Here is a 54391-nt window from a genome sequence, read left to right as displayed (position 1 = left end):
CGTCGCGCTGCCGGAGGTTCCGCAAAAGGTGGAGATCGGCAAGGGCCGGCTGGTCCGCGAAGGCAGCAAGATCGCGATCCTGTCGCTCGGCACCCGGTTGGAAGAGGCGCTGAAGGCCGCCGATGCGCTGGAGGCGAAGGGGCTGTCGACTACGGTCGCCGACCTGCGCTTCGCCAAGCCGCTCGACGAGGCGCTGATCCGTCGCCTGCTGACGACGCACGAGGTCGCGGTGACCGTCGAGGAAGGCGCGGTTGGTGGACTAGGCGCCCATGTCCTGACCTTCGCCAGCGATTCCGGCCTGATCGACGCCGGGTTGAAGCTGCGCACGATGCGCCTGCCCGATACGTTCCAGGATCAGGACAGCCCGCAGAAACAGTATGACGAGGCCGGCCTGAACGCGCCGCAGATCGTCGACACCGTGTTGCAGGCGCTGCGCTGGAACGAGAGCGGAGCCGCCGAAGCCCGCGCATGACCGGCGGACAGAAGGCGGCGGCGATCATCGCGCTGGCGGTGGTCGCGCTCGCCTGGTTCAACTGGCGGATGTGGCGGCAGTTTCGCGCGGCCAGGGCGTATCGCGCCGGGTGGAGCGAGGCGGATTTCGACGCGATGGTCGCCGATAACGGCGTGTCGCCGGCCATCGCCGCGCTGACCCGCGAACTGGTCGCGCCTTATTATGGGCAGGGCGTCGTGCCCCATCCCGACGACGATTTCGCCCGCTTCCTGATGATCGATGACGAAGAGGTTGCGGATCTGGTCGAGGCGAGTTGGTGGCGATTGGGGCTGGTGATGCCGACGCCAGCCAATCCGGTCGAACTGCCGCCGATGAAGGACGTTCGCGACCTTGCGGTCTATCTTCAGTCGGTTGTCAGCCGCCCCGCATCGACGTAATTTGCCCGACGAAGGAGAAGCGCGGTGAAGGTCGAAAAGATCGGTGACCAGCTCGCTATCGTCATTCCGCAGGATGTGGCCGAAACGCTGGGGCTGCATGAAGGGGATAGCGTCGAAGTGCGGCGGAGCAGCGATCCTGCGCCAATGACTCGTGACGAAGCAATTGCCGCGATGCGCGCGTTGGCACGGCCACTCCCGCCCGGATACAAATTCGATCGAGAGGAGGCGAACGCGCGTTGAGCGTCGCGTTCTTCGACACGAACATTCTCGTCTATGCGCTGGGCGTCGATGACAGGGCGATACGCGCGCAGTCGCTTCTGGCGGACGGCGGTATCATCAGCGTGCAGTCGCTCAACGAGTTTGCGACCGTTACCCGGCGCAAGCTGCGCTACGAATGGCCGGCAATCCACGACGCCCTTGCCGCGTTGCGCGTCCTGTGTCCGCACATTGTTCCCCTGACCGATGCCATCCACCGCGATGGCCTGCGCATCGCCGAACGCTATCGCCTGTCGATCTACGACAGCATGATCTCCGCCGCCGCGCTGTCCGCGGGTTGCGATCGGCTATGGAGCGAGGACCTCCATCACGGGCTGGTCATCGATGCTCGGCTGGAGGTCCGCAACCCGTTCCTCTAGCGCAGGAACTGCCCCTGCGCTGCGTCGGTGGCGTTCACCGCCAGCACAGAGCGCGCTTCGGAGGGCAACCGGACATGGCCATGGCCATCTCCCGACGCAGCGATGACCCGGTCGAGCAGTTCCTGTCCTTCCTCCCACCAGCCGATGCCGCTGGCGGCGTTGAGGTGGCCCTGCGCGCCGGCATCGACGAAATGGCTGCCCCAATCGACCGCCATCGAATGCGCCCGCTCGATCGACACCCACGGGTCGTCGGTCGATGCGACGACCAGCGACGGAAAGGGCAGGGCGAAGCGCGGCGTCGGGGCGAACCCCTGCAACTCGACCGGCGCGCCGGGGCGATCGACATCCGCCGGCGCCACGAGCAACGCGCCCGCCACAGGCCAGCCATAGGGCTGGCCCGACAGCTGCGCCCACCATGCGACCGCGAGGCAGCCGAGCGAGTGCGCGGCGAGGACCACCGGCGCCTGCGCCTGCCGGATCGCCTGGTCCAGCTTCGTCACCCATGCATTGCGCAAGGGCCGCGACCACAGGCCCAGTTCGACCCGCGCGGTATCGGGCCGCGATTGCTCCCACAATGTCTGCCAGTGCGACGGGCCGGAACCGTTGAGGCCCGGCACGGTCAACACCGTCGGCAGGCCGGTCTGGGGAGTCGAAAGCTGTGCCATCATCGCGCTCCTGCTCTTGGGTGTTCCAACAGGGTGGAAGCCGCCGGCCACGCTTAGGGACAGGGATCGGGTCCGGGCGACTTCCTGCAGCCAATGTATTCCTACTTAAACGATAGGCAATGGCCAATCGACCAGTCGATCAAGGGTTGCGACGGGCGGAAAGCCGCGCCATGCGGGGCCATGGCAAAGCAACGTGCGGACCAGATGCTCGTCGATCGCGGTCTGGCCGAAAGCCGGACGCGGGCGCAGGCGCTCATCATGGCGGGGCTGGTGTTCGTCGGCGACCGCAAGGTGGACAAGCCCGGCCAGCAACTGCCGCCCGACGCGACGCTCGACGTGCGCGGACGCGATCATCCCTGGGTGTCGCGCGGCGGGATCAAGCTGGCGCACGGCCTCGACCATTTCGGCTGGGACGTGGGTGGTGCGGTGGCGATCGATGTCGGGTCGTCGACCGGGGGCTTTACCGATGTGCTGCTGTCGCGCGGCGCGGCGCGGGTCTATGCGGTCGACAGCGGCACCAACCAGCTGGCGTGGAAGCTGCGACAGGACCCGCGAGTGATCGTCCATGAACAGCTCAGCGCACGCTTGCTGACGCCCGCCCATATCCCCGAGCCGATCGACCTGGTGGTGTGCGATGCCAGCTTCATCGCGCTGGCCAAGGTGCTGGCGGTGCCGCTCGGCTTCGTGAAGCCCGGCGGGCGGCTGCTGGCGCTGATCAAGCCGCAGTTCGAGGCGGGCCGCGACGAGGTCGGCAAGGGTGGGGTGGTGCGCGACCCCGCGATCCATGCGCGGGTCTGCGACGCGGTCGCCGACTGGCTGACCGGCCTTGGCTGGCGCGTTGCGGGCGTCGATCCCAGCCCAATTACCGGTCCCGAGGGCAATATCGAGTTCCTGATCGGTGCGTACGCCCCCGAATCGACCGCTTTGGCTTGCAATGATGCACCGCACACAGCAAGCAATGCGCCCTGAACGGCAGCGCAGCGTGCGCAGTGGGGGCTGGGGTACGGGATGAACGAGATCGCGTCGAAGTGGCAGTTGCGATCAGGATTTCTGCGGCGCGCGGTGGTGTGCGTGCCGTTAATCCTTTTGCTGGGGTTCACGTCGGGACAGCTGGTCGTCGCGGGGGATGCGAATGGCTGGTACCGGATGCTGGACCTGCCGGCGATCCGCCCGCCGCAATGGGCATTCCCGGTCGTCTGGACGATCCTGTACCTGCTGATGGGCTTCGCGCTGGCGGTCGTTCTCAACGCACGCGGGGCGCGGGGGCGCGGCATCGCGATCGCGCTGTTCACCCTGCAGCTGGCGATGAACCTCATATGGTCGCCGCTGTTCTTCGGCGCGCATCAGGTGACACTGGCGCTATACCTGATCGTCGCCCTGTTCCTGACCGCGCTTGCCACCACCTTCGCCTTCGGCCGCATTCGGCCGATCGCGGCGTGGCTGCTGGTGCCCTATCTGGTCTGGCTGGTGATCGCATCGGCGCTCAATTGGCAGATCGACCGGCGCAATCCGGATGCGGAAACCCTTGTGCCGCCGGCCCATTCCACCCAAATCAAGCTCTAGAGAAAGGGCGGGCCGTGTCGCGCCCGACCAACTGGAAGGATTTTCCATGCAGTCCGACAATCGCCTGTTCGACGATTTCGCCAAGTTCGTGAACGGCGCCGCCGGGACCCTTGCCGGCATGGCCCGCGAGGGCGAGGCTGCGGCGCGCGAACGTGCCAAGACCTTCCTGGGCGGCATGGATTTCGTCAGCCGCGACGAATTCGAAGTGGTGAAGGCGATGGCCGTCGCCGCCCGCGACGAGGCCGACGCGCTGCGCGCCCGGCTCGACGCGCTGGAGGGCAAGACCGCGCCGGCCGCGCAGCCGATCACGCCCGACGCGCCGGGGGCGGGCGAAGGCGCGCTCTGATCCGCCGTCCCGGGTCCCACGCCGTAACGCGTGACGCCGGGCACGCGAGCGGCTAAAGATTTGGGGATGATGTTGGACGAAGTGGAAGAGGACGGCGACGACGCCGTGCCGATCGATACGCTGGAGCGCTATTTCGCGGCGCACGGCTGGAAGCATGAGCGCGACGGGGACGAGATCGTCGCGCATGTGAAGGGCAGCTGGACCGAGTTCGAGCTGCGCGCCATCTGGCGGGGCGAGGACGGCGTGCTGCAGTTCCTCGCGCTGCCCGACATCCGCGTCGCCGACGAACGGCGCGGGGCGATCTATGAAACGATCGGCCTGATCAACGAACAGCTGTGGATCGGCCATTTCGAGCTGTGGTCGTCGAGCGGCATCCTGCTGTATCGCCACGCCGCGATGCTGCCGGAGGAGCCGGTGCTGACCATCGATCAGGCGGAAATGATGATCGACGCCGCGATCGACGAATGCGAGCGCTTCTACCCGGTGTTCCAGTTCGTGCTGTGGGGCGGCAAGTCGCCGAAGGAAGCGATCGCCGCGTCGATGATCGAGACGCAGGGCGAGGCATGACCGCGCTGCCCGGACCGCTGTGGCTGATCGGCTGCGGCAATATGGGCGGGGCGATGCTGGAGCGGTGGATCGCCGATGGCGTCGATCCGAGGGCGATCACCGTCGTCACCCGCTCGCCGCGCGAGGTGCCGGCGGGCGTGACCCATGGTACGGCGATCCCGCAGGACGGGCCGCCGGCGGTCGTCGTGCTGGCGATCAAGCCGCAACAACTCGATCAGGTCGCGCCCGACCTTGCGCCGCATATCGCCGGCGTGCCGCTGCTGATCTCGATCCTTGCCGGGGTCGAGGAGGCGGCGCTGGCGCGGCGGTTCGACGCCGCCACCGTCGTCCGCGCCATGCCGAACCTGCCGGTCGCGATTGGGGAGGGGGTCGTGGCGTTGCATTCGCACGGGGAGGATCGGGCTGCCCGCGATACCGCCGCCGCGCTGATGGCCCCGCTCGGGCTGGTCGAATGGATCGACGACGCCGCGCTGTTCGACGCGGTTACGGCGCTGTCGGGCTGCGGGCCGGGTTTCGTGTTCCGCTTCATCGACGCGTTGGCAGCAGCCGGTGCCGCTCTCGGCCTGCCTGCCGATCAGGCGCAACGCCTCGCCATTGCCACGGTACAGGGATCGGCGACCATGGCCGCCGGGTCGGACGTATCGCCTGCGACGCTCGCCGACCGTGTCGCCAGCCCCGGCGGATCGACGCGGCAAGGCTTGAACGTGCTCGACGAAGGCGATGCGCTTAAGCAGCTGCTCAGCGCCACGCTCGCCGCATCCGAACGTCGCAACGCGGAAATAGCCGCAGCTGCGCGGGGCTAAGCCACTTGCGATCCCGTCACCCCGGGCTTGACCCGGGGTCCCGCTTCTTCTTCTAACCGTGCCAAAGGAAGCGGGACCCCGGATCAAGTCCGGGGTGACGGTGCAGCAGTCATGGTCGCCCCAACGCCGCCACCGCAGCCTTGTCCCCTGCCGGGATCAGCCCCTCCAGCACGGCCCAGAAACCGCTGACCGCATCCTGTCCCGCCCCCGAATAGGCGCGCGACAGTTTCGCGTTCAGCATCTCGTACAGCCGGGCCTCCAGCGCCTGCCCCTCGGGCGTCAGCTTCAGCAACCGCTGCCGTGCATCGCGGTCGCCCGCCCGGCTTTCGACCAGTTCGCGTGCCGACAGGTCGTTCAGCACCCGCCCGAGCGACTGTTTGGTGATCGCCAGCAACCGCAACAATTCGCTGACCGACAGATCAGGCCGCCGTGCGATGAAATAGAGCGCGCGGTGATGCGCCCGCCCCAGATTCTGCGCGGACAGTTCCTCGTCGATGCTGCGCGTCAGGTGGCTGTAGCCGAAATAGAGTAGCTCGATCCCGCGTCGCACCTCGGCCTCGCGCAGGAACAGGGCGGATGCGGTCATCGGTTGCGCGGAAGATGGGGCAGTCATGTTGACCATTTGTGCCATCCGGCCTACCCCTCCGCAAGCATTCATCCAAGAGGACGCCATGACGCAGCCGAGCTTCGCCTTCGAACCCCATGCGACCCCGGTCGAGGCGAGCGAGCGGGCGGCGCGGATCGTCAATCCGGGCTTTGGCCGGGTATTCACCGATCACATGGCGACGATCCGCTGGTCGGAGGACAAGGGCTGGCACGACGCGAAGATCACCGCGCGCGCGCCGATCGTCATGGACCCGGCCGCCGCCGTGCTCCACTATGCGCAGGAAATCTTCGAGGGACTGAAGGCCTACACGCTGCCCGATGGCGGCGTCGCGCTGTTCCGCGCCGAACAGAATGCCGCCCGGTTCCGGCGGTCGGCCAAGCGCCTCGCCATGGCCGAGCTGCCCGAGGACCTGTTCGTCGCGTCGTGCCGCGAACTGACGCTGGCCGAGCGCGAGTGGATTCCGGCCGGCGAGGGCAGCGCGCTCTACCTCCGCCCGTTCATGATCGCGTCCGAGACGTTCCTCGGCGTGAAGCCCTCGGCCGAATATCTCTATTGCGTGATCGCCTCGGCGGTCGGCAATTACTGGCCGGGCGGTGCCAAGAGCGTGTCGCTCTGGGTGTCGAAGGAATTTACCCGCGCCGCGCCCGGCGGCACCGGCGATGCCAAGTGCGGCGGCAACTATGCCGCCAGCCTGCTCGCCCAGTCGGAAGCGATCCGGCAGGGCTGCGATCAGGTCGTGTTCCTCGACGCGACCGAGCGCCGCTGGGTCGAGGAACTGGGCGGCATGAACATCTTCTTCGTGTTCGACGACGGCACGATGCTCACCCCGCCGCTGACCGGCACGATCCTGCCCGGCATCACCCGCGATTCGATCCTGACGCTGGCCCGCGATCAGGAGATCACGGTGCGCGAGGAACGCTATTCGATCGAGGAGTGGCAGGCCGATGCCGCCAGCGGCCGCCTGGTCGAGGCGTTCGCTTGCGGCACGGCGGCCGTCGTGACGCCGATCGGCAAGGTATCGTCGGCGGATTTCAGCTTCCAGATCGGCGACGGCCAGCCCGGCGAGCGGACGCAGGCGCTGCTCAAGCAGCTGACCGACATCCAGCGGGGGCGGAGCAACGACCCGCACGGCTGGATGCAGCGGATCGGGTGACGCCTAAAAGCCCTCTCCCCGGCGGGGGGGGGGGGTGGCGCTACCCGATCGCCACAACCTTATCCATCCAAACCCACCGTTTGCTTCGAGCGCAGGTTAGAGCCTGTCGAGAACCGAAGTCGAGAAGGGGGTGTCCCGAGCGACCAAGTTCTCGACTGACGCTTCTCGACAAGCTCGAAGCTGCTCGAACCGAACGGGGTGGGGGAGGGTAGTTCGTTCTACGACGTTTTAGACGACGTCCGTCTCACCAAAACCGTCATCCCGGCGCAGGCCGGGATCCATGGACGCGGCACCGTCGCGGTTCCATCGCCAGCACCCGACACAATGGCTCCCTACCGTGTCGGATGCCGCGAGCCCTCTCAAAGCACCTCGAACAACCCCGCGGCGCCCATGCCGCCGCCGACGCACATCGTAATGACGACATATTTCACGCCACGCCGCTTGCCTTCGATCAGCGCATGGCCGGTCATCCGCGCGCCCGACATGCCATACGGATGGCCAATCGCAATCGCGCCGCCATTGACGTTCAGCCGGTCGTTGGGAATGCCCAGCACGTCCTGGCAATGCAGCACCTGCACCGCGAACGCCTCGTTCAGCTCCCACAGCCCGATATCGTCCGTTTTCAGCCCGAAGCGTTCGAGCAGCTTCGGCACCGCATAGACCGGGCCGATCCCCATCTCGTCCGGCTTGGTGCCCGCCACCGCCATCCCGACATAGCGGCCGAGCGGCTGCAGCCCGCGGGCCGCCGCCACCGATTCCTCCATCACCACGCAGGCCGACGATCCGTCCGACAACTGGCTGGCATTGCCGGCGGTGATGACCGCCTGTTCGCCCAGCACGGGCTTGAGCGCCTGCAGCCCCTCGATCGTCGTATCTGCGCGGTTGCCCTCGTCCTTGGTCAGCGTGACTTCATGGCTCGACACTTCCTTCGTCGCCTTGTCGACGACGTTCATCGTGGCGGTCACGGGAATGAGTTCGGCGTCGAACAGGCCCGCCGTCTGCGCGGCGGCGGTGCGCTGCTGCGATTGGAGCGCATAGGCGTCCTGCCGCTCGCGCGAGATGCCGTAACGCGCAGCCACGATCTCGGCGGTCTGGAGCATCGGCATGTAGATATCGCCATGCATCGCGAGCAGTTCGGGGTCGGGTGCAAGGCGCATCTGCGGCGTCTGCACCAGGCTGATCGATTCGACGCCGCCCGCGACGCAGATATCCATCCGGTCGTGCACGATCTGCTTGGCGGCGGTGGCGATCGCCATCAGGCCGCTGGCGCATTGCCGGTCGATCGACATGCCCGAAACGCTGATCGGCAGGCCGGCGCGCAGCGCGGCGTTGCGGGCGATATTGTTTGCCTGATGCCCCTGCTGCATCGCCGCGCCCAACAGCACGTCGTCGACCTCCGCCCCGTCGATCCCGGCGCGCTCGACCGCAGCTCGGATCGAATGGGCGGCCAGCGTCGGCGCGGGCAGGTTGTTGAAAGCCCCGCGATAGGCGCGGCCGATGGGCGTGCGGGCGGTCGATACGATGACGGCAGAGCGCATGGAATTTCCTCGGGTGTTCAGGTGAAATACTGGCTGATCCATTCGGCGATCAGCGCGGGGGAGTCGGCGCCGTCGACCTCGACGGCATATTCGCTGGTCCGCTGCCATTGGCCGGGGTGTTTCTGCTCCAGCGCCAGCAGCGTGAAACGGCCGCGGATGCGGGAGCCGGACCGGACGGGCGCCAGAAAGCGGGTGCGGTTGCCGCCATAATTGACTTCCATCCGCACGCCGGCGATCCGGGGCAGATCGGTCGCCTCCGCCAGTCTCGGCATGAGCGACAGCAGCAGGAACCCATGGGCGATGGTTCCGCCGAACGGAGTCGCGGCGGCGGCCTGCGGGTCGACATGGATGAATTGCCGGTCGCCGGTCGCATCGGCAAAGGCATCGATCATCGCCTGATCGACGACGATCCATTCGGACCGCCATGTTGCGCCGACCTGCGCCGCCAGTTCCTCTGCCGCAATTTCGGCCATTGCGATCCTCTCCCGCACGTTAGGGCGATCATAGCGTCGGCCGGCGCCGCTGCAAGCGTCGACGCACCGAATTTTCCGAAAGGGCAAATGCGCTATGACGGGAGGGCAGACCCGATGTTCGAAAAACGCTACGGATGTGCCGGGCTGGGATCGACGATCGTGCCGTCCGCGCGGGCATTCAGATTGACCTGGGTCGGATAGGCGATCTCGATCCCCTCGGCGGCGAAGCGGCGCAGGATCGCGATGCCGACCGCCGTCCGCCCGTCGTAAAACGCTGCATAATCGGCGCCGGCCGAATCGAAGAGCAGCTCGAAATCGATGCTCGACGCGCCGAAGCCGATCAGCCCGCAACGCACGAACACGCGCTCCTCCGCCTCCACCACCTCGCGCAGCATCGCCGGGATGCGCGCGCAGGTCTCGGCATCGGTCTGATAGGTGACGCCGATCACGAACGACGCCCGGCGATGGGCGCGGCGGGTGTTGTTGGTGATTTCCTTGTCGAGCAGGTTCTTGTTGGAAATGATCCGCTCTTCGCCGGTGACCGAACGGATGCGGGTGGATTTCAGCCCGATCTCGGCGATCGACCCGTCGGTCTGGTCGTAATGGACATTGTCGCCGCGCCGAAACGGCTTGTCGAAGATGATCGACAGCGCGGCGAACAGGTCGGCGAAGATGCCCTGCGCCGCCAGACCGATGGCGATGCCGCCGACGCCGAGGCCGGCGACCAAACCCGTGACGTTCACCCCCAGATTGTCGAGCACGACGATCAGCGCGATGGCGAACAGCGCGAAGGTGACCAGCAACCGGATCAGCCCCATCGCCGATGCCAGCGCCTCGCCATGATAATGGTCGCTCGCCGTCCGCCGCTCGACCGCACCCAATATGACCTCGCGCGCCCAGATCGCGGCCTGGAACACGGCGGCGACGGTGAACAGGAACTCGATCGTCGCGGTGACCATCGGCGGCGCGCTGGCATAGCCGTCGACCAGCTTGGCGGCCAGCATCACCATGAAGAACAGCCCGGTCCGCCCGATCGCGCGGCCTGCGACGCTGCCCCATCCGGTGCGGTCCTCACCCGCCAGCTTCATGCCCCAGCGGCGGACCAGCAGCAGGACGATGACGATCAGCGCACCGGCGCCCAGCGCCACCAGCACCTGCAGCCAGTTGTCCGAAATCCACCGGGCACTGTCCTGCAGCAACAGCCGGGCCTGTGCCTGGGCCTGATCGGCGTTGAAGCTCTTCTCGACGGTCGCGGCCGGCGACGTGGTATTGGTACTCATGCGGTTCCTTCAAGCGGCGACGGCGACGCGGTCCTGCGCTTCGAGCAGCGCGATCAGCCCGCGTTCGTGGCGGCTGAGATGTTTCGCGGCCCGTGGCAGGCGCAGGGTCTCGCGAAACGCGCTCTGCCCGTCCTTGACCAGATCGATCAGCAGCGGGTGGACATAGGATTTGCGGGCGATGGCCGGCGTATTGCCCAGCGCATCGACCACCGGGCCCAGCATCGTCTTCAGGCTGATATCCTGATCGGCATCGGCGAGCGTCGCGAACGCCAGCACGCTCGCACCCCACGTCCGGAAATGCTTGGCGGTGAAGTCATCGCCCATCGCCGCGCGGATATAGGCGTTGACGTCGCTCGACGTGACCGGATGCGTCTCCCCCTCGGCATCGACCCAGCGGAACAGGTGCTGTCCCGGCAGGTCCTGGCACTTGCGCACGAAACTGGCGAGCGAGCGGTCGGTGATCGTCAGCACCCGCATCTTGCCCGACTTGGCGCGATATTGGAGCTTCAGCCTGGTCCCGCTCAGCTTCGCATGCCGCTTGCGCAGCGTCGTCGCGCCGAAGCTCTTGTTCACCCGCGCATAGCCTTCGTTGCCGACGCGCACCCGCCCGAGATCGAGCAGCCGCACCACCGCCGCCACCGCCCGGTCGCGTGACAGCGCGCGCTTGGCAAGGTCCCGCTCCACCTGCGCGCGCAGCTTCGGCAGCTTGTGCCCGAACGACGCGCAGCGATCATATTTGGCGCTCTCCTGCGCCGCGCGGAAATCGGCGTGATAGCGATATTGCTTGCGACCCTTCTCGTCCCAGCCGATCGCCTGGATATGACCGGTGGGATCGGGGCAGAACCATGCGTCGCGATAGGCGGGGGGCAGGCCGATGGCGTTCAGCCGGTCGATCTCGTTCCGATCGGTGATCCGGTCGCCGTCCGGGTCGTAATAGCCCCAGCCGCGCGTCAGCTTCTTGCGGGTGATGCCCGGCGCCTCGCAATCGGAAAAGAAGCAGCCGGCGGGGCAGGGGAGGTCGTCGTCTTCGGCTGGTTCCATCGGGCTGTCCCTGCGAATATCCCGATCAATGTTCGGCTCGTCGCTTCGTTCCGGCATCCGCCGCGTGGGCGGGAACCGACGCGGAGTCAGCCGGTTGGGGGCGGACCACCCTGCACAGGAGACTTCCCATGGCCGACCTCGCCAATGCCCGCGTGCTGATCCTCGCCACCGACGGGTTCGAGGAATCCGAACTGTTCGACCCGCGTCAGGCGCTGCTGGACGCAGGCGCGAACGTGACGCTCGCCTCGATCAAGACCGATCCGATCCAGGGCGTCGTCAACGACAGCGAAAAGGCGCGGACGATCACCCCCGACCTGACGCTCGACGCGGTGGATACCGAGGAATTCGACATGCTGCTGCTGCCCGGCGGCGTCGGCAATCCCGACAAGCTGCGCATGCAGGAACGCGCGGTCGAGATCGTCAGCGAATTCATGGACGACGACAAGATCGTCGCCGCCATCTGCCATGCGCCGTGGCTGCTGGTGGAGGCCGACGTGGTCGACGGCCGCCGCGTGACCAGCTGGCCATCGGTCCGCACCGACCTCGAAAATGCCGGTGCCGAGGTGGTCGACGAACAGGTCGTGATCGACGGCAACCTGATCACCAGCCGCAAGCCCGACGACATTCCCGCCTTTTCGAAGGCGGTGATCGAGGCACTGCAAAGCGAACTGGCCGAGGCGTGAGGCGAGGAGGCGGGTGGTGATCCTCACCATCCGCCCCAAACGTCACCCCGGGCTTGACCCGGGGTCCCGCTTCTTCTTCCTCTACGCGCGGCAAAGAAAGCGGGACCCCGGATCAAGTCCGGGGTGACGTAAGCGGAAACGCTAAGCCACCGCCAGCCGCCGCCGATCCCCGACCCGGTTCAACCAGTTCTGCGCCGGCCGCTCTACGCCGCGATACAGCACTTCCGACGACGCGATCACCGCCACGATATACAGCGCCAGCACCCATAGCGGCGCGTCGGTCGCATCCTCGACCAGCACCAGCTTGAACACGAACCACAGCAGGAAATGGCCGAGATAGGTCGCATAGCTGATCTCGCCCAGCCGGTAGATCGGCCACCATTCCAGCGGGTTGCCGCGCCGGTTCGACGTGATCCCCGCCGCCAGCAACAGGCACGCGAGTGCGGCGGGCAGCGAATGCGCCTCCGACAGCAGCTTCGTCCCCCACGCCGCCGCCAGCCCCAGCGCGAGGATGCCCGCCGATACCGCGACAAGGTCACGCCCCTGCCAGCGCAGCCACAAAGCGCCGATCGCGGTCCCGGCGGCAAACTGGATCACGCAGCGCGCCACGGCAAAGCGTTGCAACTCGCTGCCCAAGCCGTCCTGCCCGCATAGCGGCAGCAGCCCGAACAACAGCAATGCGACGAAGGCGACCAGCACCACGCTCGGCACGCGGCGCCAGTCGACCGCCACCGCCAGCAGCGGAAACAACAGATAGGCGGCGGATTCGGCCGAGATCGACCAGGCCGGATCGTTCCATTTCAGCGGATCGACGAACCCCCAGCTTTGCAGCAGCACGACATGCAGCGGCAGTTCGGCAAAGGGAAAGCGATCGATATTGCGCCCGGTCGCCGCCAGCACGACGGCCAGCGCGACCGCACAGGCCAGCACGAACAGGTGCAGCGGCCAGATCCGTGCCATCCGCTTCCACAGGAACCGCCCGGCAACCGGCAGCCCGCCTTCGCCGAACCGCCGCCCCCACGACAGCCAGATGACGAAGCCCGACAGCAGGAAGAAGAAATCGACCGCCAGATAGCCCTTGGCGATGGCGGATTCGATCGCCGGATGCATTTCCGCCATCGATCCGCGCAAGTGGAACAGCACGACCCACCATGCGGCAAGGCCGCGCGCGCCGGTCAGCGCCTTCAATTCGTTCATGCGGCTACCGCCCCCTTCTTGCGCCGCTGGATCGGCGTCCAAGCCTGTTCGCTACGTTTGCGCGCGAGATAGGTGTCGAGGCCGATCTGCGCGCCGATCAGCATGAAGACGAACGGCTGGAAGGCGATGGCGACGAAATTCGCGCCGAACAGATACACGATATGCCCGTTCTGCAGTGCGGCGGCCAGTGGCACGACCCACGCCTCGTCCTCACCCGCCTTGGCATAGCGCCGCCTGAGCACCTCCATCCGGAACAGCCCGCCCAGATTGATCGCCAGCCAGATCAGCAGCCCCGGATAGCCCTGTTCGCCCAGCATCTCGAAATAGGCCGAGTGATAGGCGCGCCCGGCATCGACCTCCAGGCTGCGTTCGACCGTCCGGTTCGCGCCCTCGCCGACCACCGCGACCTTTTCATAACGGATGCGGTTCTGGAGATAGGCGACGAAGCCCCCGCCGAACGGGTTCTGCTTCACATAGTCGAGCGTCCACATCCACACCGCCAGCCGGGTCGATGCCGATGCGTCGGCCTGATAGGTGCCGATCGTCTCCATCCGCTGCGTGAAGGCCGACGGCAGGAACGGCACCGCCATCAACCCCGCCGCGCCCGCCATCGCCAGATAGGTCAGCCGCCGCTTCACGTCGCGCAGCATCAGTACGCCGAGCAGCCCGATGCACAGCAGCCCGGTCCGCGTCGACGTGCCGACCGGGATCAGCAGGCAGGAGAAGACGAGGGCATAGCAGAATGCGCGCACCCGCCAATCGGGTGCGAACACCGTGCCGAAGCGGCTGAACCACAGGATCAGCGGGATGATCGCGATCGCCACGGTCGAAATGGTCGACCCCTCGTACAGGCCGGCATTGTTCGACACCATCAGGTTCAATTCGCCATAGCCGCCGCCCGACCCCAGCGTCTTGATCCCGCCGACGATGATGATCGACGCGGCCGACAGCACCATGAACAGCAGCAGCGATTCGATGCGCAATTTGGTCCGAAGTGTCAGCGGCAGGAAGATGGCGAAGGCCAGCGCCTTCCACACCCATTCCCATTTGAACTGCGCCTCGACCGGGAAGTCGGCGGTCTTGGTCGTCCACAGGCAATAGAGCAGGAGCGCGAGCATCAGGAACTGGCGCGGCGCCATCCGCGTGTCGCGCTTGTCGTCGACCACCGCCCAGGCGAGCACGGCAAGGCCGCAGGCGATCAGCGAGATCGGCACCGAGTTGAGCAGCAGATAGGTCAGCCGCTGCGGCGAGACGATGTCGATATAGACATAGGTCAGCACGAACACGAACGGCTTGCGAAACCCCGCCGCGAACAACAATCCCAGGAATGCGACGAAGACGAGATCACGCACCGAAGCGGTCCCGGCCCTTGCGCGGGGCGTCGTCGCGCACGCGTTCCTCGTCGAGGTCCGGCCGCCGCAACAACCGCCACGCCGCGATCAGCATCAGCAGGTGGGTCAGCCCCAGCGAGAAATTGTCGATCATCGGCGAGGGGCCCCTAACGTCACCCGCAGCGATAGCGGACACGGGTTGATGCGACGTTAAGCGATCGGCAGGGCAGGGGCCAAGGGGAGTGGTCCCGTCGCTGCTCACCGCCAACGTCGCTCGCCGCCAACGTCATCCCAGCGAAGGCTGGGATCTCCCCGTAAGGGAACGCGCTCCTCGCCGCGGAATGCCCCAGCCTTCGCTGGGGCGACGTTTACTCCGAACCAACCTACCCCCGAACGATCCGCAAATACGCATCCAGCACCGACTGGTTCGCGCTGTCCCAGCGATACCCCTTGGCCGCGTCATGCCCCGCCAACCCCATGCGCCAGCGCAGGTCGGCATCCTCGCACAGCCGTGCAATCGCATCGGCATAGGCGGGAATGTCGCGAGGCGGGACGAGGAACCCGGTCGTCCGGTCCTCGACCATGCCGACCGCGCCGGTCGCGCGTGCCGCCACCACCGGTACGCCCGCCGCCATCGCCTCCAGCGTGACGTTGCCGAACGTCTCGGTGATCGACGGGTTGAAGAACACGTCCATCGACGCGACCGCCCGGCCAAGATCGTCGCCCGCCTGGAACCCGGCGAACACGGCATGCGGTACCCGCTCGGCGAACCAGTCGCGCGCGGGCCCTTCGCCGATCACGAGGATGCGATGCTTGACCCCGCGCCGCTGCAATTCGGTGGCGACCTCCGAAAAGACGTCCAGCCCCTTTTCCAGCACCAGCCGCCCGAGAAAGCTGACCGCGACCTCGTCGTCGCCGATCCCCAGCGACCGCCGCCAGTCGAGATCGCGCATGCCGGGACTGAAGCGCTGATGATCCACCCCGCGCGACCAGATGCCGATCGGCGAGGTCACGCCCCATTCGCGCAGCAAATCGGCCATGCCGCGCCCGGGCACCATCACTTGATCGGCGCGATTATAGAATCGCTTCGACAGCGCGACCGCCAGCGGCTCCAGAAAGCCGATGCCATAATATTGCGGGTAGGTTTCGAACCGCGTGTGCAGCGAGGCGAGCGTCGCGATCCCGTTGTCGCGCCCCCAGCTGAGTGCCCGGTGGCCGAGGATATCGGGGGCGGAGACATGGACGATATTCGGCGCGAACGCCGTCAGATCGGCGCGCGTCTTCGCGGTCAGCCCCCGCGCCAGCTTATATTCGCCGCGCCCGCCGGGCATGCCATAGGCTGGCACGCTGACCAGATCGCCGGTCGGCGGAAAGGCCGGCTTGTCGGTCGTCGGCGAATAGACGCGCAGCGTCACGCCATGGTCGAGCAGGTGGCGCGCCAGCCGGTTGAGCGCCTGGTTCGCGCCATCGCGGACATAATTATAGTTTCCGCTGAACATCGCGACGCGGAGCTGGGAAGGCTTCATCCGCGTGCCCATAGCGCCGGAACGCCGCGTACGCCACCGGAACGCTTGGGCGCTCCAACGGGTTGACCCGCCCGACAAAAGGAGCGGACAGCATGAGCGAGAGCTACAAGAAGGGCCAGAAGGTCAAATGGTCGTGGGGCAACGGCACGGCGGAGGGCAAGGTCGAGGAACGCTTCGAACGCCGCGTCCAGCGCACGATCAAGGGCAGCAAGATCACCAAGAACGGCACCAAGGACAATCCCGCCTATCTGATCGAGCAGGACGACGGGACCAAGGTCCTGAAACGCGGCAGCGAACTGGACTGATATTCCCCTTTCGTTCCGCATCTGCTAACGCCGCGGCATGGCCAAACCCCAAAAGCGCTATGTCTGCCAGCAATGCGGATCGGTATCCTCGAAATGGGCGGGGCAATGCGCCGATTGCGGCGACTGGAATACGCTGGTCGAGGATGCCGGCGCGGTCGTCACCCCCTTTTCGGCGCGGCATAACCTGCAGAGCGGTGGGCGGCCGATCCTGTTGTCGGGGCTCGACACCGACATCGCGCTGCCCGACCGTCTGAAGACCGAGATCGCCGAACTCGATCGGGCGCTGGGCGGCGGCTTCGTCGAGGGATCGGCGACGCTGATCGGCGGCGATCCCGGCATCGGCAAGTCGACCCTGCTGCTACAGGCCGCCGCGAAGCTGGCACTGGCGGGCAAGAGCGTCGCCTATGTCTCGGGCGAAGAGGCCGCCGATCAGGTGCGTCTCCGCGCCCGCCGCCTGGGGCTGGGCAATGCCCCGGTGCAGCTCGCCGCCGCGACTTCGGTCCGTGACATCCTGACCACGTTCGGCGGATCGGCCGCGCCCGACCTGCTCATCATCGATTCGATCCAGACGATGCACAGCGACCTGATCGAAGGGGCGCCCGGCACCGTCAGCCAGGTCCGCGCCTCGTCGGGCGAACTGATCCGCTTCGCCAAGGAACGCGGCACCGCCGTCGTGCTGGTCGGCCATGTCACCAAGGACGGGTCGATCGCCGGTCCCCGCGTGCTCGAACATATGGTCGACACGGTGCTGGCGTTCGAGGGCGAGCGCAGCCACCAGTACCGCATCCTGCGCGCGGTCAAGAACCGCTTCGGCGGCACCGACGAGATCGGCGTCTTCGCGATGGAAAGCGAAGGATTGTCCGAAGTATCAAACCCTTCGTCGCTATTCCTGACAAGCCGTGACGAGAATGTCACCGGCACCGTCGTCTTCCCCGCGCTGGAGGGGACCCGCCCGGTACTGGTGGAGGTACAGGCGCTGACCGTGCGCTTGGCGTCCGGAGCGACCCCGCGCCGGGCCGTCGTCGGCTGGGACTCCGGCCGCCTCGCGATGATCCTCGCCGTGCTGGAGGCACGCTGCGGCCTCGCCTTCGCCACGGCCGAAGTCTATCTCAACATCGCCGGCGGCTACCGCGTGACCGACCCCGCCGCCGACCTCGCTGTCGCGGCCGCTTTGGTCTCGGCGCTGTCCGAACGCCCGGTACCGTCCGACGCGATCGTCTTCGGCGAGATCGCGCTGTCGGGCGAGGTCCGCCCCGTCGCGCACGGCGCATTGCGGCTGAAGGAGGCGGGCAAGCTCGGCTTTGCGCGCGCACTGGCCCCGGCGGCGCAGGCGGAGGGCGGCGCGGTGAAACTGTCCGGGTTCAAGGATTTGCCGCGGTTCGTGGATTATATGCTGGGACGCTAAAATCCTTCCCGGCACGGAGCGTCAGGTCGGCCATGCTCTGCATGACCGAGGATCGTCCGGAGGACGATCCGACCTGACGCTGGGGACCAGCCGCAGGCTGGTGGAGGGGGATCGCCCCGCAACGCTACCGGCCCGTATTCGGCCAACCCCTCCACCATCGCCTTCGGCGACGGTCCCCCTCCCCGTACCGGGGAGGATCTGCGTATGACTCCCCGTCACCCCGGACTTGATCCGGGGTCCCGCTTCTTCTTCTCGGCGCCTTGGGAAAGCGGGACCCCGGATCAAGTACGGGGTGACGACGAATTGGTTGAGCCATCCGCTCCCCCGCACCCCCCGCTCGACAATCTCCCCGCCGCCCGGCATAGCCTCTTCCATGGGCCTGACCTCCCTCGACATCGCCGTCCTCCTCACCGTCGGCGGCGCGGCGGTGCTGGGATTCATGCGCGGCTTCGTCACCGAAGTCCTCTCGCTCGGCGCCTGGGCGCTGGTCGTGCTGTTGCTCAAGCTGTTCCACACGCCGGTCGCCGCCGCGCTGGTCGGACCCACCGGCACGGCGGGCGGCGCGGCGACGCTGGCCTTCGCGTTGATCGCGGGCATCGGCTATTTCGCCGGCCGGCTGGTCGCCAACGGCATCGGCGCGCGGACCCGCGCGTCGGTCCTCGGCCCGGTCGACCGTGCCCTCGGCTTCGGCTTCGGCGCCTTGAAGGGCCTGATCCTCGTCAGCCTCGCCTTTCTCCTCCTGCTGCTGGCGGCCGACTTCATCGGCGGCGGCCCGACGCGCCGCCCGCTCTGGATCAAGAACGCGCGCACCTATCCGCTGCTCAACGCCACCAGCGCCAGCGTCGTCGACTTTATCGAACGCCGCCGCCGGGGCGAACCGGTGTTTGGCGAATAGAAAAAGCCGGCTTCGACTCGCCAGCGTCACGAACCCGCCCTACATCGGTCGCGTGACCGCACCGCTCTACAACACCGAAATCCTCCGCCTCGCCGCCGAAACCGCGCAGGCCGTCCGCCTTCCCGAACCCCATGCTTCGGTAGAGAAACGCTCGCCGATCTGTGGCAGCCGGGTGACGGTCGACATCGCGTTGGGCGAGGACGGCCACGTCGCCGCTATCGGCATGCTGGTCCGCGCCTGCGCGCTGGGGCAGGCATCCTCGGCGTTGCTCGCCCGCGCGGTCGTCGGCAAGACGCCGGCCGAGCTCGCCGCCGCCAGCGATACGCTCACCGCCTGGCTGGCCGGGGAGGGCGATGCCCCCGACTGGCCCGGCCTGACGCTGTTCGAACCGGCGCGCCCGCACAGCGCGCGCCACGCCTCGATCCGCCTCGCCTTCGAAGCCGCCGCCGAAGCCGCGGCACAGGCCGCCGGTCAGCGGGCCGCCGCCTGATGGAACACGGCACCGCGTCGCTGCTCCATGATTTCGCGCCGCTGCTGGGCGCGGCGCTGGTCTTCGTGCTGATCTTCCGCAAGCTGGGGCTGGGTGCCACGCTCGGCTATCTCGTTGCCGGGTCGGTCGTCGGACCGCAGGTGCTGGGACTGGTCGGCAATGCCGAATCCAAACTCGCCATCGCCGAACTCGGCATCACGCTGCTGCTGTTCCTTGTCGGGCTCGAACTGTCGCCATCGCGCCTGTGGCAGATGAAGCGCGATATTTTTGGCCTGGGCCTGTTGCAGGTGGCGCTCTGCGGCATCGCCATCACCGGCGTCGTCTGGCTCGCCACCCATTTCAGCTGGGCCGCCGCCATCGCGCTCGGCCTGCCGTTGGCGCTGTCCTCGACCGCGCAGGTGCTGCCGATGCTGCAATCGGCCGGTCGCATGAAGACCCCGTTCGGCGAACGCGCCTTTGCGATCCTGCTGTTTCAGGATCTGTCGATCGTCCCGCTCATCACCATCGTCGCCGCCCTGTCGCGCAACCCGGCCGATGCCGCCGGACCGCCGGGGTGGCAGCTGGCGCTGTGGACCGTCGGTGCGGTGGTCGGGCTGATCCTCGCCGGCCGCTTCCTGCTGCGCCCGCTGTTCCGCCTGATCGGCAATATGGGCGAGCGCGAGATGTTCGTGTTCGCCGGGCTGTTCACCGTCATCGCCAGCGCGGCGGTGATGCAGGCGCTCGGCCTGTCGACCGCTCTGGGCGCGTTCATCGCCGGCGTGATGCTGGCCGACAGCCCGTATCGCCACGAGCTGGAGGCGGACGTCGAACCGTTCCGCTCGATCCTGCTCGGTCTGTTCTTCCTCGCGGTCGGCATGATGCTCGATCTGGGGGCGATCGTCGAACGGCCGGTGTTCGTCGTCGGCATGGCGCTGGCGCTGATCGCGACCAAGGGGGTGGTGATCTTCGGTCTCGGCCGGCTGTTCGGCATGCCATGGCGCAGCGCGCTGGCGCTGGGGCTGTTGCTCAGCCAGGGCGGCGAATTCGGCTTCGTCCTGTTCGCGCAGGCGCAGAATGCGCTGCTGATCGCGCCCGAGGCGGCGAGCGTCTTCGGCGCGATCGTCACCCTGTCGATGGCGACCACTCCGTTCCTGATGATGGCGACCCGCAAGTTCCGCGCCGAGCCGGAAAAAAAGGACGGCAAGACCCCCGAAGGCCCGCGCCACGACGGCGCCAGCGCGGTCGTCGTCGGCTATGGCCGCTTCGGCCAGACCGTCGCGCAGATGCTGCTGGCGCAGGGGATCAGCGTCACGGTCATCGACACCGATGTGGAGATGATCGAGATCGCGGGCGGCTTCGGGATGAAGGTCTATTATGGCGACGGCACGCGCATCGACATGTTGCGCCTCGCCGGGGCGGCCGATGCCGAACTGCTGCTGTTCTGCACCGATGGCGATCCGTTCGATGCGGAGATGATCGGTGCGATCCACCACGCCTTTCCGGGGCCGGGCATCTTCGTGCGCGCCTTTGACCGGCGGTCGGTGGTGAAGCTGGCCAATGCCCCGGTCGAGGGCGTGTTTCGCGAAGTGCTCGACTCCGCCGTCACCATGGCACGCGCCGCCATGGCCAGCGTCGGCGTCGACGATGGCGAGATCGACCGGACCGAAGACCTGTATCGCAAGGCCGACGCCAAGCGGTTGCTGCAACAGTCCGAAACCGGCGACCTGCGACAGGGACGCGACATGATCTTCACCCACGCCCGCGTCAGCGCGGCGTCGGGCACGGTGCCGGACGACGCGGGGTGAAGGGGTGGTGTGGACAGCCGTGACAGCGCATCTGCGGTACGCCATGAGTGACAGTCACGCCGCGACGATCGTCTTCAAGGACACCATCCCAGCGAAGGCAGGGCATTCCCGGTAACGTCCCGCCCGCCCCGCCTCCAACGTCACCCCCGGACTTGATCCGGGGTCCCGCTTCTTCTGCCAGGTCGGTGAGAAAGCGGGACCCCGGATCAAGTCCGGGGTGACGAAGACAGGGACGGACACAAGCCTCCCGCCGACGACCTGAAATCGCAAGCGAACCAGCGCAAACCCCGATAGATACATTCCCGTCACGCCGCCGAACCACGGAGCCAACCCGATGAACCTGCTTCTCCTCGCCGCCGCGCTGTCCGGCGCCATGGCGGTCGCTGCCGGCGCGTTCGGCGCGCATGGCGCCTCCGGCCCGGCGGCCGAGTGGCTCAAGACCGGTGGCCAGTATCAGCTCGCCCACGCCATCGCCACGCTGGTCGCACTGAACCTCGGCGCGCGGGGGCCGGGCTGGCTGTTCGTGGCCGGCGGGTTGCTGTTCGGCGGTTCGCTCTACGCGATGGCACTGGGCGGTCCGCGCGGGGTGCTGGGGCCGATCACCCCGCTCGGCGGTCTCGCGATGATTATCGGCTGGCTGTGGCTCGGCTGGATCGCACTCCGCCGTTGATCCCATCGTCACCCCGGACTTGATCCGGGGTCCCGCTTCTTCCTTCTACTCCGCGTCGACAGCCCGAACCGCTTTCCTACAGCGCCCAACCGCCATAGCCTGCCACCGCTCTTTCGCCCGTAAACCGCCTCAATCGACCGCGATGGTATAGGTGTGGAACTGCGCATCGCGTTCCCATCCGGTGCGGACGTACAGCGCGTGCGCCGCGCTGTTGTCGACCGCCGTCGACAGCGTCATCCGCGCCGCGCCGACCGATCGCGCATGGTCCCGCGCCGCCTCCAGCAACGCCTCACCGACGCCCTGGCACCGTGCCTCCGGCGCCACGAACAGGTCGTTCAGGATCAGCGTCATCCGCATCCGCACCGACGAAAAGCACGGATAAAGTTGCGTGAAGCCCGCACCGTCCCCCGCCAGCAGGATCACCGATTCCTCCCGCGCGATCCGCTCGGCCAGGAACGCGCGGGCGCCGGCCAGGTCACTGTCCTGCCCATAGAATTGGCGATAGGCATCGAACAACGGAACGATCCGGTCGAGATGCTGCAATGTCGCACGGCAAATCTGCACCATGGCTTTCCTCGCGCATCGGGACGACGGTGCCAACTTCCGCGCGTCCGTGACAACCATTCACCTTTGACGAATCATGCGATTGCAAATGCTTGGCCGCCGACCGCCGCCAAACATCCTACGCCTGCAACATGAACCTAGCGCAAACTTCGTAAACTTCCGCGCTATTGTCCGAAACGAACCTTGCCCGCTTGGGCCACCGCTTCGCGCGCCGCCGCCAGCAGCGCGCCTGCCTTCGCCTCGCACTCGCGTTGTTCATAGGCGGGGTCGCTGTCGGCGACGATGCCCGCGCCCGACTGGACGTGCATCATCCCGTCCTTGACCACCGCGGTCCGCAGCACGATGCACGAATCCATCGACCCGTCCGGGCTGAAATAGCCGACGCCGCCGGCATAGGCCCCGCGCCGTTCGCGCTCCAGCTCGGCGATGACCTGGCACGCCCGTACCTTCGGCGCGCCCGACACGGTGCCGGCCGGGAAACCGGCGAACAACGCGTCCAGCGCATCGGCGTCCGACCGCAGCGTGCCGACGACATTGGACACGATGTGCATGACATGGCTGTACAATTCGACCGTATAGCTATCGGTCACCCGGACGCTGCCGCTCGACGCGACCCGACCGACATCGTTACGGCCCAGGTCGAGCAGCATCAGATGCTCGGCCCGTTCCTTGGGATCGGCGAGCAGGCTGGTCCGGTTCGCCTCGTCCTCCGCCGCCGTGGCACCCCGCGGGCGGGTACCGGCGATCGGCCGGATCGTGACCTCGCCATCGCGCAGCCGCACCAGGATTTCCGGGCTGGACCCGGTCAGCGCAAAGCCCGGCAGGTCGAGATGATAGAGGAATGGCGACGGGTTGATCCGCCGCAGCGCCCGGTACAGCTCGAACGGCTCCAGCGGAAAGGGCGTGGTGAAACGCTGCGCCAGCACGACCTGAAAGATATCGCCGGCCGCGATATATTCCTTCGCCGCCGCGACCATCTCGCCATAGCGGCCGGCGGGCAGGGTGGGGGCCAGCGCCAGTTCGGGCACCTCGGTCAGCCGCGCCGGCACGGGCAGGGCGGCGGCATCCAGCGCCGCCGCCGTCGCCTCGATCCGCTCCGCCGCCGCTTCGACACTGGCACCGGGCCACACCGGCGCGACGACGAACAGCGTGTCCGACAGCCGGTCGAACACCAGCAGCACGGTCGGCCGGACGAACATCATGTCGGGCAGGTGCAGCGCGTCCTCCGCCGCCTGCGGCAGCGTTTCGACTAGCCCGACCGTCTCGTAACCGAAATAGCCGACCAGGCACGCCAGTGCGCGGGGCAGGGCGGCCGGAACGTCCATCCGGCACTGCCCGACCAGCGTCCGCAGGGCGGCGAGCGTCGGTTCGCCGCACGGCGCGAAGGCCTCGCGATCGGTCAGCCAGTCGGCGTTGATCGCCGCGCCATGCCCCTGCGCCCGGAACACCAGGTCGGGGGCCAGCCCCAACAGGCTGTAGCGACCGCGCACCGACCCGCCCTCGACCGATTCCAGCAGGAAGTCGCCCCGCCCCGGCTGGATCAGCTTGAGCGCGGCGGCGACCGGCGTTTCGGTATCCGCGACCCGCGTGGTCCACAGCAGCGCCGGCCGTCCCTCGGCCAGCGCGGCGCGGGCGGCGTCTACCCCCTCGATCCCGTTCATTGCGCGGGCGCGGGGGTGGCTCCGCCGACCAGTTCGTTACGGACGCGGTTGATGGTCTGCTCGTTGCGCTTCACGCCGACCTGCCGGCGCACCGCCTCGACGAACTGCTCGGCATATTCGTTGCCGCTCAACTGGCCCAGTTCGCGTCCGACGCCGGTGATCGCCGCCTTGTCGTTGGTCGCGTCGCCACGCTGGATGCCGTCAAGATAGACGATCAGCCAGCCTTCGCCATTGGGTGCAGCGGTCAGCCGGGCTTTCTTGGGCGCCATCGAGAACATCAGCTGCAGTGCGGCGGGAACCTGCGGCCCCATCTGCGACAGCTGCGCGCGCGAGGCATTGACCGGGCGCGGCGCGGGCAGGCGCGTGCCCGACTGGGCGACGGCGGTGCCGAGCGGCATCCCGCCATTGACCTTGGTCAGGATCTGCTGGGCGACCGCACGGGCGGCCTTCAACGCCTGATCCTGCTTGTACTGGCCGATGACCTGCTCACGAATCTCGCCCAGTGGACGCGGCGCGGCGCGGGTTACGTCGCCGGTCGATACCAGTGCGAAGGTGCCGTCGGCCGCGGTCTGCACGATCTGCGGCGCGTCGCCCGACTCCGCGGCAAAGCCCGCTTCGATGATCGGCGCCAGCGCCGGATCGGGCTGCGCCGGCTTCAACGGATCGACGCCCTGCGCGGTGACCGGGGCGGTCGCCTGCGCCGACAGGTTGGCGTCCTTGACGATCTCGTCGAACGTCGCGCCATCGGTGATGCCGCCGTCGATCTTCTCCTGGATCGCGCCCAGCGCGGTCGCGCCCTTGGTCTTGGTCAGTTCGGCGACCAGTTCGGGGCGGGCCTTTTCGAGCGTCTTGCCGGGAACCTGCGTCACTGCATCGACCTTCAACACGACGAAGCCGAGCGGCGACTGCACCGGGCCGACCACCGCCCCCTGCTGCGCGCCGAACGCGGCTTCGGCGACGGCGGGCGAGGTCTTGGCGGCGAGCTGCCCCTTGGTCTGTCCGGCAAAGTTCGTGGCTTCGAGGCCGATCGCGCTGGCGGCGGCGTTCAGCGCCTGCCCACCGCGTACCGCCTGCGCCAGCTTGGTCGCAGCTGCCTGATCGGCGACGACGACCTGCGACACGCTGCGGGTCTGCGATGCGGCGAAGCGTGCGGCGTTGGCGCGATAGGCGGCCTGCACCTCGGCATCGGTCGGCGTCGCCTGTGCGGTCACGCTGGCCGGGGTGACGATCGCGTAACGGATCACGCGACGCTCCGGGATCATGTAGCGCGCGCGGTTGGCGGTGTAATAGGCCTGCAACTGCTGGTCGGTCGGTGCGGCCGGGGCGGGGAAGGCGGCGGTCGGCACGATCGCGACCTGTCCGCTGCGCGCTTCCTTGGCGAGCGACGCATAGGGCAGCGCCAGCTGCTGCGGCATGTAGCTCGCCTGCAGCGTGCGGGCGAGCATCAGGCGGGTGAGCGTCGCGCGGCGGATATCGTCGCGCAACTGCTGCGGCGTGATGCGCGCACGGGCCAACGCCTGTTCAAAGGTGCGCTGGTCGAACTTGCCGTCCAGCCCCTGGAACGCCGGCAGGCTGGCGATCTGGCCGTCGACATAGCGGTCGGACACTACCAGCCCGTGGTCCTGCGCGAACTGGCGCAGCGCCGCGTCGGAAATGGCGCGGTTGAGCGACCCTTCGAACCCGCCGCTTGCGATATAGCGCGCGGTATCCAGTCCGGGCTGGCGTTGCGCCGCCTGCTGCACGTCGCCCCGGATGCGCTCGGTCAGCGCGGTGTCGGTGATCGTGTCGTCACCCACGGTAGCGACGGTCGCACCGCTGCCGCCCAGCGATGACGGGCGCAGACCGTTTAGGTCGGCCATGGCGAAGCCGATGGCGATGACCGCCAGCAACAGCAGGCCGACAAAGATGCCGACCTTCGACTTGGTCATGCGCCTGAAGAAACCGAGCATCCGTGCAACCGATCGAAAGGAATGAAAGGATGCCGCTTTAGAAGGCGGTCGCGCCCGCTTCAAGGTTGCGCGCATCGCCACATGCGCTATCGGCTGTAGAACATGTAAAACGCTCGGGGAGCCATGGGTATGAGTCGTCGCAAGCTGGTGGCAGGGAACTGGAAGATGCACGGGCTTCGCGGGCAGCTGGCTGAGATCGCCAAGATCGATGCCGCCGCTGCCGCTGCACCGGGCGTCGACGTTGCGCTGTGCGTGCCCGCCACGCTGGTGCATCCCGCCTCGGAGATCGCCAGGTCGGTGCAGATCGGCGGGCAGGACGTCCATGCCAACGACCGTGGCGCGCACACTGGCTGCGTGTCGGCGGAGATGCTGGTGGAAGCGGGTGCGACGATCGTGATCGTCGGCCATAGCGAACGCCGCGCCGACCAGAACGAGACGAGCCACGACGCATGGGCCAAGGCCGCGGCCGCCCGTCGCCACGGGCTTAACGTCATCCTGTGCTGCGGCGAGACCGAGGCCGAGCGTGATGCCGGGCGTGCCGAACGCGTCGTGCAGGCGCAGATCGAGAAATCGGTGCCGGAAGGGGCCAGCGGCGACTGGTTCACGCTTGCCTATGAACCACGCTGGGCGATCGGGACCGGGCGGACTCCGTCGCCCGACGAGATCGCGCAGGTCCACGCCATCGCCCGCGCCAAGCTGCGCCAGATGGTCGGCGACGCCGCCGATGGTATCCGCATCCTCTATGGCGGGTCGGTGACCGGCGCCAACGCCGCCGCGATCCTGTCGATCGACGATGTCGATGGCGCGCTGGTCGGAGGGGCAAGCCTGACTGCCGACAAATTCGTGCCGATCATCGAGGCGGCAGCCAGCCTGTAAGGGGGAGCGCTGGCGCGGGTGGAACGGTCCGCGTCAGTGTCGGTTCATCCCGGACATGCTATACCGTGCATATTGCTGTAGCCGGGATGACGATCATGCGTGTTTTCAAGCTGTTGTTGATTGCCCTGATCACCGCCAGCGCGGTCCCGTTGGCGGCCCGCGACCGAGACAATGTCGCCGGAGAAGCGGCGCTGTCGCGCATTACCGAGCGTCGCGACGCGGGCCGGCCGGTCGACTGCATCAACCTGCGCGATATCCGCTCCAGCGAGATCGTGCCGAATACCGCCATCGTCTATCGCATGAACAACGGCACGCTGTTCGTGAACCGGCCGTCGGGGAGCGGTATCCTCGACCGCGACGACATCCTCGTCACGCGGACGATCGGGACGCAGCTGTGTCGGATCGATATCGTCAACCTGGTCGACCGCAATTCGCGGATGATGAGCGGTTCGATCTCGCTCGGTGATTTCGTCCCCTATTCGCGATTGCCGAAACGCAGCTGATCCCCTTGCGTCCGGCTTCCGCTTCGCCCATATGGCGCGCGGGAGTCGGGCGGACGATGCCGTCGCCAACCCGGTCAGGTCCGGAAGGAAGCAGCCGCAACGATTTCGCAGCGGGTCGTCCGGCTCCCACCTTTATCGCGGCGCGGCAAGGTCCAGCGCGCGGTTCATCAGCCCGGTGAATTTCAACGTATCGACATCGCGCGCGGGATCGTTGATCCCGGCCGTCAGCGCATACCATGCACCATTACCGGCCTGCAGCAGGAAGGTCATGGTCAGCACGCCAGGTTCCGAACCGCCCTTGTACCCGACATAGCGCCAATGCTTCGTCGCATCGGGCAAGCCGGGATTTTTCGACAATATGGCGCGAAGCTCCGCTCCGGCCGTTCCGTCCATATGCCGCCGCAGCCAGTCCATCGCGCGGATCAGGTCGTTGGGGCTGGCGAACCATTCCAGTTCGACGATGCGCAGCGGCTTTCCGTTCTGGAACAGGTCGCGCGGAATGGCGGCAATCGGCGTGTCGCGCACCGGCCCATCGAGAAACGCCCGCCGCGCCTTCGCATCCATCGCCAGATAGCGCGTGCCCAGCGCGCCACCGTCCACGCCTTTCAGCTTGAAGACCTCCAGTGCGCCAAGAAAGGGCACATTGCGCACGCCGCCATCGGTAAAGCCGACGACCGGCAACATCGCCTCCACCTTTGCCCGGCCAAGGTGGAACAGCAGGATGTCGGTCGCGCTGTTGTCGCTGACCGAAATCATCCGTTCCGCGAGTTCCCGCAGCGCGATCTGCGTGCCCTTTGGCTGCTGCGCATAGCCGCCGCCGGGCAGCGCCGACCCGTCGAGCGTGACGACGTCGCTCCATTTGCGCTCGCCTGCCTCGATCGAGCGGACCAGTTCGGCGAGGATCACCAGCTTGAACGCCGATCCGATCGCGATGGGGGTAGTAGCGTTGCGGGCCTTTTCCAGACGCGGCGACCCGTCGCCCAGCCGGGCGAGTGCGAACACGCTCGTGCCATTCTGGGCGGCCAGCTGTTCCACCACCGCGTCCAGCGTCTGCGCCGCCGGACCGCGCGGTTCGGCGCCCTTCGCCAGCAGGCCGATGATCTGATGACTGCCACCTGGATCGAGCGTCAGGTCCGCGTTCAGGGTACCGCCGTCATAGGCGATGCGGATCTGTGCCGCCCATGGGCCGGTCGCCTCGATCGCCGCCACACCGGTCGGCTTGCCGAGCGCCTGCTGCAACTGTGCGGCGATCGCGTCGAACCGCGCGCGGGGTACGGCGGTGCGGAACGACGGCGCAAAGGTCGCATCATAGTCGCCGGTGCCCCCCAGCAGCGCGACGACCTCGCGAGCGCGGCTCTCGATCGTCGCGGCGGCCGGCTGCGCCTGCGCCGACGGCGACATGATCGCGGCCAGCATCATCATGGGCACCATCGCATCTTCCCCCAAAACCCCTGTTCGTCAGGAGGTTGCGGCATCGAGGAAGAGGCGTCAATCGATGCGTTCAGGCGTCGATGACCTCGTCGTCCAGCCGCGCGGCATTTTCCTGGATGAAGGCGAAGCGGTGCGCCGGGTTAGTTCCCATCAGCCGGTCGACCAGGTCCTTTACCGCCGCGCGTTCCTCATATTCCTGCGGCAGGGTAATGCGGATCAGGCTGCGGCTGGCCGGGTCCATCGTCGTCTCGCGCAGCTGGCCCGGGTTCATCTCGCCCAGCCCCTTGAACCGCGCGACCTCGACCTTCTTGCCCTTGAATGCGGTGCGTTCCAGTTCGGCGCGATGCGCATCGTCGCGGGCATAGAGCGACTTGGCGCCGACCGTCAGGCGGTACAGCGGCGGCTGCGCCAGATAGAGGTGCCCGCGCCGGACGATATCGGGCATCTCCTGAAAGAAGAAGGTCATCAGAAGCGTCGCGATATGCGCGCCGTCGACATCGGCGTCGGTCATGATGACGATGCGTTCGTAGCGCAGCGCATCAGGCTGGCAGTCCTTGCGCGTGCCGCAGCCCATGGCGAGGATCAGGTCGGCGATTTCCTGATTGGCGAGGATCTTCGCGCTGGTTGCCGAGGCGACGTTCAGGATCTTGCCGCGGATCGGCAGGATCGCCTGCGTCTTGCGGTCGCGCGCCTGCTTGGCCGAACCGCCCGCCGAATCGCCCTCGACGATGAACAATTCGGTGCCGGCGGGATCGTCCGACGCGCAGTCGGTCAGCTTGCCCGGCAGGCGCAGCTTGCGCGACGACGTCGCCGTCTTGCGCTTGACCTCGCGCTCCGCCTTGCGGCGCAGGCGTTCGTCCATCCGGTCGAGCACGAGGCCGAGCAGCGCCTTGCCCCGGTCCATATTGTGACTGAGGAAATGGTCGAAATGGTCGCGCACCGCCTTTTCGACGAGGCTGGCGGCCTCGACGCTGGTCAGGCGATCCTTGGTCTGGCTCTGAAACTGCGGGTCGCGTATGAACACCGACAGCATCAATTCGGACCCGACCGTCACGTCGTCGGCGGTCATGTCCTTGGCTCGCTTGCTGCCGACCAGATCGGCAAAGCCGCGCAGTCCCCGCACCAGCGCCTGCCGCAACCCTTGTTCGTGGGTACCGCCATCGGGCGTCGGGATGGTGTTGCAATAATAGCTGTAGCTGCCGTCGCTCCACAGCGGCCACGCCACCGCCCATTCGACGCGGCCGGCTTCACCCGGGAAATCCTGTCGCCCGGTGAAGAAATCGGCGGTTGCACATTCGCGCCCGCCAATCTGTTCGCGCAGGTGATCGGCAAGACCGCCGGGGAACTGGAACACCGCTTCGGCCGGTACGTCGGTCCCGGCGACCAGTTCGGGTGCGCATTTCCAGCGGATTTCGACGCCCGCGAACAGATAGGCCTTGGACCGCACCAGCTTGTGCAGCCGCGCGGGCTTGAACTGTAAATCGGCGAAAATCTCGGCATCGGGCGTGAAGGCGACCAGCGTACCGCGCCGGTTGGGGGCGGCGCCGACATGTTCGAGCGGGCCGAGCGTCTGCCCCTGCGAGAAGCGCTGCCGATACAGCTGCCGGTCGCGCGCGACCTCGACCACCGTGTCGACCGACAGGGCGTTGACGACCGAGATGCCGACGCCGTGCAGGCCGCCTGACGTCGCATAGGCTTTGCCCGCGAACTTGCCGCCCGAATGCAGCGTGGAGAGAATGACCTCCAGCGCCGACTTGTCGGGGAATTTCGGGTGCGGATCGACCGGGATGCCGCGGCCATTGTCGATGATGGTCAGCCGGTTGCCGATGTCCAGCTGCACCTCGATCCGGGTGGCATGGCCTGCGACGGCCTCGTCCATCGCATTGTCGAGCACCTCGGCGGCCAGATGGTGCAGCGCCCGTTCGTCGGTGCCGCCGATATACATGCCTGGCCGCCGCCGTACCGGCTCCAGCCCTTCCAGCACCTCGATCGAGGACGCGTCATAGGCGGGCGGGGTGGGGATGTTCGCTTCGAACAGATTGTCGGCCATGGTCGGGGTATAGAACGAAACGGGGCCATCCGCAAAGCACCGCGTCGGGCAACTTTTGGCAATGAAAAGTTACGCTGCGCTGCGGGAGCGGGACGCAGTGTGAGCCGTTCGACGACGCATCGGCACTGCGGAAAACGGGGTTCGGATGCGGTTTGCAGGGTTGATGACGACAGGTCTGGCGACGGCGGCCATGGCGATGCCGGCGCTTGCGCAGGAACCGCGGCCCTGGACCGGCGGCTATGCCGGGATCGGCGCGGGGCTGGATTTCCCGCGCGACGACCGCGAGGTTTCGGCGCTACGCGACAATGATCTCGACAAGCTGTTCGCCGATACGCACCGCACGACGTTCGGTGCGATCGCGTGCAGTCACCGTGCCGCGTCCGACCAGACCGGATGCCACCGCGATGGCGAGCGGTCGGGCTATGGCGGCCATGTCGGCTATGACGTACAATTCGGCGATGTCGTCGTCGGAGCGGTCGCGGAACTGGGGCGGAGCAATATCGGCAGGCGTGCCGCCGGCGATGCGACGATGCAGCAGCGTATCGCCAGGTCATGGATTGGAACACGCAGGGGCGGCTGCGCGCCGGCTATGCGCTCGGCAGTACGCTGCCCTATGTGACGGGCGGCGCGGTGCTGGCGCGGATCGATCGCGGACCGGCCGCAAACGCGGTCGACGGGTTCGCCGCAGACCGCAACCGCAGCAATGGCCTGGGATGGACTGCCGGGGGCGGGGTGGATCAGCTGGTGTCCGAGCGCTTCTCGATCGGTGTGCTCTACACCTTCGCCAGCGTTACCGAACGGTCGCGCGGGCAGGTGGAGCGGTTGCCGTTCACAGGCAACGCGGATCGCCGGTTCGACTGGCATAGCGCGCGCGTCCGGGCGAATTTTCGGTTTTGAGAGGGTTGGCCGGCATGGGCAAAGCCCATGCCGTCGGTCGCGGCTTTGGGCCGCGCCGGCCGGGTTGATCGCCTGAGAGCGTGGCCGAGCTTTCGCTCGGCCTTGCGCGATTAACGAACCCGCGGGCCACCATAGGGTAGCGGCGGCGGCGGACGGCGGTCGCGGCGGGGGAGCTGCGCCTGATACGCATGGCCGCAATGGTCCACGCAATAGGGGAAGCCCGGATTCACCTTCTCGCCGCAGAAGTGGAAGTCCGGTTCGCCCGGATGGCCGATCGGCCATTTGCAGATGCGGTCGTTCAGGTCGAGCAGCGTCGTCTTGCCGGCGATCGCGTCGCTCGGCCGCGCCGGCACCAGGCGGCGGGGCGGGGCGGGGGTCAGCGGGGCGCTCTGTTCGCCCGGGTTCTGACGCAGGAAGCCGCCCGGACCGACCGAGCGCATCACCGGTTCGGCACGGCGCGGCGCGACGGCGGGGGCTTCGTCTTCCTCCACGTCCTCGACCTCGTCGGCCTGATCGTCCTCGGGCAGCGGCGTGAACGGATCGTTCTCCACCGGCGCGGCGGCGACCGGTTCGGGCTTCGGTTCGGGCGCAGGCGCCGGCTTCGGCGCGGGCGGAGGGGGCGGCGGGGCCGCGACGGCCGGAGCGGGTTCGGGCGCCGCCGCTGGCTTGGGCGCGGGGGCCGCAGCCTTCGCCGCATCGTTCGACTTCACCGGCGAGGGGCGCGACTGCAAGCCCAGGCGATGCGCCTTGCCGATCACCGCATTGCGGCTGATCCCGCCCAGTTCCTCGGCGATCTGGCTTGCGGTCATCCCCGATTCCCACATCTTGGCCAGTGTCGCGATGCGTTCTTCGGTCCAGCTCATGCCCGTCTTCGTCCTTCAACTCGTCATCGCGCAGACGACCATGATCCTTGCCGCCGCGCGCGCCAGCGATTAGGCGACACAGCCATGCAGGAACAATCCCCGTCGCGCACGAAAATCATCATCGCCGACCCCGGCGTGCCGGTCATCCGGAACGTGAACTGGGGTGGGCTGCGCACGCTCTATATCAAGGAGGTGCGCCGTTTCTTCAAGGTGCAGCTTCAGACCATCTGGGCACCGGCGGTCACGACGTTGTTGTTCCTCGTGATCTTTTCGGTCGCGATGGGCGGGGCGGGGCGCACCGTGCTGGGCGTGCCGTTCCCCGATTTCGTGGCGCCTGGGCTGATCGCGATGGCGATGCTGAACAACGCGTTCGCCAATTCCAGCTTCGCGCTGCTGGTCGGCAAGATCCAGGGGACGGTGGTCGATTACCTGATGCCGCCGCTGTCGACCGGCGAATTGCTGGCCGCGCTGGTCGGGGGTGCGGTGACCCGCGCGTTCCTCGTCGGGTTCGTGCTGTGGGGGGCGATGCTGCTCTATCCCGGCGTCCATGTGATGCCGCGCCATCCGGGCGCGGTGCTGTGGTTCGGGCTGTTCGGTTCGACCTTCCTGGCGCTGGCCGGGGTGATGACGTCGATCTGGGCGGAGAAGTTCGACCATGCCGCCGCTATCACCAATTTCGTCATCGGGCCGCTGACGCTGCTGTCGGGCACTTTCTATTCGGTCGAAGCGCTGACGCCGCTGTTCCGATCGATCAGCCACCTGAACCCGTTCTTCTACATCATCTCGGGCTTCCGTTACGGCTTCCTCGAACGCGCCGATTCGCCGGTGCTGCTGGGCGGTGCGGTCATTCTGCTGGTCGATATCGCGATGGCGATCGGCTGCTACGCGTTGCTGCGGTCGGGGTGGAAGCTCAAGAATTGACGTAACGCCCCAAGGGGCGGTACAGCGCCGCTCCGGGCGGCCCGGTTGGCCGCCCTTTTGCGTTTTGAACGCCGATATTTCTCATGAAGGAGCAGTTCGATGACGACCCCCGCGCTCATGCCCGTCTATCCACGGTGCGGCGTGCGTCCGGTCCGAGGCGAGGGCTGCTATCTTTATGGTGAGGACGGCACCCAATATCTCGACTTCGCCGCCGGTATCGCCGTCAACGCGCTGGGCCATGGCCATCCGCATCTGACCAAGGCGATCCAGGAACAGGCCGCGACGCTGATCCATGTCAGCAACCTCTATGGCAGCCCCCAAGGCGAGGCGTTGGCGCAGCGGATCGTCGACAACAGCTTTGCCGATACGGTGTTCTTCACCAATTCGGGCGCCGAAGCGGTCGAGTGCGCGATCAAGACCGCGCGCCGGTTTCACTTCGCCAACGGCAATCCCGAACGCCACACGCTGATTACCTTCAATCAGGCGTTCCATGGCCGCACGCTCGGCACCATCTCGGCCACCAATCAGGCCAAGATGCGCGACGGGTTCGAGCCGTTGCTACCCGGTTTCAAATATGCCGAGTTCAACGACCTCGACGGTGCGCTGGCACTGATCGACGACCATACCGCCGGCTTCCTCGTCGAGCCGGTACAGGGCGAGGGTGGCCTGCGCACCGCGACGCCCGAATTCCTGACCGGCCTGCGCAAGGCATGCGACGAGCGCGGGCTGTTGCTGGTCCTCGACGAGGTCCAGTGCGGCTATGGCCGGACCGGCACGCTGTTCGCGCACGAACAATATGGCGTGACGCCCGACATCGTGTCGGCGGCCAAGGGCATTGGCGGCGGCTTCCCGTTCGGCGCGTGCCTCGCCACGGCCGAAGCGGCCAAGGGCATGGTGTTCGGCACCCATGGGTCGACCTATGGCGGCAACCCGCTGGCGATGGCCGCGGGGCAGGCGGTGCTCGACGTGATGCTCGAACCCGGCTTCTTCGACCATGTGAAGACGATGGGCGACCGGCTGCGCTCCAGCCTCGAACAGATGATCCCGAACTACGACCATCTGTTTCAGGAGGTGCGGGGCATGGGGCTGATGCTCGGCCTGAAGCTCAAGTCGGACAGCCGCCGCTTCGTGGCGCACCTGCGCGATCATCACAATCTGCTGACGGTGGCGGCCGGCGACAATGTCGTCCGCGTCCTGCCGCCGCTGGTGATCGACGAGAGCCATATCGCCGAGGCGGTGGAAAAGCTGTCGGCGGCGGCACGGGTCTATGTGCCGGTCGCCGACGATTGATGTAGCAAATCCTCCCCATCGGAGATGGGGAGGGGGACCAGCCGCAGGCTGGTGGAGGGGGAAAACGCCCCATGCGACACGGCGGTGGAGACCCCTCCACCATGCTTCGCATGGTCCCCCCTGCCCATCTGCGATGGGGAGGATTTTAAGAGAATGCGCCATTTCCTCGATCTCGCCTCGGCCGGTGCCGACGGCATCGCCGCCATCCTCAACGACGCGCTCGACGCCAAGGCCGCGCGCAAGGGCTGGCCGAAGGGCCGCGCCGATGCCGATGCGTCGCTCGCCGGCCACACGCTCGCCTGCGTGTTCGAGAAATCGTCCACCCGCACCCGCGTGTCGTTCGACATGGCGATGCGCCAGCTCGGCGGATCGGCGCTGGTGCTCGACGCCGGCACCACCCAGCTCGGGCGCGGCGAGACGGTCGCCGACACCGCGCGCGTCCTGTCGGGCTATTGCGACGCCATCATGGTGCGCACCGACGATCCGGCCAAGCTGGACGAAATGACCCGCTATGCCTCGGTCCCGGTCATCAACGGCCTGACCGACCATTCGCATCCCTGCCAGATCGTCGCCGACCTGCTGACCGTGATCGAAGCGGGCAAGGCGTTGCCGGGCCTGAAATGGGCATGGCTGGGCGATGGCAACAATGTGCTGCATTCGATCGTCGAGGCCGGTGCGCTGATGGGCTTCGACGTCGTCGCCGCCTGTCCCGAAGGCTATGACCCGGCGCCGGCGGTGATCGAGGCGGCGGGCGGCCGCGCCACGATCACGCGCGATCCGGTGGCGGCGGTGCGCGATGCCGATGTGATCGTGACCGATACGTGGATTTCGATGGGGCAGGCCCATGCCGAGCAGAAGCTCGCCGCCATGGCTCCCTATCAGGTCGACGATGCGCTGATGGCCCATGCCAAGCCCGACGCGGTGTTCCTCCACTGCCTGCCCGCCCATCGCGGCGAGGAAGTGACGCCCGAGGTCATCGACGGACCGCAGTCGCTGATCTGGCCGGAGGCGGAGAACCGCCTGCATGCGCAGAAGGCGATCCTGCGCTGGTGCTTCGGCCTGGTCGGCTGACCCGCCGCTGACGAACGGTGCATGGACCGGGCGGTCCGCGTTCCATGACAGGACGCGGACCGCCCGGCTTTTCGCAGGTGCGAAGGGCGGCGACGTCAAACCGCTTGCGAAATGGCGCGCGGGCTACCATGTGAGTGATCGATCACAGTTTGCCCGGCACGTTCGGGCAAGAGGAGCTTTCGCTTGTCCGACACCGTCCGCCTTCCCGACCTCGACCGTGCGATCGGGTTCACGCTTCCCGACCATCACGCGCGCGGCCGTGTCGTGCGGCTGGGGCCGGTCGCCCAGTCGATCCTTGCCGCTCATGCCTATCCCGTGTCGATCGAAAAGCTGCTGGCCGAGTCGCTGGCGCTGACCGCGCTGCTCGGCTCGACGCTGAAGGAAGCGGAGGGCCAGCTGACGCTGCAGGCGCAGACGCAGGGCGGCATCATCCGCCTGATGGTCTGCGACTACAAGAATGGCGAGCTGCGGGGCTATGTCGATTTCGATGCCGACCGGCTGGCCGAGCTGGGCGAGGACCCGTCGCTGTTCGCGCTGTTCGGACAGGGCTATCTGGCGATCACCTTCGACCAGGTGACGTCGGGCGAGCGCTATCAGGGCATTGTGCCGCTGGACGGGGAATCGATCGCGCAGGCGGCGGAAAGCTATTTCCTCCAGTCCGAACAGATTCCGTCGCTGGTCCGCCTGGGCATCGGCGTCGACGATAACGGCGAGCGGATCGCAGGTGGCATCTTTCTCCAGCATCTGCCGGAGGGCGAGGAGGGGCGCGAGCGGCTCCACACCCGGCTCGACCATCCCGAATGGCATCATGTCGAGGCGCTGGGCGCGACGATGGGCGCGGACGAACTGGCCGACCCGATGCTGCCGCTCGAAACGCTCGTGTGGCGCCTGTTCAACGAGGAGCGCGAAGTGCGCGTGCTGGCCAGCACCACGTTGTCGCGCGGCTGTCGTTGCGACCGGGAGTATATTGCAGGCGTGATCTCGCGCTTCCCGGCCGAGGAGCGCGTCGCGATGGCCGACGAGCAGGGCGTCATCACCGTCGATTGCGCCTTTTGCGCGACGAAATTTCCGCTCGCGCTGGCCGATATCGCCGCCTGAGGCGATCGAAGGGGGGATTGGGCATGGGGGGATTGGCGATGCGTCTGAGGCTGGCGATGGCGCTCGGCTTCGGCTCGGCGGCCGTCGCCCAGCCGGCGGCGGCTCCGACCTTGCAGGCGATGCGCGCGGTGGCACCGGGCAACTGGTCGCTGCGCAGTCCCGGATCGCCCGAGGCGGCGCGCGAAAGCTGCGTCGCCGATACCGCCGTCCTGTTCCGGCTGCGGTTGCGCGCGGCACAGTGCAGCCGCTTCGTGATCGAGGATACGCCGCGCATTGCGACGGTGCATTATACCTGTCCGGGGTCGGGCCATGTCCGCACCACGATCCATGTCGACACGCCGCGCGCGTTGCGCATCGAGAGCGAGGGGATCGTCGACGGCATGCCCTTTGCCGACGCGTTCGAGGCTCGGCGCGTCGGGACCTGCGCCGCGCGCGGCCGTTAAGCGCATGTTTAGCCGGGAGGGTGTAGGGAACGCGAATGTCCTTACGGGCATGCATGCGCTCCCTAAGCATGAACCTCCTGCGGGCCGCCATCGTGCGGCCCGTTTCGTGTCGGGCGGTTGCCCTGACCCGATGAAAGTCTTAGCAGGCGCAGCATGACGAATACTCCCCTCAGCGTGGTGCTGGTGTCGGGTGGACTGGACTCGATGGTGTCGGCTGCGCTGGCGCGCGAGGCGGGACATCGGCTGCTGGCGCTGTCGATCGACTATAATCAGCGGCATGTGGTCGAACTGGCCGCGGCGCGGCGCATCGCCCAGGCGCTGGGCGCCGAACGCCATGTCGTGCTGCCGCTCGACCTGTCGGCCTTTGGCGGATCGGCGCTGACCGATGCGTCGATCGCGGTGCCGAAGGATGGGGTCGAGGAGGATGTGATCCCGGTCACCTATGTCCCGGCGCGCAACACGATCTTCCTCAGCCTCGCGCTCGGCTGGGCGGAGGCGGCGGGCGCGCGCGACCTGTGGATCGGCGTCAACGCGCTCGACTATTCGGGCTATCCCGATTGCCGCCCGGACTTCATCGCCGGGTTCGAGGGGCTGGCCGAACTGGCGACCCGCGCCGGCGTCGAAGGGTCGCGCTTCCGCATCCACGCACCGTTGCAGCACATGACCAAGGCCGACATCGCTCGCGAGGCGCATCGGCTGGGGATCGATGCCGGCATGAGCTGGTCCTGCTACGATCCGGTCGGCGAGCTGCATTGCGGCAAGTGCGACAGTTGCCGGCTGCGCGCGCGCGGCTTTGTCGAGGCGGGGCTGCCCGATCCGACCCGCTATGCGGAACAGCCCGACACCGGCCGATGACCTATTCCGTCAAGGAAATGTTCCTGACCCTGCAGGGGGAGGGGGTCCATGCCGGCCGTCGCGCGGTGTTCGTGCGCTTCGCCGGCTGCAACCTGTGGACCGGGCGCGAGGCGGATCGCGCGACGGCGGTCTGCCGGTTCTGCGACACCGATTTCGTCGGGACCGACGGGATCGGCGGCGGCAAGTTCGCCGATGCCGCGGCGTTGGTCGCCGCTGTCGAGGATCAGTGGGGCAGCGACCGCATGCGGCGCTTCGTGGTGCTGACCGGTGGCGAGCCGATGCTGCAGATCGACGACGCGCTGGTCGCGGCGTTGCACGATGCCGGCTTCATGATCGCGATCGAAAGCAATGGCACGATCGCGGCGCATCCCGGCATCGACTGGATCTGCATCAGCCCGAAGGCGGGCAGCGAGGTCGTGCAGCGGCACGGCGACGAACTGAAGCTGGTCTGGCCGCAACATGGCATCGATGTCGATGCGGTCGAGCAATGGGACTTCGCACACCATCTGGTGCAGCCGATGGATGCGATCGGCATGGAGGCGGCCCATCGCGAAGCGGCGGTGGACTTTGCGATGGCGCGGCCCAAATGGCGCCTGTCGCTCCAGACGCACAAGCTGCTGGGATTGCGTTAAGCTGCTCGGGCGGCGATCACGATCTCATACGCACCGGTCAGCGGATCATGGTGCAGCGGTGCGCGCAGCTGGCGTGACAGGCCGAGAATGATCCGGCCATAGCGGCTGGCGACGAGCGCTTCCAGTTCCTCGCTCTCGACCAGCGACGGCGACGTCGCGCGCAGGACGGCGGTATCCGTCCCGGCGTTGTGGCGCAGCGAAACGCCGATCTGGGCATCGGGATTGACCGATACGGCAAGCTCGATCAGCTCGGTCAGCAGGAACGATACCGCGACCGCCACGTCCTGCGTCACCAGCACCGGTTCGACGTTCAGCGTGATGCCGAGCTTGCTGGTCGAACCGGACGCGGTCGCCCGGATGTTCGACGCCAGTTCGCCGATGACCGATTTCAGCTCCAGCCCGCGATTTTCCTCCATCTCGGCATAATGGTGCCGGTGGACGACCGCCAGCGCGTCGACCCGCCGTTGGATGGTGGCATAGGCGTCGGCAGCGGCGGCGCCATGGGCGCTGCGCGCGTGGAAATTGATCAGGCTGGCGATGACCTGCAGGTTGTTCTTCACCCGGTGATGCACTTCGCGGGTCAGCTTGGTCTGTCGCACCAGCCCGTCCGCCATCGATTGCTCGTGCCGCTCGACGGTATGGGTCAGCTCCTGGAACGTCTCGCCCAGATCGGCGATCTCCTGGGCCGGGACCGCGCCCAGATTGACGTCGGCCATCGGATGACCGGGGCGATAGCGTTCGATATCGTCGCGCAGGCGGCGCAGCGGACGGATCAGCAGCCGGTCGACCACGAACCAACCGATACCCGTCGCGGCCACCCACATGACCAGCGGCAGCAGCATCGCGATGATCGCCGACGATGTGAACGGCGCACGACGCACCGCCATGACGAAGGTCAGGTCGTCGATCCCCAGGGGAATGTTGACGCGTTCCATCCGGTCGATGCCACCCTGTTCGGGCAATTGCGACAGGATCAGTTCGGCTTCCTTCCCATGCAGCAGGCCGCTTTCGAACGGCGATGCGAAGCCGCTGGGCTGGGCCAGTTCGCGCAGCATGGTGACCGGGAAGAACGCGACGACCCGTGCCGAGCTGATGCCGCGAATGTCGAGTACCAGCCCGCTATCCGCGACCACCTGCGCCCGGACGCCGCCGGCATCGGGGGCGCCCTCCATGCGTACCGGGATCGCGGTACCGCATACCAGCCGTCCGTCGGCGGAATAGATGCCGAAGCGCGCGCCGACCGATGCCTGCTGCGCAAATACGCCTTCGACGCGCGCACAGCTGGGGGAATCGGCCGGGTCCTCCGCCATCGCGGTCATCGCGACGCGCAGCGCGGTCATGTCGCCGACCAGTTCGATCGCGACGGCCCGCGAAGCCTCGGTCGCTGCGACGCGCAAGCGGGCGCGCAGGTCGACATCGGCGACGCGGGATGTCTGCAGCGTAGCGAACAAGGCGATCAGCGCGAGCGGAAGCAACGCCGCGCTGAGGATCAGCATCAACTTGGCGCCAGTGGGGGCGCGGCGCAACGCGGCGGCGGGGCTTGGTGGCTTCCGCCGACCGGTGGAGGGTGTCGTCACATCCTGCGAGCTATTTCAACTTGCTGAGCAAGTCGAGCATCTCGTCGGGAACCGCCTCACCCGCGGCGTCCTGATAAACGGCACGCAGGGCATTGCCGAGGTTGGACGTATCCTTCTTGTCCGGTGAAGGCGTCACCGCTTTTTTCGCGCTCGACTGCCGTGCCGCCTGTTCACCATCCTTCACGAAGCAATGCCTTCCCCCGAAACCCGGACCATAGCCGCCGGTACGAAACTAAAAACCACATGCCGATGGCTGCAAGGCGACCCTGCGACAGCGCGGCGAGCGCACATGAAACTAAAGACGCGCTCGTTGGTTCCATGACCTGACGCGAACTCGGGGGAGGCGTCTTCTCCTTGCCGTTTCGTCGAATTGAAGATTTGCGGCTCCGGCTTTCCGGGGTCGCGCCGAAGGAGAATTACCTGACCATGTCGCTCGGACAGCAGCTTGCGCCGCACCTTCCCTTCCTCCGGCGTTATGCCCGGGCGCTTACCGGCAGCCAGACCGAGGGCGATCAGTATGTCCGCGCGACGCTGGAAGCGATCGTGGCCGCGCCGGAGGAATTCCCGCGTGAGGTCGATCCCCGGCTGGGCCTGTACCGCACGTTCCAGGCGATCTGGGCCTCGTCGCAGCCCGAGGCGTTCGGCGCCGCGAGTGCATCGGGCACCGAAAACGAAGCGATCGCGCAGGCGCGGCTCGCCCGGATCGCGCCGCTGTCGCGCCAGGCGCTGCTGCTGACCGCGATGGAAGGCTTCACGACCGAGGATGCCGCCTATCTGATCGAGGCGAGCCCGGACGAGGTCGAGGAACTGGTCGCCGAAGCGCTGCGCGAGATCGAGCAGCAGACCCGGTCACGCGTGATGATCATCGAGGACGAGCCGCTGATCGCGATGGACCTCGAACAGATCGTTCGTGATCTGGGCCACGACGTCACCGGCGTCGCGGTTACGCGCGACGAGGCGGTGGCGCTGGCGATGCAGGATCGTCCGGGGCTGGTGCTGGCCGATATCCAGCTGGCCGACGACAGCTCGGGCATCGATGCGGTCAAGGATATCCTGTCCGAATTCAACGTACCGGTGATCTTCATCACCGCCTTCCCGGAACGCCTGCTGACCGGCGAGCGGCCCGAGCCGACCTTCCTGATCACCAAGCCGTTCCAGCGCTCGACGGTGAAGGCGGCGATCAGCCAGGCGTTGTTCTTCGACGAAGCGACCGTTCCGGAAGCGGCGGCATAACGGTACGGACCCAAAACGAATTTCGGGGGTTGATGACTGATGGCAGACGATAACGAACGCATCCATGTCACCGCCACCGAGGCGCGTGCCGGCGCAACGCCCGGGGTCACCCGCTATGTGCTCATGGTGTCCCTGGTCGCGGCGATCGCGGTCATGGCCTATATCCTGCTGACCTGACCCGGGGCCGGCGCGTGACGGTCCACGGCCGCGCCGTCACTGGCAATTGAACATCCGCAACCCTATGTTCGGGTCCGCCCCCTATCGGGCCGACTGCGTATCGAACGGATAAGAATGACTGAATCCGACATCAGCGAGAACGTGGAAGGCGAGGTGCGGGAGCACGTCGCCTTGCCCGATCCCGAGTTCAAGAAGCAGTTGGCGCAGGTTATCCCGCATCTGCGCGCCTTTGGCAGGTCGCTGTCGGGCAGTCGCGATCTGGCCGACGACCTCGTGCAGGAAACGCTGTTGAAGGCGTGGGCCGCGCGGCAGCGTTTTCAGGCGGGCACCAACATGCGTGCCTGGACCTTCATCATTTTGCGCAACCTGTACCTGTCGCAAATGCGCCGGGCGCGGTTCAAGGGCGAATGGGACGATCTCGTCGCCGACCGCATCCTCGCTGCGCCGGCCAGCCAGGACCGCCACGTCGAACTGGCGGATATGCAGCGTGCGTTGCTGCATTTACCGCAGCCGCAGCGTGAAGCCTTGATCCTCGTCGGGGCAGGGGGCTTCGCCTATGAGGAAGCCGCCGAAATCTGCAACGTGGCGGTCGGCACGATCAAGAGTCGGGTCGCGCGCGGTCGGGTCGCGCTGGAGGCGTTGATGTCGGAAGGCAAACTGCCGTCGCGTGCCGATCAGCCGGACAATAACGGCCAGACGGTGCTCGATACGATCATGGGCGAAGTGGACGATCTCAGCCGCGAACGCTGACTCGCGCTTATTGTTCGGACAGGTCGTCCAGCGAACGCAGATAATCCTCCCAAGCGCGCGGCATCCGTTTGTCTTGCCCATAGACATGGCGCAGCGCGCGGCCGACACCATCGGTTGGGCTGGGCGGACGCACGACCTGCCCCGCAAAGGGCCGTTTGCCGGACAAGGGGATATGCGGTGCCATGTGTTTCCAACGACCGCATAGACGTTTCGTTTCATCCTTTTAGCCGATAGGTATCGCAGTCCGTCGCGTCGATCGCCGAGGGAAGGGATGCAGTTTTCAGCCGATCTGCTGGCGCGCGTTCGTGCCGGTTCGCCGTTCCTGTCGACCCTGATCGATCGGGAAGCGGATTTTCTCGACCGTATCGCGGGTTTCGACGTCGACGTGCAGGCCGCCGTCGCCGCTGGCGGCGATATGCCGCTGGCACAGCAACTGCGGATCGAGCGGCGGCGCGTCGCGCTGCTGGTCGCGCTCGGCGATCTGGCCGGCGTCTATGACCTGACCCGCGTGACACGCACGCTCAGCGACTTTGCCGACCATGCGCTGCACCGCGCGATCGTCCAGGCGATCGAAGACCGGACGCCGGGGGCGGAGCCGGCCGGGTTTGCGGCGATCGCGCTGGGGAAGCAGGGCAGCCATGAGCTCAACTATTCGTCGGATATCGACCCGATCCTGCTGTACGATCCGGGAATCCTGCCGCGACGGGAGAAGGACTCGCCCGCCGAGGCGGCGGTGCGGATCGCCAAGCGCGCGGTTGAGCTGCTGCAGGCCCGCGATGGCGACGGCTATGTCCTGCGGGTCGATCTGCGCCTGCGTCCTTCGCCCGAAGCCACGCCGATCGCGCTGCCGATCGATGCGGCGGTTTCCTATTACGAATCGGCCGCGCTGCCATGGGAGCGGGCGGCGTTCATCCGCGCGCGGGCGGTCGCCGGCGACGTGGCGCTCGGCAATCGCTTTCTCGAAGCGATCCGACCGTTCGTATGGCGCCGCGCGCTGGATTACGGCGCGATCGGCGAAATTCGCGAGATCACCAGGCGCATCCGCGAGCATTATGCGCAGGGCCAAGCATTCGGGCCAGGCTATGATTTGAAGCGCGGCCGGGGCGGCATTCGCGAGGTCGAGTTCTTCGCGCAGGTGCATCAACTGGTCCATGGCGGCCGCGATCCGGCGTTGCGTGTGCCAGCGACCCGCGATGCGTTGGCGGCGCTGGCGACCAGCGGTCGCATTTCGACTGACGAGGCCGCGACGATGGACGCCGCCTACACGCTGTTCCGGACGATCGAGCACCGGTTGCAGATGGTCGACGACCGGCAGACGCACAGCCTTCCCGATCAGCAGGACGCGCTGTATCGCGTGGCGCGGTTGCATGGGCTGGACGACGGGCGGGCGTTGCTCGACCTGCTCGCCCCGCATGTCGCGGCGGTCGGCTCGATCTACGACCGGCTCGACGGCGCGGCGGCCACGCGCCTGCCGGCCGATCCGCAGTCGCTGGCGGAACGGTTGGAGGCGCTGGGCTTCGCATCGGGTGAACAGGGCGCACGCCGCATCGCCGACTGGCGCGGCGGCGCCTATCCGGCGCTGCGCAGCCCCGCGGCGCGTGCGGCGCTGGAGGACAGCCTGCCGGGGCTGGTCGCCGGGCTGGCCACCGCGTCCGATCCGCAGGCTGCGCTGCTGCGGCTCGACGCGATGCTTGCGCGATTACCTAGCGCGATCAACCTGTTCCGCCTGCTGGAGGCGCAACCCGCGCTCGCCCGGCTGCTCAGCACGATCCTGTGCCACGCGCCGACGCTGGCCGAGGCATTGGCGCGGCGTGCGGTGCTGCTGGACGCGCTGATCGACGCGCGCGCGCTCGAGCCGGTCGGCACCGTCGATGCATTGGCGGCGGAGATGCTGGCGCGCAGCGGCGATGGCTATGAACGGCTGCTCGACCATGTCCGCGATGTCGTGAACGAAAAGCGGTTCATGCTGGGCGTGCAGGTCGTGGCCGGGACCGGCGATCCGCTCGACGTGGCGGCGGGCTATGCCAGGGTCGCCGAAGCGGCGGTCCGGGTGTTGGCGGCCGCGACGGTCGAGGAATTCGCCCAGCGCCACGGGCGTGTTCCGGGCAGTGAACTGATCGTCCTGGCGCTCGGGCGACTGGGCGGCGGCGCGCTGACCCATGCCTCGGACCTCGATCTGATCTACTGCTTCACCGGCGACTTCGCGGCGGAATCGGACGGTGCCAAGCCGCTGGGGGCGGTGCTCTATTATAACCGCCTAGCCCAGCGATTGACGGCGGCGCTGTCGGTGCAGACCGCCTCTGGTCCGCTCTATGAGGTCGATACCCGGCTGCGGCCTTCGGGCGCGCAGGGGCCGCTGGTCGTCTCGCTCGCCGGGTTCGAGCGGTATCAGAAGGAGGATGCGTGGACCTGGGAGCATATGGCACTGGCCCGCGCCCGGCCGATCGTCGGTTCGCCGGAAGGGCAGACGCAGGCCGCGGCGATCATCGCCCGGGTGCTGGGCGGCGACCGGCCCAAGCGCGACGTCGCGGCCGAGGCGACGACGATGCGGGCGGAGATGGCGCGGCACAAGCCGCCGGCGGGGCCGCTCGACGCGAAGCTGACGCCCGGCGGCCTCGTCGACCTCGAGTTCGCCGTGCATGTCACGCAATTGTCGACCGGTCGTGGTCTGGTGCCGCAACTGGGCGAGGCGATCGGCGCCCTTGCAGGGGAAGGGCTGCTGCCCGCCGATCTTCGGCCGGCGCATGATTTCCTGACGCGGCTGCTGGTCGCGATGCGCCTCGTCGCTCCCGATGGGCAGGTGCCCTCCGCCGCGACGCAGCCGATCCTTGCCGCAGCGCTGGGCTGTGCCGATTGGCCGGCGGCGCTTGCCCGGCTGGACGAGGTGCGGCAGAGCGTCACGACGGCATGGGCGGCGATCGCGACGGGAGAACAGGATGGAAATCGGTGACAGCCTGCCAACAGGCCATCTGACCTCGGCAGACGGCATGCGCTTTGCACTGTCCGATCGGATCGGTCGACCGATCGTGCTGTATTTCTACCCCAAGGCGGACACGACCGGCTGCACCCGGGAAGCGCAGGATTTCTCCGCGCTGGCCGACGAATTCCGCGCCCGGAACGCGCTCGTCATCGGCGTGTCGCGCGATACGCTCGCGAAGCTCAAGCGCTTCGCCGAAAAGCACGCCCTCACCGTCGAACTCGCCAGCGACGAGGACGGATCGGTGTGCGAGGCGTTCGGCGTATGGGTCGAAAAACAGATGTACGGTCGGAGCTATATGGGCATCGAACGGGCGACCTTCCTGTTCGATGCGCAGGGGAAATTGCTGCGTCAGTGGCGCAAGGTCAAGGTCGCCGGCCACGCGGCGGAGGTCCTTGCCGCCGTTCCGGCCTGACCCGAACGAATCGATTGCACCCGCCCGCGAAGGGTCGCGCAGAACGACGGGATTACCCACCGGCATCCTATGGTTAAACGGCTCGCCGTACCTGTACGGCACTTTAACGCGCAGCGACGGTCGTTCGCTTGCGTGCCATAGCGAATTTCCGGCAAGTGCTGCCTCAGGTCAACGCGGTGGGGCATACCGTCAAGACATTGGGGTTCATCGTTCGTGTCGGCTCGCCCGGCGCGCATAACGCTCGGATAAGCGGGACATAATGTCGATTACCTCCGTATGGAAAAACAACGTCGCTCCGATCACGGGGTTCCGTTCGATCTTTCGGACCCGTCATTTTATCCTGCACGATGGCAAGCAATTGCGCCGCCACACGATTTCCGGCCGTAACCAGGCCGCTGCCGCCGGTCTCGCGGCCGTTACCATCGCCTTCTCGGCCTATGGCATGGGACAGGCGACGATCGGCACGGCGATGGCCGGTGCGGTTGCCGGCGACGACAAGGTCGCAGCGATGCAGCAGCAGGTCGATGCGATGCGCGCCGATGTCGCCCGCCTCCACGCCGATGCCCGTGCCCATGCCGCCCGCCTCGACAAGCGGCAGGCTGCGCTGGCCGCGGTGCTGACCGGTTCGGAAAATGCCGACACGCTCGCACTCGCCGCGCTCGATCAGGCGCCGGCCGGCGCGTCGAACAGCGTCACCCGCCCGTTCGACCGCGTCGCGCGGCAGCAGGCGGCGATGGCGGCACAGGCAAAGGCAGTCGCCGATGCCCGCTATGCCCAGACCGCCGGTTCGCTGCGCAAGCTGGGGCTGAACCCGCGCCGCGTGATGCCGGCGATGGGCGGACCCTATGAGCCGGTCGATGCGGCCACCGCCGCGGCCGCTGCCGCCGGAGCGGCCACCGCCGATGCGCAGGCCGATGCCCAGTTCCGCGCTCTGTTCATGAGCTGGAAGAAACTCGACACGATCGAACAGGCGGCGATCTCGATCCCGTCCTATCAGCCGGTGCAGAGCCTGTCCTTCACCAGCAACTTCGGCGTCCGCTCCGATCCGTTCCGTGGCACCGCCGCGATGCATGCCGGGGTCGACATTCCCGGCCCGATCGGCACGCCGATCTACGCGACCGCCGACGGCATTATTTCGCGGGCCGAGCGCGCCGGCGGCTATGGCAACCTGATCGAGGTCAACCATGGCAAGGGTATCGCGACCCGCTATGGCCACCTCTCGAAAATTCTCGTGCGCGACCATGAACGGGTGAAGCGCGGCCAGATGATCGGCCTGATGGGCTCGACCGGTCGCTCGACCGGCAGCCACCTTCATTACGAAGTCCGCATCGACGGATCGGCCGTCAATCCCGCACCCTATCTGCAGGCAGGCCAGCTCGCCATGGCCGCCGACCGGGCACAGCGTCAGCGGCTGGCGATGGGTGGCCCCGCCGTCGCCGAGTAAGGTGATGTGGGCGCCGTTGCCGTAAGGCGGCAGTGCGCCTATCTGGGCGGGATGGATACGACCATGACCGATGTCACCCTGTCCGCCGCCGCCGCCGCGCGGGTGGCTGCCATCGCCGAAAAACAGGGCAAGCCCGCCATCCTGCGCTTGTCGGTCGAAGGGGGCGGTTGCTCGGGTTTCCAGTACCGTTTCGGCTTGGCCGACGGGGCCGAGGCGGATGACAGTATCGCCGAAACGGACGGCGTGAGGCTGGTGGTCGATTCGGTCAGCCTCGATCTGGTGCGGGGCAGCGAAGTGGATTTCGTCGAGTCGCTGGGCGGCGCGGCGTTTCGCGTGACCAATCCGCAGGCGGCATCGGGCTGTGGCTGCGGCACCAGCTTCGCGATCTGACGTGCGGATCGTCTCCTACAACGTCAACGGCATCAAGGCACGCCTTCCCCGGTTGATCGAATATCTGACCGAGGAACAGCCCGATGTCGTCTGCCTTCAGGAGCTGAAGGCCAGCGACGACACCTTTCCCGAAGCGGATATTCGCGCCGCCGGCTATGGCGCGATCTGGCATGGGCAAAAGGGGTTCAACGGCGTCGCGGTGCTGGCACGTGGGAGCGACCCGATCGAGCGGCAACGCGGTCTGGCCGGCGAGCCGGAGGACGAACACAGCCGGTATCTGGAGGCGGAGGTCGATGGCGTCGTGATCGCGTCGATCTATCTCCCCAACGGCAATCCGCTGCCGGGACCCAAATTCGACTATAAGCTGCGCTGGATCGACCGGTTGCGCGGGCACGCCGCCGAACTGCTGGCGGAGGAGCGCGCGGTCGTGCTGGCGGGCGATTACAATGTCATCCCCAATGACGACGATGTCTATTCGGTCCGGGCGATGCAGTCCGATGCGCTGATGCAGCCTGAATCGCGCGCCGGTTACCGCGCGCTGCTGGCGCAGGGCTGGACGGATTCGCTCCGCACGCGCTTTCCCAAGGGCGGGGTCTGGACCTTCTGGGACTATCAGGCCGGCGCGTGGCAGCGCGATGCCGGCTTTCGCATCGATCACCTGTTGCTGAGCCCCATCGCCGCCGATCGCTTCGCCGATGCCGGTGTCGACAAAAGCCATCGCGGGCGGGAAAAGGCCAGCGATCATGCGCCGACCTGGGTTCGCCTGCGTTGAAGCGGATCGCATTCGCCGCGCTCGTCGCGGTGCTGTCGACCCCCTCGATTGCTGCGGCGCGTGACTATTGCCCGACCCGGCCCAGCCTGGGGCAATCGGCCTGCACCATCGAAGCAGGCCATTACGCGATAGAAACCGCGCTGTCGGACTGGGAACGGTCAAGCGACAGCGACATGGTGCTGTTCGGCGATACGCTGTTCCGGCTCGGTCTGACCGATCGCAGCGAATTGCAGATCGACTGGACACCGCTCGGGATCGCCCGCGATCGACCGAACGGCCGCAACGTCGTGCGAACCGGCGATCTGGAGATCGGATCGCGGATCGCGCTGCGCAATCCGGACGGTAAGGGCCTGTCCTATGGTCTGCAGCCGTCGGTCACCGTGCCGGTCGGCCGCTCCCCCATTGGCAGTGGTGGCTGGGGCGTGGCGATGGTCGCGCCAGTCTCCTATGACCTGAGCAAGCGGATCAACCTGCAATTCTCACCCGAACTCGCCTGGATGCCGCGCGACGAAGGGCGCGGAAACGCGGTTGCCGCGACCGCAACGCTCGGGCTTGGCGTCCTGGTGAGTGACGCCTGTCAGTTCACGACCGAACTGCAATGGCAACGTGCCGAGGGTGTTACCGAGCATCGCCTCGCGCTCGCGGTGGCGTGGCAGGTGTCGGACGACTTCTTCGTCGATACCGGGGGCGTTGCCGGGCTGGACGACAATACGCCGGCGTTGCGCCTGTATAGCGGCCTGTCGCGACGGTTCTGATCGGTCGAACGACATGTGGCGGATGACGCCATCGTGTCGGACAATTTTCGGTGTGTTGGTGTTGCATACCACTACCGTTGCGGTTGGCCTGCGCTAACATACTGAAAAGACGAAGACGGCCGATTTGGCACGCTCGCTGCAAAGCTTCCGCCAAGTCCGCGATCGGTGCGGACAGCACAGGGAGCCATCCATGACCGTTCTTCGTTTCGCCGCTTCGACCCTTCTGACCCTCGCCGCAGCGACCGCGGCCCATGCCGCCCAGCCGGAGAATGCGCCCGTTGTTCCCGCCATGGCCGTGAACGCTGGCGATCAGACGGCGGCCGCGCCGACCGTCCGGGTCAAGCGTTACTGCATCTCCGATCGCCGCGAGGGCGCGCCGCGCCGCCCGAAAATCTGCCGGACCCGCGAGGATTGGCAGGCACGCGGGTTCGATCCGCTCGTCGCGCTGGGGCGGATCTAATCGCTGGCCGGTGCCGCCGGGCGGGGCGCCCGGCGGCAGTCATTACAACGTGCGTTCGTACATCTGATAGACGCGATTGACCTTGCTATCGATGGTCGTCGCGATCGCGTTCATGCCCTGATTGTCGTCGAGCACCCAGCCGATCTCGCCGCGCGACGCGCCGAACTTCGCGACCGCGTCGCGGCGGATATATTCGATCATCATGAAGGCCAGCTGGCTCGCCATGCGCGACGCCTGCAACCGCTTCACCACCCCCATCAACGGCACGCGCATCGTCCGCGCCTTGGGCGCGCGCAGCCACCACAGCAGCTTCAGCCAGTTGAACGGCAACAACGACCTGCCCATCGGTTTCAGCGGCTCGTTCATGTCCGGAAGGGTAATCATGAATGCAACCGGCTCGCCGTCCAGCTCGGCGATGCGGATCAGATCCTCGAACACCAGCGGCTTCAGCTTCTTGCCGACATCGTCGACCTCGGGTTGGGTCAGCGGCACGAAGCCCCAGTTATCGGACCAGGCATCGTTCAGGATGTTCAGGATGATCGCCGCTTCGTCGGCGAACTTCGCCTTGTTCACGCGCCGGATGCGGATGCGCTCGTTCTTTTCCCCCGCCGCGACGATCCGCTGGACGATCGGCGGAAAATCCTTGGTGATGTCGAGCTCGTAGGTGATCATCTGCTTGACCGGGGCATAGCCCGCCGCCTCGATCCAGCCGCGATAGGCCGGCAGGTGATGGCCCATCAGCACCGTCGGGCTATGGTCGTAACCCTGGATCAGCAGGCCCGGCTCTTCCCAGACCGACAGGCTGCACGGGCCGATCGCGCGGGTCATACCCTTGTCGCGAAGCCACTGCTCGGCCTGCGCGATCAGCGCCTTTGCGGTGGCTTCATCCTCCGCTTCGAACATGCCCCAGAAGCCGACACCGGGGCCGAACCCCTTGTCGGTCGGCATGGTCAGCGCCAGTGTGTCGAGATGCGCCGATACCCGGCCGACGACCTTGCCGCCGCGCTCCGCGATATAGAGTTGCGCCTCGGCGTGGCTGAACCAGCCATTCTTCCTAGGATCGATCTGTCCGGCGACTTCGCTCTTGAGCGGCGGCACCCAGTGCGGGTCGTTGGCATAGAGGCGATAGGGCAGGGCGATGAACGCCTTGCGATCGGCAGCGGTAACGACCGGACGGACAGTGATCGACATGGTTTCCCCCAAAACGCGACGGGGCGGCAATGCGCCGCCCCGTTCCAAACTTCAAATGACAAATCGGTCATCAAGACCGCGTTCGCGCAGGTCGATCAGCCGCGATAGCGCGGATGCCCCTTCGCGACGCCGCCCGACAGTTCGGCGACCTTGGGATATTTCTTCGCGACTTCCTCGGTATAGCCGAGGTTGAAGACCGTCGGGCTCTTTTCCGGGCGTTCCGAACGCTCGTAATGGGTGCCGAAAATCTTGTCCCAGAAGAAGTTGGTGATGCCGAAATTGCCATGCTCGTCATGGAAGTGATGCGCCATGTGCTTGCGCTTCCATTCGACCAGCAGCTTGTTCTTCGGCTTGTACGCCAGATGCTGGATGCAATGGCAGAATTCGTAGAAGCAGGTAGTGATCAGACCGGTCGCCAGCGCCGCCATTGCCCCGCCGAAACCGCCGATCAGATAGCCGATGGGTGCCGTCGCGACCGCGATGGCGGGCAGGGTGGTGTGGAGCGCGCCGAACAGCACCTCAAGGTGGTTCGGGTCCTGGTGATGGTCATAATGAATGCGCTTCCACGTCGCGGCGAGCGGCGCGAACTTGAACATCCAGTTGGAATGCAACACCCAGCGGTGCAGCAGATACCATACGAACGGATAGGCGACGACCGAGATGCCGACCGACGCCAGCGTCGGCCACAGCGGCGCGGGACGCCACGCGAACAGGCCGATCGCGACGAACGACAGCGCGATATAGGCGATGATCGCCGGATACTGAAAATACGCAACGACAAGTTCCTTGAAGGTCATCTTGTCGAGATGGTGCGACTTTTTCCAGAAGCCCTGCTTCTCGGTGATCGCGTTCATCGGCCTAACTTCCTCAATCCATTCCTTTACCGGACGATTCGCCCATCGTTGCCGCTCTGCCCGCGCTTTGCGGCCAAAGTGCGACGATCCTGGGGCTATTCCTCGGTCCGGATCAGCACCGCCTCGCCGATCAGAAAGAACAGCAGGAACGGCGCCCATGCCGCAAGGAACGGCGGATAAGCCCCAAGGTTGCCCATCGCGAGAGCGAAATTGTCCGCCACGAAATAGGTGAACCCCAGCGCCATGCCAATGACCGCGCGGACAAACAACTTGCCCGAACGGGCAACGCCGAACGCCGCGACCGCGGCCAGCAGCGGCATCAGCACCGCCGACAGCGGCCCGGACAGCTTGTGCCACAGCGCGCCTTCCAGTGCCTTGGTCGGGCGGCCGGCCTCGGTCAGGTCATCGATCGCGGTCGACAATTGCGCGAACGACAGGCCGTCGGGATCGACATTCTGCAGCGTGAACTGATCGGGCCGCACCCCGCCGGCGATCTTCAGCGATCCCAGCCGCTCACGCACCCCCGTCGCGACGGTAAAGCGTTCGGCATTGTCGATCCGCCACGCGCCGCCTTCGCGCCAGCCGCGACTGGCGGTGACCAGTTCCCGCAGCGAACTGCCATCGCGATTGTAGACGGTGATCCCGCGCAGCCGGGTCGCTTCGCCCCGACCGGCGACGCGGGCCACCTGGACCAGATTGTCGCCGTCACGCACCCACACATTGGTCCGTTCGCCGCGGTCGACCGGCATCGGCCCGTAATCGACATCGTCCCAGCTGGACAGGGTGGCGGTCGCCCGGGCGACGACCCGCTCGTTGAACGCGAAGGACAGCGCCGCCACACCGAAGCTGGCGAGGATCAGCGGCGCCAGCACCTGATGCGCCGACAGGCCGGCGGCCTTCAGGCTGATGATCTCGCTGTTCTGGTTGAGCTGGGTCAGCGTCAGGATCGTGCCCAGCAGGACCGAGAAGGGCAGGAAGCGCGCGATGATCTGCGGCGTGCGGAGCGAAACATACCGCAGGATCTCCGCCTGCCCGTTGCCCGGCACCGCCAGGATCTTGCCGCTCTCGCTCAGCAGGTCGAGTGCCTGCAACACCAGCACCAGCGCGAACAGGATGGCGAAGGTGCGGACGAGGAACAGCCGCGCCATATAGATCGCGACCGTCGAGGAGGGAAAGAAACCGCGCATCACGCCGCCGCCTTGCGCTTGCCGGGAAGGTAACGGCCGATGAACTTGCCCACCTTCGCCGCGCCGCGTTCCAGCCCGCCGATCGGCTCGCCGCCGGGGACGCGCGCGATCACCCAATAGAGGCGGAAGACCAGGGCCGCGAACAGCAGGAACGGCCCCCACAGCGCGATGATCGGGTCGATCCGGCCCAGGCCGCCGACCGCTTCGCCATATTCGTTGACCTTGTGATAGGTCACGATGATCACGATCGACAGGAACACGCCGAGCGCCGAGGACGACCGCTTGGGCGGCACGCCCAGCGCCAGCGCCAGCATCGGCAGCAGGAACATCGTCGCCACCTCCGCCAGGCGGAAGTGGAAGTTGGCCCGCGCCCCGTCGCGATCCTCTTCGCTGACATTCGGGTTGCGCCCGGTGATCGCCAGCTGCGGCAGCGTCTGTTCGAGGTCGCGTCCGCCGCGCGGGCGGAAGCTGCCGAACTTGGGCAGGTCGATCGGCAGGTCGTGGGCGGTAAAGGTCAGCGTGCGGGGAACGCGGAAATCGGGCGCGTTGTGGATCAGCGTGCCGTTGGTCAGGCGGAAGATGATCGTATCGGGATCGGGCGAGCGCAGGAACTGGCCGCGCTCGGCGGTGACGCCCAGCCATTGGCCGTTCGGGCGGCTCGCCTGCACGAAGATGCCGCGCAGGTCGGCACCGGAATCGCGGCTCTCTTCGATCCGCAGCGTCATCCGCTCGCCCAGCTTGGTGAACTCGCCGACCTTGATCGACGCGCCCAGCGCACCGGTGCGCAGCTCGAAGCGCAGCGCTTCGTAATTATAGCGTGCTAGCGGCTGCACGAAGCCGACGATCGCGAGGTTCGCCGCGGCCAGCACCGTGGCATAGAGGAACGGCACCCGCAGCAGCCGCCAATAGCTCATGCCGACGCCCAGCATCACGTCCAGCTCCGACGAGGTGGCGAGCTTGCGGAAGGCGAGCAGGATGCCGAGCATCAGCCCGATCGGAATGCCGAGCCCCAGATATTCGGGCAGGAGATTGGCGAGCATCCGCCACACGACGCTGACCGGACCGCCTTCGGCCGCGACGAAATCGAACAGTCGCAGCATCCGGTCGAGGACGAGCAACATCGCCGAAATCAACAGCGTAGAGAATAGCGGCACCGCGATCAGCCGGGCCATGTAGCGATCGATCGATGGCATGGGCCAAGGCTATAGCGAAGGATACGCCCGAAGCTAGCGGGGAGGATTGTTGGGGGCTAGCTTCGGG

At 67.0% G+C, this 54391-nt stretch carries 60 protein-coding genes, 1 other RNA gene and 1 pseudogene (1 of these 62 cut by a window edge); 39 read left to right on the top strand and 23 right to left on the bottom strand.

The window, feature by feature from the left end:
• The 4 genes in view from dxs to CA237_RS08105 are tightly spaced (at most 24 nt apart) and all read left to right on the top strand, a layout consistent with a single transcriptional unit that may run on beyond the window.
• On the top strand, nucleotides 1-472 hold the 3' portion of the coding sequence (gene dxs / locus CA237_RS08120; RefSeq protein ID WP_066694118.1) for a 1-deoxy-D-xylulose-5-phosphate synthase. Its footprint begins 1451 nt before the window's first position; the window shows 472 of its 1923 coding nt (coding positions 1452-1923); its start codon lies off the left edge, out of view; the stop codon is at nucleotides 470-472.
• Nucleotides 469-888, top strand: a complete 420-nt coding sequence (locus tag CA237_RS08115; RefSeq protein WP_066694117.1) for a hypothetical protein — start codon at nucleotides 469-471, stop codon at nucleotides 886-888. The genes dxs and CA237_RS08115 overlap by 4 nt, the downstream gene beginning before the upstream one ends.
• Nucleotides 889-912: 24 nt before the next feature.
• The gene (locus CA237_RS08110) at nucleotides 913-1128 is read left to right on the top strand and encodes an AbrB/MazE/SpoVT family DNA-binding domain-containing protein (protein WP_066694115.1); all 216 of its coding nucleotides are present in this window, start codon (nucleotides 913-915) and stop codon (nucleotides 1126-1128) included.
• Entirely contained in the window at nucleotides 1125-1523 is a 399-nt protein-coding gene (locus tag CA237_RS08105; RefSeq protein WP_066694113.1) for a PIN domain-containing protein, read from the top strand. Before CA237_RS08110 ends, CA237_RS08105 begins: the two co-directional genes overlap by 4 nt.
• Here CA237_RS08105 and CA237_RS08100 read toward each other — a convergent pair.
• Nucleotides 1520-2188 carry an alpha/beta hydrolase gene (locus CA237_RS08100; RefSeq protein WP_066694544.1) on the bottom strand — a complete coding sequence of 223 codons (669 nt, stop codon included), beginning with the start codon at nucleotides 2186-2188 and terminating at the stop codon, nucleotides 1520-1522. The genes CA237_RS08105 and CA237_RS08100 overlap by 4 nt on opposite strands.
• 180 nt (nucleotides 2189-2368) lie before the next feature.
• Between CA237_RS08100 and CA237_RS08095 the strand changes: the two genes are divergently transcribed.
• From CA237_RS08095 to proC, 5 genes are all read left to right on the top strand, one after another.
• Nucleotides 2369-3157: a TlyA family RNA methyltransferase gene (locus tag CA237_RS08095; RefSeq protein WP_198158625.1), complete on the top strand. Its 789-nt coding sequence runs from the start codon at nucleotides 2369-2371 to the stop codon at nucleotides 3155-3157.
• 39 nt (nucleotides 3158-3196) lie between these two features.
• A complete protein-coding gene (locus CA237_RS08090) occupies nucleotides 3197-3751 on the top strand; it encodes a TspO/MBR family protein (RefSeq protein ID WP_066694110.1) in 555 nt (184 codons plus the stop codon).
• Between the two features lie 46 nt (nucleotides 3752-3797).
• Nucleotides 3798-4097: an accessory factor UbiK family protein gene (locus CA237_RS08085; protein ID WP_066694108.1), complete on the top strand. Its 300-nt coding sequence runs from the start codon at nucleotides 3798-3800 to the stop codon at nucleotides 4095-4097.
• Between the two features lie 66 nt (nucleotides 4098-4163).
• Nucleotides 4164-4664 (top strand): YbjN domain-containing protein, encoded by a 501-nt coding sequence (locus CA237_RS08080; protein WP_066694106.1) that lies wholly within the window; start codon nucleotides 4164-4166, stop codon nucleotides 4662-4664.
• The gene (gene proC, locus CA237_RS08075) at nucleotides 4661-5467 is read left to right on the top strand and encodes a pyrroline-5-carboxylate reductase (protein ID WP_066694104.1); all 807 of its coding nucleotides are present in this window, start codon (nucleotides 4661-4663) and stop codon (nucleotides 5465-5467) included. Before CA237_RS08080 ends, proC begins: the two co-directional genes overlap by 4 nt.
• 109 nt (nucleotides 5468-5576) lie before the next feature.
• Here proC and CA237_RS08070 read toward each other — a convergent pair whose 3' ends face one another.
• A complete protein-coding gene (locus CA237_RS08070) occupies nucleotides 5577-6053 on the bottom strand; it encodes a MarR family transcriptional regulator (RefSeq protein WP_232308064.1) in 477 nt (158 codons plus the stop codon).
• A gap of 85 nt (nucleotides 6054-6138) precedes the next feature.
• Between CA237_RS08070 and CA237_RS08065 the strand changes: the two genes are divergently transcribed.
• On the top strand, nucleotides 6139-7227 hold the full coding sequence (locus CA237_RS08065; RefSeq protein ID WP_066694098.1) for a branched-chain amino acid aminotransferase: 1089 nt from the start codon (nucleotides 6139-6141) through the stop codon (nucleotides 7225-7227).
• Nucleotides 7228-7586: 359 nt separating this feature from the next.
• Here the strand turns inward: CA237_RS08065 and CA237_RS08060 are convergent, their stop codons facing one another.
• The 4 genes from CA237_RS08060 to CA237_RS08045 form a co-directional block, all read right to left on the bottom strand.
• Nucleotides 7587-8765, bottom strand: a complete 1179-nt coding sequence (locus CA237_RS08060) for an acetyl-CoA C-acyltransferase (RefSeq protein ID WP_066688612.1) — start codon at nucleotides 8763-8765, stop codon at nucleotides 7587-7589.
• 17 nt (nucleotides 8766-8782) lie between these two features.
• Complete coding sequence (locus tag CA237_RS08055; RefSeq protein WP_066688614.1) at nucleotides 8783-9238, bottom strand: MaoC family dehydratase; 456 nt, start codon at nucleotides 9236-9238, stop codon at nucleotides 8783-8785.
• 128 nt (nucleotides 9239-9366) lie between these two features.
• Nucleotides 9367-10518: a mechanosensitive ion channel family protein gene (locus CA237_RS08050; protein WP_066688615.1), complete on the bottom strand. Its 1152-nt coding sequence runs from the start codon at nucleotides 10516-10518 to the stop codon at nucleotides 9367-9369.
• A gap of 9 nt (nucleotides 10519-10527) precedes the next feature.
• A complete protein-coding gene (locus tag CA237_RS08045) occupies nucleotides 10528-11559 on the bottom strand; it encodes a DNA topoisomerase IB (protein WP_126013662.1) in 1032 nt (343 codons plus the stop codon).
• A gap of 128 nt (nucleotides 11560-11687) precedes the next feature.
• Between CA237_RS08045 and CA237_RS08040 the strand changes: the two genes are divergently transcribed.
• The gene (locus tag CA237_RS08040) at nucleotides 11688-12242 is read left to right on the top strand and encodes a type 1 glutamine amidotransferase domain-containing protein (protein WP_066688617.1); all 555 of its coding nucleotides are present in this window, start codon (nucleotides 11688-11690) and stop codon (nucleotides 12240-12242) included.
• A gap of 141 nt (nucleotides 12243-12383) precedes the next feature.
• Here CA237_RS08040 and CA237_RS08035 read toward each other — a convergent pair whose 3' ends face one another.
• From CA237_RS08035 to CA237_RS08025, 4 genes are all read right to left on the bottom strand, one after another.
• Entirely contained in the window at nucleotides 12384-13439 is a 1056-nt protein-coding gene (locus CA237_RS08035) for an acyltransferase (protein ID WP_066688622.1), read from the bottom strand.
• Nucleotides 13436-14791: a DUF5935 domain-containing protein gene (locus tag CA237_RS08030; RefSeq protein WP_066688624.1), complete on the bottom strand. Its 1356-nt coding sequence runs from the start codon at nucleotides 14789-14791 to the stop codon at nucleotides 13436-13438. Before CA237_RS08030 ends, CA237_RS08035 begins: the two co-directional genes overlap by 4 nt.
• On the bottom strand, nucleotides 14784-14924 hold the full coding sequence (locus tag CA237_RS19630) for a hypothetical protein (RefSeq protein WP_164523846.1): 141 nt from the start codon (nucleotides 14922-14924) through the stop codon (nucleotides 14784-14786). The genes CA237_RS08030 and CA237_RS19630 overlap by 8 nt, the downstream gene beginning before the upstream one ends.
• A 229-nt stretch (nucleotides 14925-15153) precedes the next feature.
• A complete protein-coding gene (locus CA237_RS08025) occupies nucleotides 15154-16296 on the bottom strand; it encodes a glycosyltransferase family 1 protein (protein ID WP_066688683.1) in 1143 nt (380 codons plus the stop codon).
• Nucleotides 16297-16388: 92 nt separating this feature from the next.
• Between CA237_RS08025 and CA237_RS08020 the strand changes: the two genes are divergently transcribed.
• The 6 genes from CA237_RS08020 to CA237_RS07995 all read left to right on the top strand — a co-directional run bounded on the left by CA237_RS08020 (nucleotide 16389) and on the right by CA237_RS07995 (nucleotide 21845).
• Complete coding sequence (locus CA237_RS08020) at nucleotides 16389-16601, top strand: DUF2945 domain-containing protein (protein WP_066688626.1); 213 nt, start codon at nucleotides 16389-16391, stop codon at nucleotides 16599-16601.
• A gap of 37 nt (nucleotides 16602-16638) precedes the next feature.
• Nucleotides 16639-18006 carry a DNA repair protein RadA gene (radA, locus tag CA237_RS08015; protein ID WP_066688628.1) on the top strand — a complete coding sequence of 456 codons (1368 nt, stop codon included), beginning with the start codon at nucleotides 16639-16641 and terminating at the stop codon, nucleotides 18004-18006.
• Nucleotides 18007-18379: 373 nt separating this feature from the next.
• Nucleotides 18380-18901, top strand: a complete 522-nt coding sequence (locus CA237_RS08010; RefSeq protein ID WP_066688629.1) for a CvpA family protein — start codon at nucleotides 18380-18382, stop codon at nucleotides 18899-18901.
• 52 nt (nucleotides 18902-18953) lie between these two features.
• Nucleotides 18954-19391 carry an iron-sulfur cluster assembly scaffold protein gene (locus tag CA237_RS08005; RefSeq protein WP_066688630.1) on the top strand — a complete coding sequence of 146 codons (438 nt, stop codon included), beginning with the start codon at nucleotides 18954-18956 and terminating at the stop codon, nucleotides 19389-19391.
• On the top strand, nucleotides 19391-21175 hold the full coding sequence (locus CA237_RS08000) for a cation:proton antiporter (protein ID WP_066688631.1): 1785 nt from the start codon (nucleotides 19391-19393) through the stop codon (nucleotides 21173-21175). Before CA237_RS08005 ends, CA237_RS08000 begins: the two co-directional genes overlap by 1 nt.
• A gap of 334 nt (nucleotides 21176-21509) precedes the next feature.
• Nucleotides 21510-21845 carry a DUF423 domain-containing protein gene (locus CA237_RS07995; RefSeq protein WP_066688633.1) on the top strand — a complete coding sequence of 112 codons (336 nt, stop codon included), beginning with the start codon at nucleotides 21510-21512 and terminating at the stop codon, nucleotides 21843-21845.
• Nucleotides 21846-21974: 129 nt separating this feature from the next.
• Here the strand turns inward: CA237_RS07995 and CA237_RS07990 are convergent, their stop codons facing one another.
• From CA237_RS07990 to CA237_RS07980, 3 genes are all read right to left on the bottom strand, one after another.
• On the bottom strand, nucleotides 21975-22409 hold the full coding sequence (locus CA237_RS07990; protein WP_206432960.1) for a GNAT family N-acetyltransferase: 435 nt from the start codon (nucleotides 22407-22409) through the stop codon (nucleotides 21975-21977).
• A gap of 164 nt (nucleotides 22410-22573) precedes the next feature.
• Nucleotides 22574-24070, bottom strand: a complete 1497-nt coding sequence (gene trpE / locus CA237_RS07985; RefSeq protein ID WP_066688635.1) for an anthranilate synthase component I — start codon at nucleotides 24068-24070, stop codon at nucleotides 22574-22576.
• Nucleotides 24067-26019 (bottom strand): peptidylprolyl isomerase, encoded by a 1953-nt coding sequence (locus tag CA237_RS07980; RefSeq protein ID WP_066688637.1) that lies wholly within the window; start codon nucleotides 26017-26019, stop codon nucleotides 24067-24069. Before CA237_RS07980 ends, trpE begins: the two co-directional genes overlap by 4 nt.
• Nucleotides 26020-26148: 129 nt before the next feature.
• Here CA237_RS07980 and tpiA point away from each other — a divergent pair, with 129 nt between their 5' ends.
• From tpiA to ffs, 3 genes are all read left to right on the top strand, one after another.
• Nucleotides 26149-26895 carry a triose-phosphate isomerase gene (gene tpiA / locus CA237_RS07975; protein WP_066688639.1) on the top strand — a complete coding sequence of 249 codons (747 nt, stop codon included), beginning with the start codon at nucleotides 26149-26151 and terminating at the stop codon, nucleotides 26893-26895.
• A 95-nt stretch (nucleotides 26896-26990) separates the two neighbouring features.
• A complete protein-coding gene (locus tag CA237_RS07970) occupies nucleotides 26991-27398 on the top strand; it encodes a hypothetical protein (RefSeq protein ID WP_066688685.1) in 408 nt (135 codons plus the stop codon).
• A 37-nt stretch (nucleotides 27399-27435) separates the two neighbouring features.
• Nucleotides 27436-27532, top strand: an RNA gene (gene ffs, locus CA237_RS07965) — signal recognition particle sRNA small type.
• On the opposite strand, the gene CA237_RS07960 is transcribed toward ffs, so the two are convergent.
• Nucleotides 27531-28829: a serine hydrolase gene (locus CA237_RS07960; RefSeq protein WP_066688687.1), complete on the bottom strand. Its 1299-nt coding sequence runs from the start codon at nucleotides 28827-28829 to the stop codon at nucleotides 27531-27533. The genes ffs and CA237_RS07960 overlap by 2 nt on opposite strands.
• Nucleotides 28830-28899: 70 nt before the next feature.
• Nucleotides 28900-30879: a DNA topoisomerase IV subunit B gene (parE, locus tag CA237_RS07955; protein ID WP_066688641.1), complete on the bottom strand. Its 1980-nt coding sequence runs from the start codon at nucleotides 30877-30879 to the stop codon at nucleotides 28900-28902.
• A gap of 163 nt (nucleotides 30880-31042) precedes the next feature.
• Here parE and CA237_RS07950 point away from each other — a divergent pair, with 163 nt between their 5' ends.
• Together CA237_RS07950 and CA237_RS07945 are read left to right on the top strand one after the other, a co-directional pair.
• Complete coding sequence (locus tag CA237_RS07950) at nucleotides 31043-31498, top strand: hypothetical protein (protein ID WP_126013659.1); 456 nt, start codon at nucleotides 31043-31045, stop codon at nucleotides 31496-31498.
• On the top strand, nucleotides 31432-31776 hold the full coding sequence (locus CA237_RS07945) for a hypothetical protein (protein ID WP_066688644.1): 345 nt from the start codon (nucleotides 31432-31434) through the stop codon (nucleotides 31774-31776). The genes CA237_RS07950 and CA237_RS07945 overlap by 67 nt, the downstream gene beginning before the upstream one ends.
• A 110-nt stretch (nucleotides 31777-31886) precedes the next feature.
• Here the strand turns inward: CA237_RS07945 and CA237_RS07940 are convergent, their stop codons facing one another.
• Nucleotides 31887-32639, bottom strand: coding sequence for a GcrA family cell cycle regulator (locus CA237_RS07940; protein ID WP_066688647.1), 753 nt, complete (start codon nucleotides 32637-32639; stop codon nucleotides 31887-31889).
• Between the two features lie 84 nt (nucleotides 32640-32723).
• Between CA237_RS07940 and CA237_RS07935 the strand changes: the two genes are divergently transcribed.
• The 7 genes and pseudogenes from CA237_RS07935 (at nucleotide 32724) to queE (ending at nucleotide 38949) form a co-directional block, all read left to right on the top strand.
• Nucleotides 32724-33560 (top strand): ABC transporter permease, encoded by an 837-nt coding sequence (locus CA237_RS07935; protein WP_066688648.1) that lies wholly within the window; start codon nucleotides 32724-32726, stop codon nucleotides 33558-33560.
• Nucleotides 33561-33659: 99 nt separating this feature from the next.
• Complete coding sequence (locus tag CA237_RS07930; protein ID WP_066688649.1) at nucleotides 33660-34850, top strand: aspartate aminotransferase family protein; 1191 nt, start codon at nucleotides 33660-33662, stop codon at nucleotides 34848-34850.
• 153 nt (nucleotides 34851-35003) lie between these two features.
• Nucleotides 35004-35921: an ornithine carbamoyltransferase gene (argF, locus tag CA237_RS07925; RefSeq protein WP_066688650.1), complete on the top strand. Its 918-nt coding sequence runs from the start codon at nucleotides 35004-35006 to the stop codon at nucleotides 35919-35921.
• A 183-nt stretch (nucleotides 35922-36104) separates the two neighbouring features.
• Nucleotides 36105-37019 (top strand): Hsp33 family molecular chaperone HslO, encoded by a 915-nt coding sequence (locus CA237_RS07920; RefSeq protein WP_126013656.1) that lies wholly within the window; start codon nucleotides 36105-36107, stop codon nucleotides 37017-37019.
• 38 nt (nucleotides 37020-37057) lie between these two features.
• The gene (locus CA237_RS07915; RefSeq protein WP_126013653.1) at nucleotides 37058-37462 is read left to right on the top strand and encodes a hypothetical protein; all 405 of its coding nucleotides are present in this window, start codon (nucleotides 37058-37060) and stop codon (nucleotides 37460-37462) included.
• 144 nt (nucleotides 37463-37606) lie between these two features.
• Nucleotides 37607-38317, top strand: a pseudogene (queC, locus tag CA237_RS07910) (7-cyano-7-deazaguanine synthase QueC); the annotation flags it as partial.
• Entirely contained in the window at nucleotides 38314-38949 is a 636-nt protein-coding gene (gene queE / locus CA237_RS07905) for a 7-carboxy-7-deazaguanine synthase (protein ID WP_126013647.1), read from the top strand. The pseudogene queC and the gene queE, both read left to right, overlap by 4 nt.
• Here the strand turns inward: queE and CA237_RS07900 are convergent.
• Nucleotides 38946-40445, bottom strand: a complete 1500-nt coding sequence (locus CA237_RS07900; protein WP_126013644.1) for a histidine kinase dimerization/phosphoacceptor domain -containing protein — start codon at nucleotides 40443-40445, stop codon at nucleotides 38946-38948. The two genes, queE and CA237_RS07900, sit on opposite strands and share 4 nt — an antisense overlap.
• A 91-nt stretch (nucleotides 40446-40536) precedes the next feature.
• A complete protein-coding gene (locus CA237_RS19625; RefSeq protein WP_157092680.1) occupies nucleotides 40537-40710 on the bottom strand; it encodes a NepR family anti-sigma factor in 174 nt (57 codons plus the stop codon).
• A 242-nt stretch (nucleotides 40711-40952) separates the two neighbouring features.
• Here CA237_RS19625 and CA237_RS07895 point away from each other — a divergent pair, with 242 nt between their 5' ends.
• The 3 genes from CA237_RS07895 (at nucleotide 40953) to CA237_RS07890 (ending at nucleotide 42686) form a co-directional block, all read left to right on the top strand.
• On the top strand, nucleotides 40953-41759 hold the full coding sequence (locus CA237_RS07895; RefSeq protein WP_066688688.1) for a response regulator: 807 nt from the start codon (nucleotides 40953-40955) through the stop codon (nucleotides 41757-41759).
• Nucleotides 41760-41798: 39 nt separating this feature from the next.
• Nucleotides 41799-41936 carry a hypothetical protein gene (locus CA237_RS19620; protein WP_164523845.1) on the top strand — a complete coding sequence of 46 codons (138 nt, stop codon included), beginning with the start codon at nucleotides 41799-41801 and terminating at the stop codon, nucleotides 41934-41936.
• Nucleotides 41937-42050: 114 nt separating this feature from the next.
• A complete protein-coding gene (locus tag CA237_RS07890) occupies nucleotides 42051-42686 on the top strand; it encodes a sigma-70 family RNA polymerase sigma factor (protein ID WP_066688657.1) in 636 nt (211 codons plus the stop codon).
• 7 nt (nucleotides 42687-42693) lie between these two features.
• On the opposite strand, the gene CA237_RS19615 is transcribed toward CA237_RS07890, so the two are convergent.
• The gene (locus CA237_RS19615) at nucleotides 42694-42870 is read right to left on the bottom strand and encodes a hypothetical protein (protein ID WP_157092681.1); all 177 of its coding nucleotides are present in this window, start codon (nucleotides 42868-42870) and stop codon (nucleotides 42694-42696) included.
• A gap of 87 nt (nucleotides 42871-42957) precedes the next feature.
• On the opposite strand from CA237_RS19615, the gene CA237_RS07885 reads away from it, so the two are divergent.
• The 7 genes from CA237_RS07885 (at nucleotide 42958) to CA237_RS07855 (ending at nucleotide 49899) form a co-directional block, all read left to right on the top strand.
• Nucleotides 42958-45636, top strand: coding sequence for a bifunctional [glutamine synthetase] adenylyltransferase/[glutamine synthetase]-adenylyl-L-tyrosine phosphorylase (locus CA237_RS07885; protein ID WP_066688658.1), 2679 nt, complete (start codon nucleotides 42958-42960; stop codon nucleotides 45634-45636).
• Nucleotides 45623-46078: a peroxiredoxin gene (locus CA237_RS07880; RefSeq protein WP_066688659.1), complete on the top strand. Its 456-nt coding sequence runs from the start codon at nucleotides 45623-45625 to the stop codon at nucleotides 46076-46078. The genes CA237_RS07885 and CA237_RS07880 overlap by 14 nt, the downstream gene beginning before the upstream one ends.
• Nucleotides 46079-46436: 358 nt before the next feature.
• Nucleotides 46437-47522, top strand: coding sequence for a M23 family metallopeptidase (locus CA237_RS07875; RefSeq protein WP_241215450.1), 1086 nt, complete (start codon nucleotides 46437-46439; stop codon nucleotides 47520-47522).
• Between the two features lie 63 nt (nucleotides 47523-47585).
• A complete protein-coding gene (locus tag CA237_RS07870) occupies nucleotides 47586-47912 on the top strand; it encodes an iron-sulfur cluster assembly accessory protein (protein ID WP_066688689.1) in 327 nt (108 codons plus the stop codon).
• Between the two features lies 1 nt (nucleotide 47913).
• Nucleotides 47914-48684 (top strand): exodeoxyribonuclease III, encoded by a 771-nt coding sequence (gene xth, locus CA237_RS07865; protein ID WP_066688669.1) that lies wholly within the window; start codon nucleotides 47914-47916, stop codon nucleotides 48682-48684.
• Entirely contained in the window at nucleotides 48681-49439 is a 759-nt protein-coding gene (locus CA237_RS07860; RefSeq protein ID WP_066688671.1) for a transporter, read from the top strand. Before xth ends, CA237_RS07860 begins: the two co-directional genes overlap by 4 nt.
• A gap of 190 nt (nucleotides 49440-49629) precedes the next feature.
• Nucleotides 49630-49899, top strand: coding sequence for a hypothetical protein (locus tag CA237_RS07855; protein ID WP_066688677.1), 270 nt, complete (start codon nucleotides 49630-49632; stop codon nucleotides 49897-49899).
• Nucleotides 49900-49941: 42 nt separating this feature from the next.
• Here the strand turns inward: CA237_RS07855 and CA237_RS07850 are convergent, their stop codons facing one another.
• The 4 genes from CA237_RS07850 to lptF form a co-directional block, all read right to left on the bottom strand.
• Nucleotides 49942-51090 (bottom strand): N-acetyltransferase, encoded by a 1149-nt coding sequence (locus CA237_RS07850; protein WP_126013638.1) that lies wholly within the window; start codon nucleotides 51088-51090, stop codon nucleotides 49942-49944.
• A 95-nt stretch (nucleotides 51091-51185) separates the two neighbouring features.
• Nucleotides 51186-51944, bottom strand: a complete 759-nt coding sequence (locus CA237_RS07845; protein ID WP_084401326.1) for a sterol desaturase family protein — start codon at nucleotides 51942-51944, stop codon at nucleotides 51186-51188.
• Nucleotides 51945-52039: 95 nt separating this feature from the next.
• On the bottom strand, nucleotides 52040-53131 hold the full coding sequence (gene lptG / locus CA237_RS07840) for an LPS export ABC transporter permease LptG (protein WP_066688681.1): 1092 nt from the start codon (nucleotides 53129-53131) through the stop codon (nucleotides 52040-52042).
• Nucleotides 53131-54324 (bottom strand): LPS export ABC transporter permease LptF, encoded by a 1194-nt coding sequence (gene lptF / locus CA237_RS07835; protein WP_198158494.1) that lies wholly within the window; start codon nucleotides 54322-54324, stop codon nucleotides 53131-53133. The genes lptG and lptF overlap by 1 nt, the downstream gene beginning before the upstream one ends.
• Between the last annotated feature and the right edge of the window lie 67 nt (nucleotides 54325-54391).

This window comes from Sphingomonas sp. ABOLH (assembly GCF_003951715.1).
GTDB classification, from domain to species: domain Bacteria; phylum Pseudomonadota; class Alphaproteobacteria; order Sphingomonadales; family Sphingomonadaceae; genus Sphingomonas; species Sphingomonas hankookensis_A.
Note: the sequence above shows the minus strand (reverse complement) of the source record. Positions and strands in the feature narration are given on the sequence as shown.

What these genes read in the sequence shown, in the direction of transcription:
- CA237_RS08115 (WP_066694117.1), top strand. Translation starts at nt 469, where the DNA reads ATGACCGGCGGACAGAAGGCGGCGGCGATCATCGCGCTGGCGGTGGTC.
- CA237_RS08100 (WP_066694544.1), bottom strand. Translation starts at nt 2,188, where the DNA reads ATGGCACAGCTTTCGACTCCCCAGACCGGCCTGCCGACGGTGTTGACC.
- CA237_RS08095 (WP_198158625.1), top strand. Translation starts at nt 2,369, where the DNA reads ATGGCAAAGCAACGTGCGGACCAGATGCTCGTCGATCGCGGTCTGGCC.
- CA237_RS08090 (WP_066694110.1), top strand. Translation starts at nt 3,197, where the DNA reads ATGAACGAGATCGCGTCGAAGTGGCAGTTGCGATCAGGATTTCTGCGG.
- CA237_RS08085 (WP_066694108.1), top strand. Translation starts at nt 3,798, where the DNA reads ATGCAGTCCGACAATCGCCTGTTCGACGATTTCGCCAAGTTCGTGAAC.
- CA237_RS08080 (WP_066694106.1), top strand. Translation starts at nt 4,164, where the DNA reads ATGATGTTGGACGAAGTGGAAGAGGACGGCGACGACGCCGTGCCGATC.
- proC (WP_066694104.1), top strand. Translation starts at nt 4,661, where the DNA reads ATGACCGCGCTGCCCGGACCGCTGTGGCTGATCGGCTGCGGCAATATG.
- CA237_RS08070 (WP_232308064.1), bottom strand. Translation starts at nt 6,053, where the DNA reads ATGACCGCATCCGCCCTGTTCCTGCGCGAGGCCGAGGTGCGACGCGGG.
- CA237_RS08065 (WP_066694098.1), top strand. Translation starts at nt 6,139, where the DNA reads ATGACGCAGCCGAGCTTCGCCTTCGAACCCCATGCGACCCCGGTCGAG.
- CA237_RS08060 (WP_066688612.1), bottom strand. Translation starts at nt 8,765, where the DNA reads ATGCGCTCTGCCGTCATCGTATCGACCGCCCGCACGCCCATCGGCCGC.
- CA237_RS08055 (WP_066688614.1), bottom strand. Translation starts at nt 9,238, where the DNA reads ATGGCCGAAATTGCGGCAGAGGAACTGGCGGCGCAGGTCGGCGCAACA.
- CA237_RS08050 (WP_066688615.1), bottom strand. Translation starts at nt 10,518, where the DNA reads ATGAGTACCAATACCACGTCGCCGGCCGCGACCGTCGAGAAGAGCTTC.
- CA237_RS08045 (WP_126013662.1), bottom strand. Translation starts at nt 11,559, where the DNA reads ATGGAACCAGCCGAAGACGACGACCTCCCCTGCCCCGCCGGCTGCTTC.
- CA237_RS08040 (WP_066688617.1), top strand. Translation starts at nt 11,688, where the DNA reads ATGGCCGACCTCGCCAATGCCCGCGTGCTGATCCTCGCCACCGACGGG.
- CA237_RS08035 (WP_066688622.1), bottom strand. Translation starts at nt 13,439, where the DNA reads ATGAACGAATTGAAGGCGCTGACCGGCGCGCGCGGCCTTGCCGCATGG.
- CA237_RS19630 (WP_164523846.1), bottom strand. Translation starts at nt 14,924, where the DNA reads ATGATCGACAATTTCTCGCTGGGGCTGACCCACCTGCTGATGCTGATC.
- CA237_RS08025 (WP_066688683.1), bottom strand. Translation starts at nt 16,296, where the DNA reads ATGAAGCCTTCCCAGCTCCGCGTCGCGATGTTCAGCGGAAACTATAAT.
- CA237_RS08020 (WP_066688626.1), top strand. Translation starts at nt 16,389, where the DNA reads ATGAGCGAGAGCTACAAGAAGGGCCAGAAGGTCAAATGGTCGTGGGGC.
- radA (WP_066688628.1), top strand. Translation starts at nt 16,639, where the DNA reads ATGGCCAAACCCCAAAAGCGCTATGTCTGCCAGCAATGCGGATCGGTA.
- CA237_RS08010 (WP_066688629.1), top strand. Translation starts at nt 18,380, where the DNA reads ATGGGCCTGACCTCCCTCGACATCGCCGTCCTCCTCACCGTCGGCGGC.
- CA237_RS08000 (WP_066688631.1), top strand. Translation starts at nt 19,391, where the DNA reads ATGGAACACGGCACCGCGTCGCTGCTCCATGATTTCGCGCCGCTGCTG.
- CA237_RS07995 (WP_066688633.1), top strand. Translation starts at nt 21,510, where the DNA reads ATGAACCTGCTTCTCCTCGCCGCCGCGCTGTCCGGCGCCATGGCGGTC.
- trpE (WP_066688635.1), bottom strand. Translation starts at nt 24,070, where the DNA reads ATGAACGGGATCGAGGGGGTAGACGCCGCCCGCGCCGCGCTGGCCGAG.
- CA237_RS07980 (WP_066688637.1), bottom strand. Translation starts at nt 26,019, where the DNA reads ATGCTCGGTTTCTTCAGGCGCATGACCAAGTCGAAGGTCGGCATCTTT.
- tpiA (WP_066688639.1), top strand. Translation starts at nt 26,149, where the DNA reads ATGAGTCGTCGCAAGCTGGTGGCAGGGAACTGGAAGATGCACGGGCTT.
- CA237_RS07970 (WP_066688685.1), top strand. Translation starts at nt 26,991, where the DNA reads ATGCGTGTTTTCAAGCTGTTGTTGATTGCCCTGATCACCGCCAGCGCG.
- CA237_RS07960 (WP_066688687.1), bottom strand. Translation starts at nt 28,829, where the DNA reads ATGGTGCCCATGATGATGCTGGCCGCGATCATGTCGCCGTCGGCGCAG.
- parE (WP_066688641.1), bottom strand. Translation starts at nt 30,879, where the DNA reads ATGGCCGACAATCTGTTCGAAGCGAACATCCCCACCCCGCCCGCCTAT.
- CA237_RS07950 (WP_126013659.1), top strand. Translation starts at nt 31,043, where the DNA reads ATGACGACAGGTCTGGCGACGGCGGCCATGGCGATGCCGGCGCTTGCG.
- CA237_RS07945 (WP_066688644.1), top strand. Translation starts at nt 31,432, where the DNA reads ATGGATTGGAACACGCAGGGGCGGCTGCGCGCCGGCTATGCGCTCGGC.
- CA237_RS07940 (WP_066688647.1), bottom strand. Translation starts at nt 32,639, where the DNA reads ATGAGCTGGACCGAAGAACGCATCGCGACACTGGCCAAGATGTGGGAA.
- CA237_RS07935 (WP_066688648.1), top strand. Translation starts at nt 32,724, where the DNA reads ATGCAGGAACAATCCCCGTCGCGCACGAAAATCATCATCGCCGACCCC.
- CA237_RS07930 (WP_066688649.1), top strand. Translation starts at nt 33,660, where the DNA reads ATGACGACCCCCGCGCTCATGCCCGTCTATCCACGGTGCGGCGTGCGT.
- argF (WP_066688650.1), top strand. Translation starts at nt 35,004, where the DNA reads ATGCGCCATTTCCTCGATCTCGCCTCGGCCGGTGCCGACGGCATCGCC.
- CA237_RS07915 (WP_126013653.1), top strand. Translation starts at nt 37,058, where the DNA reads ATGCGTCTGAGGCTGGCGATGGCGCTCGGCTTCGGCTCGGCGGCCGTC.
- queE (WP_126013647.1), top strand. Translation starts at nt 38,314, where the DNA reads ATGACCTATTCCGTCAAGGAAATGTTCCTGACCCTGCAGGGGGAGGGG.
- CA237_RS07900 (WP_126013644.1), bottom strand. Translation starts at nt 40,445, where the DNA reads ATGCTGATCCTCAGCGCGGCGTTGCTTCCGCTCGCGCTGATCGCCTTG.
- CA237_RS07895 (WP_066688688.1), top strand. Translation starts at nt 40,953, where the DNA reads ATGTCGCTCGGACAGCAGCTTGCGCCGCACCTTCCCTTCCTCCGGCGT.
- CA237_RS19620 (WP_164523845.1), top strand. Translation starts at nt 41,799, where the DNA reads ATGGCAGACGATAACGAACGCATCCATGTCACCGCCACCGAGGCGCGT.
- CA237_RS07890 (WP_066688657.1), top strand. Translation starts at nt 42,051, where the DNA reads ATGACTGAATCCGACATCAGCGAGAACGTGGAAGGCGAGGTGCGGGAG.
- CA237_RS19615 (WP_157092681.1), bottom strand. Translation starts at nt 42,870, where the DNA reads ATGGCACCGCATATCCCCTTGTCCGGCAAACGGCCCTTTGCGGGGCAG.
- CA237_RS07885 (WP_066688658.1), top strand. Translation starts at nt 42,958, where the DNA reads ATGCAGTTTTCAGCCGATCTGCTGGCGCGCGTTCGTGCCGGTTCGCCG.
- CA237_RS07880 (WP_066688659.1), top strand. Translation starts at nt 45,623, where the DNA reads ATGGAAATCGGTGACAGCCTGCCAACAGGCCATCTGACCTCGGCAGAC.
- CA237_RS07870 (WP_066688689.1), top strand. Translation starts at nt 47,586, where the DNA reads ATGACCGATGTCACCCTGTCCGCCGCCGCCGCCGCGCGGGTGGCTGCC.
- CA237_RS07855 (WP_066688677.1), top strand. Translation starts at nt 49,630, where the DNA reads ATGACCGTTCTTCGTTTCGCCGCTTCGACCCTTCTGACCCTCGCCGCA.
- CA237_RS07850 (WP_126013638.1), bottom strand. Translation starts at nt 51,090, where the DNA reads ATGTCGATCACTGTCCGTCCGGTCGTTACCGCTGCCGATCGCAAGGCG.
- CA237_RS07845 (WP_084401326.1), bottom strand. Translation starts at nt 51,944, where the DNA reads ATGAACGCGATCACCGAGAAGCAGGGCTTCTGGAAAAAGTCGCACCAT.
- lptG (WP_066688681.1), bottom strand. Translation starts at nt 53,131, where the DNA reads ATGCGCGGTTTCTTTCCCTCCTCGACGGTCGCGATCTATATGGCGCGG.
- lptF (WP_198158494.1), bottom strand. Translation starts at nt 54,324, where the DNA reads ATGCCATCGATCGATCGCTACATGGCCCGGCTGATCGCGGTGCCGCTA.